General features: G+C 59.9%; 55 protein-coding genes and 1 tRNA gene (1 of these 56 running past the window's edge). 31 read left to right on the forward strand and 25 right to left on the reverse strand.

Going from position 1 to position 57,671, the window contains the following annotated elements:
• Nucleotides 1-231: ribosome biogenesis GTPase Der (locus VMH34_01235; protein HTT07405.1), on the forward strand; the 231-nt coding region annotated here is incomplete at its 5' end.
• A gap of 25 nt (nt 232-256) precedes the next feature.
• On the opposite strand, the gene VMH34_01240 is transcribed toward VMH34_01235, so the two are convergent.
• The 7 genes from VMH34_01240 to dapA all read right to left on the reverse strand — a co-directional run bounded on the left by VMH34_01240 (nt 257) and on the right by dapA (nt 7,504).
• Complete coding sequence (locus VMH34_01240) at nt 257-1,018, reverse strand: hypothetical protein (protein HTT07406.1); 762 nt, start codon at nt 1,016-1,018, stop codon at nt 257-259.
• 81 nt (nt 1,019-1,099) lie between these two features.
• Nucleotides 1,100-1,579 carry a glutathione peroxidase gene (locus tag VMH34_01245; GenBank protein ID HTT07407.1) on the reverse strand — a complete coding sequence of 160 codons (480 nt, stop codon included), beginning with the start codon at nt 1,577-1,579 and terminating at the stop codon, nt 1,100-1,102.
• Between the two features lie 109 nt (nt 1,580-1,688).
• Nucleotides 1,689-1,928, reverse strand: a complete 240-nt coding sequence (locus VMH34_01250; protein ID HTT07408.1) for a hypothetical protein — start codon at nt 1,926-1,928, stop codon at nt 1,689-1,691.
• A gap of 101 nt (nt 1,929-2,029) precedes the next feature.
• Nucleotides 2,030-4,546 (reverse strand): ATP-dependent helicase HrpB, encoded by a 2,517-nt coding sequence (hrpB, locus tag VMH34_01255; GenBank protein HTT07409.1) that lies wholly within the window; start codon nt 4,544-4,546, stop codon nt 2,030-2,032.
• A gap of 8 nt (nt 4,547-4,554) precedes the next feature.
• Entirely contained in the window at nt 4,555-5,322 is a 768-nt protein-coding gene (locus VMH34_01260; GenBank protein HTT07410.1) for an MBL fold metallo-hydrolase, read from the reverse strand.
• 3 nt (nt 5,323-5,325) lie between these two features.
• Nucleotides 5,326-6,531 (reverse strand): outer membrane protein assembly factor BamC, encoded by a 1,206-nt coding sequence (gene bamC, locus VMH34_01265; protein ID HTT07411.1) that lies wholly within the window; start codon nt 6,529-6,531, stop codon nt 5,326-5,328.
• A gap of 79 nt (nt 6,532-6,610) precedes the next feature.
• Nucleotides 6,611-7,504 carry a 4-hydroxy-tetrahydrodipicolinate synthase gene (gene dapA / locus VMH34_01270; protein HTT07412.1) on the reverse strand — a complete coding sequence of 298 codons (894 nt, stop codon included), beginning with the start codon at nt 7,502-7,504 and terminating at the stop codon, nt 6,611-6,613.
• A 137-nt stretch (nt 7,505-7,641) separates the two neighbouring features.
• Between dapA and VMH34_01275 the strand changes: the two genes are divergently transcribed.
• The 6 genes from VMH34_01275 to queG all read left to right on the forward strand — a co-directional run bounded on the left by VMH34_01275 (nt 7,642) and on the right by queG (nt 13,466).
• A complete protein-coding gene (locus VMH34_01275; GenBank protein HTT07413.1) occupies nt 7,642-8,202 on the forward strand; it encodes a glycine cleavage system protein R in 561 nt (186 codons plus the stop codon).
• Nucleotides 8,203-8,222: 20 nt separating this feature from the next.
• Nucleotides 8,223-8,702: a peroxiredoxin gene (locus VMH34_01280; GenBank protein HTT07414.1), complete on the forward strand. Its 480-nt coding sequence runs from the start codon at nt 8,223-8,225 to the stop codon at nt 8,700-8,702.
• Nucleotides 8,703-8,708: 6 nt separating this feature from the next.
• A complete protein-coding gene (locus VMH34_01285; GenBank protein ID HTT07415.1) occupies nt 8,709-10,115 on the forward strand; it encodes a PhoH family protein in 1,407 nt (468 codons plus the stop codon).
• 144 nt (nt 10,116-10,259) lie between these two features.
• Entirely contained in the window at nt 10,260-11,138 is an 879-nt protein-coding gene (locus tag VMH34_01290; protein ID HTT07416.1) for a CHAD domain-containing protein, read from the forward strand.
• Between the two features lie 38 nt (nt 11,139-11,176).
• On the forward strand, nt 11,177-12,382 hold the full coding sequence (locus VMH34_01295) for an MFS transporter (protein ID HTT07417.1): 1,206 nt from the start codon (nt 11,177-11,179) through the stop codon (nt 12,380-12,382).
• Nucleotides 12,369-13,466: a tRNA epoxyqueuosine(34) reductase QueG gene (gene queG / locus VMH34_01300; protein HTT07418.1), complete on the forward strand. Its 1,098-nt coding sequence runs from the start codon at nt 12,369-12,371 to the stop codon at nt 13,464-13,466. Before VMH34_01295 ends, queG begins: the two co-directional genes overlap by 14 nt.
• A gap of 108 nt (nt 13,467-13,574) precedes the next feature.
• Here the strand turns inward: queG and VMH34_01305 are convergent, their stop codons facing one another.
• A complete protein-coding gene (locus VMH34_01305; GenBank protein HTT07419.1) occupies nt 13,575-14,480 on the reverse strand; it encodes a cation diffusion facilitator family transporter in 906 nt (301 codons plus the stop codon).
• Between the two features lie 50 nt (nt 14,481-14,530).
• Here VMH34_01305 and VMH34_01310 point away from each other — a divergent pair, with 50 nt between their 5' ends.
• The 6 genes from VMH34_01310 to VMH34_01335 all read left to right on the forward strand — a co-directional run bounded on the left by VMH34_01310 (nt 14,531) and on the right by VMH34_01335 (nt 19,655).
• Nucleotides 14,531-14,968, forward strand: a complete 438-nt coding sequence (locus tag VMH34_01310) for a DUF2946 family protein (protein ID HTT07420.1) — start codon at nt 14,531-14,533, stop codon at nt 14,966-14,968.
• A 135-nt stretch (nt 14,969-15,103) separates the two neighbouring features.
• Nucleotides 15,104-17,467, forward strand: coding sequence for a TonB-dependent receptor (locus VMH34_01315; GenBank protein ID HTT07421.1), 2,364 nt, complete (start codon nt 15,104-15,106; stop codon nt 17,465-17,467).
• A 40-nt stretch (nt 17,468-17,507) separates the two neighbouring features.
• The gene (locus VMH34_01320; protein ID HTT07422.1) at nt 17,508-18,155 is read left to right on the forward strand and encodes a MotA/TolQ/ExbB proton channel family protein; all 648 of its coding nucleotides are present in this window, start codon (nt 17,508-17,510) and stop codon (nt 18,153-18,155) included.
• Entirely contained in the window at nt 18,142-18,546 is a 405-nt protein-coding gene (locus VMH34_01325; protein HTT07423.1) for a biopolymer transporter ExbD, read from the forward strand. The genes VMH34_01320 and VMH34_01325 overlap by 14 nt, the downstream gene beginning before the upstream one ends.
• Entirely contained in the window at nt 18,539-19,267 is a 729-nt protein-coding gene (locus tag VMH34_01330) for an energy transducer TonB (GenBank protein HTT07424.1), read from the forward strand. Before VMH34_01325 ends, VMH34_01330 begins: the two co-directional genes overlap by 8 nt.
• A 94-nt stretch (nt 19,268-19,361) precedes the next feature.
• A complete protein-coding gene (locus tag VMH34_01335) occupies nt 19,362-19,655 on the forward strand; it encodes a hypothetical protein (protein HTT07425.1) in 294 nt (97 codons plus the stop codon).
• 92 nt (nt 19,656-19,747) lie between these two features.
• On the opposite strand, the gene VMH34_01340 is transcribed toward VMH34_01335, so the two are convergent.
• From VMH34_01340 to VMH34_01350, 3 genes are all read right to left on the reverse strand, one after another.
• A complete protein-coding gene (locus tag VMH34_01340) occupies nt 19,748-20,131 on the reverse strand; it encodes a hypothetical protein (GenBank protein HTT07426.1) in 384 nt (127 codons plus the stop codon).
• A gap of 89 nt (nt 20,132-20,220) precedes the next feature.
• On the reverse strand, nt 20,221-20,976 hold the full coding sequence (locus VMH34_01345; GenBank protein ID HTT07427.1) for an anti-sigma factor: 756 nt from the start codon (nt 20,974-20,976) through the stop codon (nt 20,221-20,223).
• Nucleotides 20,973-21,503, reverse strand: coding sequence for a sigma-70 family RNA polymerase sigma factor (locus VMH34_01350; protein ID HTT07428.1), 531 nt, complete (start codon nt 21,501-21,503; stop codon nt 20,973-20,975). Before VMH34_01350 ends, VMH34_01345 begins: the two co-directional genes overlap by 4 nt.
• A gap of 98 nt (nt 21,504-21,601) precedes the next feature.
• On the opposite strand from VMH34_01350, the gene VMH34_01355 reads away from it, so the two are divergent.
• Both VMH34_01355 and VMH34_01360 read left to right on the forward strand, forming a co-directional pair.
• On the forward strand, nt 21,602-22,609 hold the full coding sequence (locus VMH34_01355; GenBank protein HTT07429.1) for a metallophosphoesterase: 1,008 nt from the start codon (nt 21,602-21,604) through the stop codon (nt 22,607-22,609).
• A gap of 177 nt (nt 22,610-22,786) precedes the next feature.
• Nucleotides 22,787-23,056: a cupredoxin family copper-binding protein gene (locus tag VMH34_01360; protein HTT07430.1), complete on the forward strand. Its 270-nt coding sequence runs from the start codon at nt 22,787-22,789 to the stop codon at nt 23,054-23,056.
• 7 nt (nt 23,057-23,063) lie between these two features.
• Here VMH34_01360 and VMH34_01365 read toward each other — a convergent pair.
• From VMH34_01365 to argH, 7 genes are all read right to left on the reverse strand, one after another.
• Nucleotides 23,064-23,139, reverse strand: a tRNA-Phe gene (locus VMH34_01365).
• Between the two features lie 118 nt (nt 23,140-23,257).
• Complete coding sequence (locus VMH34_01370; protein ID HTT07431.1) at nt 23,258-23,530, reverse strand: oxidative damage protection protein; 273 nt, start codon at nt 23,528-23,530, stop codon at nt 23,258-23,260.
• A 22-nt stretch (nt 23,531-23,552) separates the two neighbouring features.
• Nucleotides 23,553-24,596, reverse strand: coding sequence for an A/G-specific adenine glycosylase (mutY, locus tag VMH34_01375; GenBank protein ID HTT07432.1), 1,044 nt, complete (start codon nt 24,594-24,596; stop codon nt 23,553-23,555).
• Nucleotides 24,586-25,143 carry a hypothetical protein gene (locus tag VMH34_01380; GenBank protein ID HTT07433.1) on the reverse strand — a complete coding sequence of 186 codons (558 nt, stop codon included), beginning with the start codon at nt 25,141-25,143 and terminating at the stop codon, nt 24,586-24,588. Before VMH34_01380 ends, mutY begins: the two co-directional genes overlap by 11 nt.
• On the reverse strand, nt 25,144-27,861 hold the full coding sequence (locus VMH34_01385; protein ID HTT07434.1) for an AsmA family protein: 2,718 nt from the start codon (nt 27,859-27,861) through the stop codon (nt 25,144-25,146). It lies immediately after the preceding gene.
• A 25-nt stretch (nt 27,862-27,886) separates the two neighbouring features.
• Nucleotides 27,887-28,264: a nucleotide pyrophosphohydrolase gene (locus tag VMH34_01390; protein ID HTT07435.1), complete on the reverse strand. Its 378-nt coding sequence runs from the start codon at nt 28,262-28,264 to the stop codon at nt 27,887-27,889.
• A 23-nt stretch (nt 28,265-28,287) separates the two neighbouring features.
• Entirely contained in the window at nt 28,288-29,688 is a 1,401-nt protein-coding gene (argH, locus tag VMH34_01395; GenBank protein HTT07436.1) for an argininosuccinate lyase, read from the reverse strand.
• Nucleotides 29,689-29,965: 277 nt separating this feature from the next.
• Between argH and VMH34_01400 the strand changes: the two genes are divergently transcribed.
• Together VMH34_01400 and VMH34_01405 are read left to right on the forward strand one after the other, a co-directional pair.
• Nucleotides 29,966-31,015: a sensor histidine kinase gene (locus VMH34_01400; protein ID HTT07437.1), complete on the forward strand. Its 1,050-nt coding sequence runs from the start codon at nt 29,966-29,968 to the stop codon at nt 31,013-31,015.
• Nucleotides 31,012-31,749 (forward strand): LytTR family DNA-binding domain-containing protein, encoded by a 738-nt coding sequence (locus tag VMH34_01405; GenBank protein ID HTT07438.1) that lies wholly within the window; start codon nt 31,012-31,014, stop codon nt 31,747-31,749. Before VMH34_01400 ends, VMH34_01405 begins: the two co-directional genes overlap by 4 nt.
• A 19-nt stretch (nt 31,750-31,768) precedes the next feature.
• Here the strand turns inward: VMH34_01405 and clpB are convergent, their stop codons facing one another.
• Nucleotides 31,769-34,378, reverse strand: coding sequence for an ATP-dependent chaperone ClpB (clpB, locus tag VMH34_01410; protein HTT07439.1), 2,610 nt, complete (start codon nt 34,376-34,378; stop codon nt 31,769-31,771).
• A gap of 116 nt (nt 34,379-34,494) precedes the next feature.
• On the opposite strand from clpB, the gene VMH34_01415 reads away from it, so the two are divergent.
• A complete protein-coding gene (locus VMH34_01415; GenBank protein ID HTT07440.1) occupies nt 34,495-36,039 on the forward strand; it encodes a hypothetical protein in 1,545 nt (514 codons plus the stop codon).
• 39 nt (nt 36,040-36,078) lie between these two features.
• On the opposite strand, the gene VMH34_01420 is transcribed toward VMH34_01415, so the two are convergent.
• The 3 genes from VMH34_01420 to rluD are packed head-to-tail and all read right to left on the reverse strand — an operon-like array spanning nt 36,079 to nt 38,570.
• A complete protein-coding gene (locus tag VMH34_01420; protein HTT07441.1) occupies nt 36,079-36,858 on the reverse strand; it encodes a ZIP family metal transporter in 780 nt (259 codons plus the stop codon).
• 40 nt (nt 36,859-36,898) lie between these two features.
• Nucleotides 36,899-37,657 (reverse strand): peptidoglycan editing factor PgeF, encoded by a 759-nt coding sequence (pgeF, locus tag VMH34_01425; GenBank protein HTT07442.1) that lies wholly within the window; start codon nt 37,655-37,657, stop codon nt 36,899-36,901.
• Between the two features lie 10 nt (nt 37,658-37,667).
• Nucleotides 37,668-38,570 (reverse strand): 23S rRNA pseudouridine(1911/1915/1917) synthase RluD, encoded by a 903-nt coding sequence (gene rluD / locus VMH34_01430; protein ID HTT07443.1) that lies wholly within the window; start codon nt 38,568-38,570, stop codon nt 37,668-37,670.
• A gap of 105 nt (nt 38,571-38,675) precedes the next feature.
• Here rluD and VMH34_01435 point away from each other — a divergent pair, with 105 nt between their 5' ends.
• Nucleotides 38,676-39,470, forward strand: coding sequence for an outer membrane protein assembly factor BamD (locus VMH34_01435; GenBank protein HTT07444.1), 795 nt, complete (start codon nt 38,676-38,678; stop codon nt 39,468-39,470).
• 37 nt (nt 39,471-39,507) lie between these two features.
• On the opposite strand, the gene VMH34_01440 is transcribed toward VMH34_01435, so the two are convergent.
• Nucleotides 39,508-41,187, reverse strand: a complete 1,680-nt coding sequence (locus VMH34_01440; protein HTT07445.1) for an NAD+ synthase — start codon at nt 41,185-41,187, stop codon at nt 39,508-39,510.
• A 135-nt stretch (nt 41,188-41,322) separates the two neighbouring features.
• Here VMH34_01440 and VMH34_01445 point away from each other — a divergent pair, with 135 nt between their 5' ends.
• Complete coding sequence (locus VMH34_01445) at nt 41,323-42,213, forward strand: formylglycine-generating enzyme family protein (protein HTT07446.1); 891 nt, start codon at nt 41,323-41,325, stop codon at nt 42,211-42,213.
• A gap of 49 nt (nt 42,214-42,262) precedes the next feature.
• Here the strand turns inward: VMH34_01445 and sucD are convergent, their stop codons facing one another.
• Entirely contained in the window at nt 42,263-43,138 is an 876-nt protein-coding gene (gene sucD, locus VMH34_01450) for a succinate--CoA ligase subunit alpha (protein ID HTT07447.1), read from the reverse strand.
• Nucleotides 43,135-44,307, reverse strand: coding sequence for an ADP-forming succinate--CoA ligase subunit beta (gene sucC, locus VMH34_01455; protein HTT07448.1), 1,173 nt, complete (start codon nt 44,305-44,307; stop codon nt 43,135-43,137). Before sucC ends, sucD begins: the two co-directional genes overlap by 4 nt.
• 110 nt (nt 44,308-44,417) lie before the next feature.
• Between sucC and VMH34_01460 the strand changes: the two genes are divergently transcribed.
• From VMH34_01460 to VMH34_01510, 11 genes are all read left to right on the forward strand, one after another.
• Nucleotides 44,418-44,657 (forward strand): PP0621 family protein, encoded by a 240-nt coding sequence (locus VMH34_01460; protein HTT07449.1) that lies wholly within the window; start codon nt 44,418-44,420, stop codon nt 44,655-44,657.
• Nucleotides 44,654-46,252: an ATP-binding protein gene (locus tag VMH34_01465; GenBank protein HTT07450.1), complete on the forward strand. Its 1,599-nt coding sequence runs from the start codon at nt 44,654-44,656 to the stop codon at nt 46,250-46,252. Before VMH34_01460 ends, VMH34_01465 begins: the two co-directional genes overlap by 4 nt.
• 13 nt (nt 46,253-46,265) lie before the next feature.
• Nucleotides 46,266-47,582 carry a sigma-54 dependent transcriptional regulator gene (locus VMH34_01470; GenBank protein ID HTT07451.1) on the forward strand — a complete coding sequence of 439 codons (1,317 nt, stop codon included), beginning with the start codon at nt 46,266-46,268 and terminating at the stop codon, nt 47,580-47,582.
• 327 nt (nt 47,583-47,909) lie between these two features.
• Nucleotides 47,910-48,332 carry a pilin gene (locus VMH34_01475; GenBank protein HTT07452.1) on the forward strand — a complete coding sequence of 141 codons (423 nt, stop codon included), beginning with the start codon at nt 47,910-47,912 and terminating at the stop codon, nt 48,330-48,332.
• Nucleotides 48,333-48,386: 54 nt separating this feature from the next.
• Nucleotides 48,387-50,324 (forward strand): hypothetical protein, encoded by a 1,938-nt coding sequence (locus VMH34_01480; GenBank protein ID HTT07453.1) that lies wholly within the window; start codon nt 48,387-48,389, stop codon nt 50,322-50,324.
• 122 nt (nt 50,325-50,446) lie between these two features.
• A complete protein-coding gene (locus VMH34_01485) occupies nt 50,447-52,270 on the forward strand; it encodes a hypothetical protein (GenBank protein HTT07454.1) in 1,824 nt (607 codons plus the stop codon).
• Nucleotides 52,271-52,399: 129 nt separating this feature from the next.
• Entirely contained in the window at nt 52,400-53,293 is an 894-nt protein-coding gene (locus VMH34_01490; protein HTT07455.1) for a glycosyltransferase family 2 protein, read from the forward strand.
• On the forward strand, nt 53,290-54,354 hold the full coding sequence (locus VMH34_01495; GenBank protein ID HTT07456.1) for a DUF354 domain-containing protein: 1,065 nt from the start codon (nt 53,290-53,292) through the stop codon (nt 54,352-54,354). Before VMH34_01490 ends, VMH34_01495 begins: the two co-directional genes overlap by 4 nt.
• 1 nt (nt 54,355) lies before the next feature.
• Nucleotides 54,356-56,230, forward strand: a complete 1,875-nt coding sequence (gene asnB, locus VMH34_01500; GenBank protein ID HTT07457.1) for an asparagine synthase (glutamine-hydrolyzing) — start codon at nt 54,356-54,358, stop codon at nt 56,228-56,230.
• A 113-nt stretch (nt 56,231-56,343) separates the two neighbouring features.
• Nucleotides 56,344-57,549 carry a hypothetical protein gene (locus VMH34_01505; GenBank protein ID HTT07458.1) on the forward strand — a complete coding sequence of 402 codons (1,206 nt, stop codon included), beginning with the start codon at nt 56,344-56,346 and terminating at the stop codon, nt 57,547-57,549.
• A protein-coding gene (locus tag VMH34_01510) for a class I SAM-dependent methyltransferase (protein HTT07459.1) crosses the window boundary here: on the forward strand, nt 57,546-57,671 show its start. It continues 657 nt past the right edge of the window; 126 of the gene's 783 nt are visible here — the first part of the coding sequence; the start codon lies at nt 57,546-57,548; its stop codon lies beyond the right edge, outside the window. The genes VMH34_01505 and VMH34_01510 overlap by 4 nt, the downstream gene beginning before the upstream one ends.

Raw genomic sequence — 57,671 nt, forward strand, 5'->3', positions numbered from 1 at the left:
CACAACCCGCCGCGCATCGTGATCCACGGCAACCAGACCGAGTCCGTGCCCAACGCCTATCGCCGCTATCTGGAGAATGAATTCCGGAAACTGCTCAAGATCGAGGGTACGCCGTTGAAACTCGAATTCCGCACCGGCGAGAATCCCTACAAGCAAAAGAAAAATGTGCTGACACCGCGCCAAGTCGCCAAGCGCAAGCGTCTCAAAAAATTTATCAAAAAACGTCGCTAACCAGTAATGAAGGCATTGGCGTGACTTACAAAGGCCGACTTTTGGACAGAGTTGATGTAAAGAAATATGGAATTTCAATCTGCTCGGCTACTGGAACTGAACCTAAATCAACCGGTTCTAGTACTAAATTTTTGTCGGTTTCGAGCAGATATGTTTCTATAACGTGAACCATAATTCCACTGGCCAATTCGTTAAACCAGTTAACCACTTTTGCGCTTTCATCCATCAACCGTTCTAATGCTTTCTTGGGATCTCCTTCTACAACCGCCTCTAGGAGAGCAGCATTGATGACAATCTCTGAGAAGTAATAGAGCGTATTGCCGTTATTTTCTGCTAAGTATATTAGCAACTCTTCCTCAGTTATTGCCTGGCCTAAGCCTATAAGAGCGTCTGGAAGAGAATAATGAAATGAGAAATTGTTTCTGATTGTTTCTATTAAATTTTCTCGTCCAAAATACTTTTTGAGATCATCTGGGGCTTTTGAGGCTTCTGGATGCAGTTTTTCATCGTATATTTTTGATATTTGCGACTCAAAATATCCTTTACGCAACAAGTTCCACCCCTCATATAACTTCCCAATGAGCAGTCTTGCGAAGACAAGAGCTTGGCTTGTGTGAGCATGTGAACGCCACTTCGGTTCATCTTGAAATTGTGTGCATAAGTAGAAAGTCTTGTTAAGCACATTCACTTCATTAACTACGTGGCCAAGCAACACAAATAATGCGCGCTCCTTCTCAGGAATCTGTCGCAGTTTAGTCAAATTCAGCCGTGATTTTTGGATGATCATATGTATTGCATTGACCAACTCAATTAGATGAATCAGATATTATCTAAAGAATCATGAATGCTAGACAAACGTTACCAATTTCTAGCCCAGTAGCTGCACTATGTCTTTCTCGATGCTGTCAGGGGTATCACCTGGCGCGTAGCGCTTTACTGCTGCGCCGTCCTTGTTTATCAGAAATTTTGTGAAGTTCCACTTGATGGACTCGGTGCCAAGCAGCCCCTTCTTTTCTAATTTAAGGTATTTGTAGAGCGGATGCGTGTTGTCGCCGTTGACTTCGATCTTGGAGAACATCGGAAAGCTGACGTTGTAGTTTTGCGTGCAGAAGCGTTTGATCTCCGTCTCGTTGCCCGGCTCCTGATGGCCGAATTGATCGCAAGGGAAACCCAGGACGGCAAACCCCTTGTCCTTATTCTTCTGGTAGAGGGCTTCGAGACCGGAGTACTGGGGCGTGTAGCCGCATTTGCTGGCGACATTGACGATTAACAATACGCGGCCACGGTAGGCGTCGAGTTTCTGTGTTTGCCCGTCTATGGTTATGACGTCGAAATCGTAGATGTTCATGGAAGCTATTTCTCGTCATGCCGGTGAAAACCGGCATCCAGTGGAAGGTTGTTTTTACTGGATTCCGGCGTGTGCCGGAATGACGGACTGTTCGTAATCAACATTGTCCTTAGGCAACGTTCTGCATTTTATTGGCGAAGTCACGGCCTGACGTCGGTGGCGGCAGGGGCTTCCCATCCTTGTGATAAAGCGCGATGGCTTCCTCCACGACCTGACACAACTGCTCGAATACGGCTTTCTCATCCGTTCCGTGGCAGCCACCGTAAATGAGCCCCGGTGAGCTCCCGACAAAGCATTGGTCTTCTTCCGACCATTCGACGATCTTCGCGTACCTTGCACTTTCTTTCATGATTTCGACTCCTCCACGGCGAGTTTCACGGCGCGGACTTGATAATGCTTCGCATCGTCACCCAGCGCGCCAAAGATTGTCCGTTAAATGACGCTTGACGTCTATTTCCGCGAGGGGCGGACACGGCGCGTCGGGACGGCGGTGTAAGGATCGTCGGGCCAGTAATGCTTGGGATAGCGGCCCTTCAATTCCTTCCTGATTTCAGGATAGCCGTTCCTCCAGAAACTTGCCAAATCCTGCGTCGTCTGAACGGGCCGCCGGGCGGGCGAAAGCAGTGTCATGACCACGGGCACGTGACCGCCGGCGACACGCGGCGTTTCATGCAGGCCGAAGATCTCCTGCAGCTTGACGGCCAGCACAGGCTGCTCGCCGCTGCAATAATCGAGCGCGACGCGCGAGCCGCTCGGCACGGCGATATGCGTGGGTGCCAGCGTGTCCAGTTGTTTTTGCTGTGCCCATGTTAGCTGGCTGGCGAGTGCCTTGCCAAGATCGAGCTTGCCCAGTTGATCGCGACGGCTGATGCCGGACAGAAAGGGCGCCAGCCATTCCTCCAACCGGACAAGCAGCGTCGCATCCGAAACGTCCGGCCAATCCCGTGCCTCCGGCAGCTTCAGACGTTTAAATAACTGCACGCGCGCCTGCCAGTTGCGCGTCTCGCGGTCCCAAGGCAGACAGTCGAGTCCGAGGGCGCGGATGCCCTCGATCATTGCCGCGCCGCCTGCATCAGCTGGGATCGGGATGGTATTCTCTGTCAGCGTAAGTTCGAACAACTTCTTACGCCGACGCGCGAGTACGGCTTGAGTACGGGCGTCCCAATACACTTCATCACTGCTGCGGCAGTCCGCTTTAAACTCCTGCTCGATCTGCTGCTGCGAGATCGGCGCAGCGAGATAAATACGCGCCTCCTGCCCGCCGGAATCCAACTCGGCGGCGACCAGAAATTCTTCCTTACCCAACGCATCGTCCGCGGGCAGCACGGCGCCACGGCCGTTGCTTAGTACATATGTGCCGCCTTGCGGCGCCCGGCGCCGGGCGATGCGGTCGGGGTAGGCATGCGCCAGCAGCAGCCCCGCCATGTCCGTTTGTTTCGGATCGAAGCGCAAATCTTCGCGCCTGTTTGGCAGGCCTAGTTCCTGCCGCCAACGGCTTACCAGTTGCTCGACACGCTCGCAGGCGCCGCGATCCAGCGTGTAATACGCTGGTTGTGGCGAGCGACTGGCGGCCAGCGCCTCCAGCCGCACATGGATGTCCGCGGATCGCCGGGCGCTGATCGGTTTCAGGACATCTCGCTCACTCAATATCGCCGCCAGTGACAATGCCAGCGGCTGCAGTTTGAGCGCCTTGGCGCGTTCCAGCATGTGCGCCAGGCGCGGATGAAGGCCAAGCCGGCTCATCTCCCGGCCATGCGGCGTGATGCGTCCGGCGTCATCGATTGCGCCCAATCTGCGCAGCAGATCGCGGGCTTGCGCATAGGCGGCCTCCGGTGGCGCTGTGATCCAATCAAGCGATGCGGGATCAGTAACGCCCCAGTTCGCCAGCTCGAGTGCCAGTGGGCACAGGTCCGCTTCGAGTATCTCCGGCGGTGTGTGGGCCATGAAATTCTGCCCGGCATGTTCCGTCCACAAACGGTAGCAAATTCCCGGGCCGAGACGCCCGGCGCGCCCGCGACGCTGATTGGCCGCCGCGCGCGAGACGCGCGTAGTTACCAGACGGCTCATGCCTGTGTTGGGATCGAATTGCGCACGCCGCATCAGGCCGGCGTCGATAACCACATGAATGCCTTCGAGGGTAAGACTGGTCTCGGCGATGCTGGTTGCCAGCACCACCTTGCGCCGGTCTCCTGTCGAGGGCGTGAGCGCGCGATCCTGCTCTGCCTGCGTCAGATCGCCGTAGAGCGGAAGCACTTCGATGTTGTCGTCCAAACCACCGAGTCGCTCCCGCGTGCGGCGGATCTCGGCGGCACCCGGCAGAAAGACCAGCAGGTCGCCCGTGTCTTCACGGAGCGCCCGCCTCGCAATTACGGCGACATCGTCTTCCACGTTTTTGCCCGGCGTGCGTGGAATATAACGCGTTTCCACTGGATGAATCGCACCCTCGACCGCGATGACCGGCGCCTCGGGCAACGCACGCGTGAGTCCTTCGATATCCAGCGTGGCGGACATGATGAGCACGCGCAAATCTTCACGCAGTGTACGACGCATGTCGTCGCACAATGCCCAGCCCAGGTCCGCGTGCAGGCTGCGCTCATGAAATTCATCAAACAACACGCCCGCAACGCCTTCCAGCGCCGGATCGGATTGCAGCATCCGCGCGAGTATCCCTTCAGTGATGACCTCAATGCGCGTGTTGGGCCCGACGCGCTGCTCAAGCCGGGTGCGGTAGCCGACGGTCTCGCCGGTGCGTTCGCCGAGATTGGCGGCCATGCGTTGGGCCACGGCGCGCGCCGCCAGCCGGCGCGGTTCCAGCATGAGGAGTTTTCCAGTCTTGAGCCACTCCGCCTTCAGCAGTGCCAGCGGCAGGACGGTGCTTTTTCCGGCGCCGGGCGGCGCCTGAACGATGACCACGGAATGCTCCGCCAGCGCCCGCAAAATTTCCGGCAGCGCCGGTGTAATCGGCAAATCGGGTTCTACAGTAATTCCCGCCAAGGAAAACCTTTTTGTTGATCAGCAATGCCAATCCAATCCAGCTTGCAGTTGCACGCCGCCGCGGCGGCGGTACACGCCCATATCGGCGTGTTGTTTTGCTGGCTCAAATGCATGGCGATCAAATGTTGCAGGCGGCTGGTATTGATCGCGGTGAGCAGACCGGCGGCCTGGGCGTTGCTCAAGTGGCCCAAGTCACTCGCGATGCGTTGTTTGAGCGGTTCCGGATAGGGACCGGTCAGCAACGCGGCTTCGTCATGATTGAATTCAAGCAGGATCGCATCCAGACCATCGAACAGTTGCCGGATGTGCGCCGTGATGCTGCCGGTATCGGTCAGCAGTCCGAGCCGGTGGCCGCCGTCGCTGAAGATGAATTGCGCCGGTTCGCGGGCGTCGTGCGGGACGACCACCGGCGTGACCTGCACGTCGCCGACGTCGAAGGATTCGTGATGGGAGAAAACATGAATCGCCTGCACGCCTTCGAGTTTTTCCCCGGCGGCATGCAGGGTACCGGCGGTCAGCCAGACGGGCAGGGCGAATTTGCGCGCCAGCGCGCCGACGCCGTCGATATGATCATCGTGTTCGTGAGTGACCACGACGGCGGTCAGATCGGCCGGCGCAAGTCCGAGAGAATTTAAACGGACAGTGGTTTCCCTGACTGAAAAACCGCAATCAACGAGAAGCCGCGTACCGTCGACCTGCACTACCGTACCGTTGCCTTTGCTGCCGCTACCTATGGATGCGAATTTCAAGGATTAGGTGGATTTGTTAAGTTCGGTTTGCAGCAGATTCAGAATCTTATATGCGCCGTCGCTGACATCCCATTTGCCGGTGTTATCCAATACGACGATCTCGGTTTTTTTGCCCACGCCGGTCAGGCTGATCTGGAATTGCTGCTCCTTCGGCCCCTTGTCCCAGAATTTTAGTTTGGACAGCATGCCCTTTTTCTCATGGGGCTCCGGACTGGCGTAGCGGACATGATAGATGCCGCGCGGTTTGTCCATCTCGTCGACCGTCACGCCGGCCCTGGACAGGGCGGTGCCGGTGCTGGTCCAGGCATCTGCAAATTCCTCCTGCAGGGCCAGCAGCATGCGGCCGCCGCCGTTATTGACGATGGCGGCGCGCGGGTTCATGGCCGAGATAGCGCCGGTTTGGGGGGCGGCCTCGGGTGCGGCGGCGGTGCCGGCTTCGTGATCCGATGCCGCCGCGGCGGCGTCGGGGTTGCGCCAGGTTTTTCCGTCGTCACCGGCCGCCGCCGAGGATGCCGCAGGCGCGGCGGGGGTTGGCGCAGCGTCGGCGTCAGTCCGGGAGGCAACCAGTTCATTGGTCTCAATGCCGAGGGATCGCTTGATTTCCGCAACCATGCGGCCTTCGAGCGACTCATCGCGGCCTCTGGGTTGCCACGCCAGCTTTTCACCATCGGGTTTTTGCTCTTCGCCTTCGTGCGAGAAATAGAGCGTGGTGGTGCCGGCCTTCTCGCCGGCCTCGACGAAGACCTTGAAGCGATCACGCGTCAAATTGGTTTTATCCTCACGCCATTCAGTCTCCTGCACGCCATATTCCTGATCGTCGAGGTTGAGGGCGTAGCCCTTCTCCTTCCAGAAGGCGTGCAGTTTCTCCCACACCGTGGGTACATCGCCCTCGGCGACAATGACCTGCTCGCCGCTCAGGGCGGTCACGGCGTTTTCCACGCCGCCACCGGCCTCGCGCTGTTTCTTGCGGGCGGCAACGCGTTCCTGATAGGTCGAGAAGGTGGCGCTGCCCTCGTCGGGCACGGCCATCTTGTCGTGTATGGCTTCTGTGGACAGATCCGGCGGCACTTCCAAATCCGGCAGGGTCGAGCTTTTCTTGTACTCCGAACGTTTGTCGGGCAGCACCTGATCAAGTTTCGGCACATACTTGCAACCGACGACGCTCAGCGTCACAGCAATCAACAACAGATAACGGAACATGTGCAGCATCACCCCGCGAAATTGGTTTGAATGAACCAGTTCTGAATACACCACTCGTGCGGATATGGCAACCGGTGGAAGTTTATCATCAGACTTTGGCCACCCCGGCTTGTTCCATGGCCCGGCGCACGCGTTCGTGGCAGGCGGCGGACAGCCATGTGAGCGGCAGGCGTATGCCGGCCTCGATCCTGCCCATCTGCTCAAGGGCCCACTTGGTCGGGATGGGGTTGGCCTCGCAGAATAATTCCTTGTGCAGGCCCGCCAGCCGCGTGTCGGTGTGCGTCGCCTGCCCGCGATCCCCCCGCCTTGCCTGCACGCAGAGTTCATGCATGGCCTTGGGCGCCACGTTGGCGGTCACCGAGATGACGCCATGGCCGCCGCGCAGCATGAATTCCGTTGCCGTGGCGTCATCGCCGCTGAACAGCAGGAATTTATCGCCGCACGACGAGCGGATCCTGTCGAGGCGACCCATGTCACCGGTGGCCTCCTTGATGCCGATGATGTTCGGCACCCTGGCGAGCCGCGCCACCGTCTCCGGCTGCATGTCACACGCAGTGCGACCGGGCACATTGTAGAGAATCTGGGGGATGGCCACGCGCTCGGCAATGATCTTGTGATGCTGGTACAAACCCTCCTGCGTCGGCTTGTTGTAGTACGGAGTGACCAGCAGGCAGGCGTCCGCCCCCGCCGTTTTCGCCGCCTCCGTCAATTCGATGGCCTCGGTGGTCGAATTGGCGCCGGTGCCGGCGATGACCGGAACGCGGCCGCGCACGTGCTTGATGGTTTGGCGGATGACCTCGACGTGCTCCTCCATGTCGAGCGTGGCGGATTCGCCGGTGGTGCCGACGGCGACGATGGCATCGGTGCCCTCGGCGATGTGCCAGTCGATCAGGCGCCGCAGCGCGTCGAGGTCAAGCGGCGTTTCCGGGGCCACCCCCGCACGCATCGGCGTCACGATGGCCACCATGCTGCCTTCAAACATTTTCAAGCGTCTTCGCCCTCGATCTTGGCGCGGTATGGTACTGACCCAACTGACTTAAAACAACCACGTTCGGCGCCACAAGGTCAGGCTTGCCGCCGGAGGCCGAAAACATGCAGAATAACCATGTCTTGAATAACATGAATTCCCACCCCCCCACCGCCTCTGTGCCGGTGCAGAATTTTCTGGTGCTGGCCGCCGTTGGCACCAACCGGCCCGGTTTGCTGGATGCCATTTCCAAGGTGGTGCGCGATTGCGGCGGCAGCATCGCCGACAGCCGCATGACCGTCCTGGGCTGCGAGTTTTCGCTCATCATGCTGCTGTCCGGCACCTGGGACGTGATCGCCAAGATCGAGAATGCCCTGCCGCGGTTGCGCGACAGCCTGGGCCTGACTGTGTCGCTCAAGCGCACAGAGGCGCGCAAGGGCGGCACCAACATGATCCCCTACGCCGTGGAGGTCGTCTCCTACGATCATCCAGGCATCGTCTTCGAGATTGCGAGCTTTTTTTCCTCGCGCAACATCAACATCGAGGACATGTACACCAGCGGCTATGCCGCCGCGCATACCGGCGCGTCGATGTTCTCGCTGCACATGACCATCAGCATGCCATCCAACACCTCAATCGCGGCCCTGCGCGGCGAGTTCATGGAGTTCTGCGACCGGCTCAATCTGGATTCCATCCTGGAGCCGGTGAAATAAACAATAATTAAAGATTTCTGATGTCCAAGAACTCCTCAAAAATCACCATTGGCAAGCCGGTGCCTGATTTCGAAGCTGAAGCCACCGGCGGCCGGCCCGTGAAGCTGTCCGGTCTCAAGGGCAAAAAAGTGGTGTTGTACTTCTATCCCAAGGATGATACGCCAGGCTGCACGCTTGAGGGCCAGGATTTCCGCGATCGTCACGATCAATTCAAGAAACTGAAAACGGTCATCCTCGGCGTATCGCGCGACAGCCTGAAGTCGCATGACAAGTTCAAAGGCGGACAGTGCTTCCCGTTTGAACTGCTTTCCGATCCGGATGAGAAACTCTGCAGGCTGTTCGATGTCATCAAGGAAAAGAACATGTACGGCAGGAAGGTGATGGGCGTGGAACGCAGCACCTTCCTGATCGATGGTGCCGGCGTGCTTCGGCAGGAGTGGCGCAAGGTCAAGGTCAACGGACACGTCGACGAAGTGCTGGCGGCGGTCAAGGCGCTGTAGGACCGAGTGACCGTACCGGATTCCCCGCGGTTGTTTGTGCTCGACACCAACGTGCTGGTGCACGATCCGGCGTCGCTGTTCCGTTTTCAGGAACACGACATCTATGTGCCGATGGCGGTGCTGGAGGAGTTGGACCACGCCAAGAAGGGCAGCTCGGAGGTGGCGCGCAACGCCCGCCAGGTCAGCCGTTTTCTGGATGATCTGATCGGCACCGCCGACAAGGCGGCCATTGAGCGAGGACTGCCGCTGCCCAGCCCGCGCAACGGTTTCCACGGCAAGCTGCCCTCCGGACACCTGTTCCTGCAGACGCATTCCCTGCCCGGAGACCTGCCCGTGCCGCTGCCGGGCAGCCGCCCCGACAACACCATCCTGGGCACGGTCATCGCGCTGCAGAACATCCACAAGGACAAGCACGTCTGCCTCGTCTCCAAGGACATCAACCTGCGCATCAAGGCGCGGGTGCTCGGCATCACCGCAGAGGATTATTACAACGACAAGGTGCTGGATGACGTCAGCCTGCTCTACAGCGGCATCGAGGCGCTGCCGGCGGATTTCTGGGAGCAGCACGGCGAGAAACTGGAGTGCTGGCAGGAGGGCAACCGCACCTTTTACGCCATCCGCGGCCCGCTGGTGCAAAAGCTCTGCCCCAGCCAGTGCCTGTACGTGCCGGGCGAGGGGGGGATCGAGGCCATCGTCCGTCGCATCGAGGGCGAACGCGCGGTGATAGAACGCGTGATCGACTACCGCACCACGCACAACGCGGTCTGGGGCATCACGGCCCGCAATCGCGAGCAGAATTTCGTGCTCAATTTCCTCATGGATCCGGAGATCGATTTCGTCTCGGTGCTGGGCACGGCGGGCACCGGCAAGACGCTGCTCGCGCTCGCGGCCGGCCTGATGCAGACCATGGAGATCAAACGCTACCGCGAGATCATCATGACGCGCGTCACCATTCCGGTGGGCGAGGACATTGGTTTCCTGCCCGGCACCGAGGAGGAGAAGATGACGCCGTGGATGGGCGCGCTGTTGGACAACCTGGAGGTGTTGACGCAGACCGAGGTCGGTGGGGAATGGGGGCGGGCGGCGACGGCCGACCTGCTCTCCAAGCGCATCAAGATCCGATCGGTCAACTTCATGCGCGGGCGCACCTTCCTCAACCGCTACATCATCCTGGACGAGGCGCAGAACCTGACCAGCAAGCAGATGAAGACGCTCATCACCCGCGCCGGACCGGGCACCAAGATTCTCGCCATCGGCAACATCGGCCAGATCGACACGCCTTATCTCTCCGAGACCACCTCCGGCCTGACCTACGTGGTGGATCGTTTCAAGGGCTGGCCGCACAGCGGCCACATCATTCTCATGCGCGGCGAGCGCTCCCGTCTGGCTGATTACGCCACCGAATGCCTGTAAACGGCGCCGCCACCAGCATTCCGGTCGGATTTGATAAGATGAACCACAAAAACCGGCTTGCGCCGGTATTTCAAAGAAGATGTGCGCATGAGCGCTGTTCCGCACCCGTCCGAACTTTCATCCGCCCCAACGGCGAGGTCTGCCGTGGCGCGGATACTGGAGGACTACCGTCAAGCCATTGCCTCCAACGAGGTGGGGGTCCTGGAAGACACCGATATCGAAGCCCTCCACGATTTTCGCGTGGCCATACGCCGCACGCGCACCCTGCTGAAGTTCACGGGCCAGATCTTCGGTCGGGAATCACACCGGCGTTTCCGTGAAGATTTCTCCAGGCTCGCCAAATCCACCGGCGAACTGCGCGATCTGGATGTATTTCTTTCGCAGTGGAAGGCGCAGACGGGACGATTGCGGGCAGCCCCCGCCGTGCTGGAACCCATGCGCATCCTGCTGCTGCGCCGCCGCCATCTGGCTTACAGCCGCCTGGTGCGACTCATGCGCAGCCCCTGGTACCGGAGATTCAAAACGGCGTGGCGATCGTTACTGGCCCGGGCAACCCGCGACATGACCCATGGCGGGAGCGCCAAGGTGATCGCCGATTCGGCGTTGAAAACGGCCTTCTCCAACGTCATAAAAATAGGCGACGGCTTGCGACGGCGCGGCTCCATTGAACGGTTGCATGAATTGCGCAAGGCCTGCAAGGAACTGCGTTATCTACTGGAGGCGTTCAAGGGATTGTGTGGCAAGGATCGCTTTGCAGTCCTGATCAAAAACCTCAAGAACCTTCAGGACAATCTGGGCGATATCTGCGATTTCGCGATCCAGCAGGACATCGTGCGCGAACTGCGCGTAAGGTTGACGGCGGAGGGCAGGGTGGCACTCTACCCCATCATGGTACGATGGGCGAAATGGTTGCGAAAACGGCGGGATCGCGCGCGCGCCCACCTCGCGGAACATTACGATCAGTTTGCGCGCAAACGCAATCGCAAATTATTCGAGGCCATTACCCGAGCCGCGCGGCCCTGAATCGGCGCCACCGCCAGCGAACGGCGGGAATTTTTCAGATGAGTCCTGACGCGCATCGACACGCATCATCACGTTTGCCGCCCATCGTATGGCTCCTGGGCGCGGTTTCCCTGCTGAACGACGCCGCGAGCGAAATGATCACGCCGCTGCTGCCGCTCCTGCTCACGACGCAGATGGGCGGCGGCGCGACTGCCGTCGCGCTGGTCGAAGGCACGGCGGAGGCCGCCTCCAGCCTGATCAAACTGGTTTCTGGCTGGATTGCCGATCGCACCGGTGCGCACCGTCCTCTCGTCATCGGCGGCTATCTGCTTTCCAACCTCTCGCGGCCGCTCATCGGCCTGGCGCCGGCGTGGGGCACGGTGCTGGGCCTGCGCTTTCTGGATCGCGCCGGCAAGGGCCTGCGCACCGCGCCGCGTGACGTCATTCTGACCGCCGGCGTCGCGACGGGGGATCGCGGGCGCGCCTTCGGCCTGCACCGGGCGATGGATCATTGCGGCGCCATCTTGGGGCCGTTGCTGGCACTGCCGTTGCTCAACGCCGGGCTGCCCATGCAGCACGTATTCCTGTTTTCCGCGGCACCCGGCGTCCTGGTGTTGCTGATGTTATTGTGGGGGCTGCCGGCCGCGCCGCCGATCGCGCGGAATCACTCGCCGCCCGTCCTGTCCTGGCGCATGCTGGATGCGCGCCTCAAGGCCCTGATCTTTGCCGCCGTTGCGCTGACGCTCAGTACCCTGCCGGAGGCGTTTCTGATCTTGTGGGCGGCGCAGGGCGGCATGACGCCGATGACCGTGGCCTTGTTGTGGTCGCTGGCGCACGTGGTCAAGGTGACATCGGCCTATCTGGCCGGGGTGTGGTCGGACCGCCGCGGCCGGCTGCCGGTGATGATCGCGGGCTGGGGCGTGCGGGTCATCGTGTTGTTGCTGATTGCCACGGGACTGCAGGGTACCGGCGTAACGTGGGCCCTGTTTTTGTTCTATGCCGGCGCGCTGGCCAGCACCGAGGCGGCGGAGCGGGCCCTGATCGGCGACAACGCCCCGGAAAAACTGCGTGGCACCGTCTTCGGTTTATACCATCTGACTTGCGGTCTGCTGGTGCTGCCCGGAGTCGCCGCGCTGGGCTGGCTGTGGGAGCACGTCTCGCCGCGCGCGGCGCTGCTCACCGCTGCGGCCGGCACATTGATCTCCGTGCTGGTGCTGCTGATTCTAGTCCGGCCGGGTTCGCGAAGCGCGCATGCCCATGAGTGAACAGTCGATGTGTTTGGGAGACGACTCGCGCTGGCGGGAGCTGGCGCGGGACATCAAGGCGTGGGGACAGGCGTTGGGTTTCCAGCGGGTGGGCATCGCCGACATCCATCTCGAAGAGGACGAGGCCCATCTGCAAGATTGGCTCGATCGCGGTTTTCACGGCGAGATGCGCTACATGCAGCGGCATGGCGTGAAGCGCAGCCGCCCGGAGATGCTGCGGCCCGGCACGCTGCGCGTGATCACGGCGCGCATGGATTACTGGCCGCCGGCCCGTGACGCGTGGTCCACGCTGCGCACGCCGTCGGCCGCCTACGTGTCGCGTTACGCGCTGGGGCGCGATTATCACAAGCTGCTGCGCCGGCGGTTGCAGAAGCTCGCCGATCGCGTCACGGGACGGGTGGGTGACCATGGTTACCGCGTGTATGTCGACAGCGCACCGGTGCTGGAAAAGGCGCTGGCGCGCAACGCGGGCCTGGGCTGGATCGGCAAGCACACCAATCTCATCAATCGCGAGGCAGGTTCATGGTTTTTCCTCGGCGAGATATACACCGATCTGCCACTGCCCGCCGATCCCGCGCAGGCGACGGAGCACTGCGGCGACTGCAAGGCATGTCTTGACGTGTGCCCCACGCAGGCCATCGTTGCGCCCTATCAGGTCGACGCCCGCCGCTGCATTTCCTATCTCACCATCGAGCTGCGCGGATCGATTCCGGAATCCCTGCGACCGCTGATCGGCAACCGCATTTATGGTTGCGATGACTGCCAGTTGATTTGCCCGTGGAATCGTTTCGCCAAATTGTCCGCAGAAAAGGACTTCAACGTGCGCCACGGTCTCGATGCGCCGGACTTGTTGTCCCTGTTCCGCTGGAGCGAAGAGGAATTTGAACGCAATATGGAGGGATCGGCCATCCGCCGCATCGGTTATGAGTGCTGGCTGCGGAACATCGCCGTGGCGTTGGGCAACGCGCCGCGCACGGAGGGCATCATCGCGGCGCTGCGCGAAAAACTGTCGCATCCCTCGGCCTTGGTGCGCGAGCATGTGTCGTGGGCGCTTGCGCGCCATGAACCAACGTTGACAACGTAAGTCATGAGGGAACCGGGGGATGTAGCCGACACCGCGCTTACAAAGATGAAATAAGGAACCTCTGGAAACGCCGCGAATTCCGCGGTGCAGGTATGTACCGCCATTAAGTTACAACCCCATCATGCAATCTTCACCCTGCGCGCATCCGACGTCGGTTTCGATCTGGAGCGTGGTGTGCCTGATTTCGAACCGGTGTTCCAGAAGTTCCGCCAGTTGATGACGGATGTTCTGCTGCTCCGCGGGTTGATGGACCAGCACATGGGCCGAGAGTGACACCCGGCCGCTGGTGATGGTCCAGATGTGCAAATCGTGCACGGCCTGTATTCCCTGAATGCCAGCCATCGCCGTCCGCACCTGTTCCACGTCGATATGAGGCGGCGCGCTCTCCATCAGCACGAACACGGTTTCCTTGAGCAGCGACCAGGATGAGTGAATGATCAAGAGGCTGATGAACATGGATGCCGCCGGATCCACCCACGTCCAGCCGCGCGCCCATGCTGCAAGTCCCGCCAGCAATGCGGCCACGCTGCCCAGGGCGTCCGCCAATACATGCAGCCATACGCCGCGCACGTTGTGGTTGTCGTGAGCGTCCTCGCCCAGGAGATTCAACCCCACAAGATTGATGATGAGCCCGCCGGCCGCCACCGCCATGACGGTGACACCCAGGACCGCGTGCGGCGTCTGAAATCTTTCCCAAGCCTCCATGAGGATGAAGACGGCAATGACGAGCAAACTCGTGCTGTTGACGAGTGCCGCGAAGATCTCGGTGCGATGAAAACCATATGTGTGTCTGGAAGTGGCCGGCTTCTGCGCGAACCACATGGCGAACAGCGTCAACGCCAGCGAGGCGATGTCAGAGAACATATGTCCCGCGTCTGCCAGCAATGCCAGGGAGTGGGCATACCACCCACCGACTATCTCAGCCACCATGTAAAGTGTGGTGATGAACAGCATCAGCCGCACGCGTCGGCGGGTGTTGACGCGGCGATCGCCGTGCGAGTAATCTGCTGTCATTGATGGTCTTATAAAGTCATGTGCATTGACTGATGCTGTACAATAAACGTATGAGTTTACATTGCCAATCCGGCAGAGCGGCCCCGCGTTCCCTCGCAGCGCGGCGGGGTGACATCCGGAGGTCTTGGTTGGCCTTGCTGCTAATGTCCGCCTTGATGTTTCAGGGTGTTTTGTCCGCGGCGCATTCTTACGTCCATCTCAAAACCTTCGAATTCGGGTCGCCGCTCACTGAGTTTCATCCAGTGGCGCGCGGCACGAATGCGCCGGGCGCACCCGGGGCACCGGCGCAGGGCAATCCGGACGACGAAGTCAGTTGCTCAATCTGTCTGGCGCTGCTCATGGGCGGGACTTTCGTTCCATCGCAACTATCCGTGCTTGCGCCAGTTCACGCCGCCGAAGGCGTCACGATTTCTCTCGTTACACCTGTCGTCATTAGCAAGACCAGATACTCATCCGCCCGTCCCCGGGCTCCACCTCAGTTCGATTAATTGATTCGACCGGATCGCGCCGGCGCTGAATAGCGTCGGTGCGGCGCGCTTGGGCCTTTACAACGGCGGACCACAGTCCGCGGCCGGGCGCTTCCAATTCTGGCAGAAGGAACAATCGAATGATGGAGCCCGCACATGAACACAAACATATTCCTGGTCGTGGCCATGGCCGCGATCATCGCGCTTTTCAGTCCCGCTTCCAGCCATGCGGCGGGAGATAAAAACACCGTGATCGGCACGGTCACCGATGCACTCGGGAGGCCGCTTGTTGATACAACCGTCAAGCTTCAAAACGCGGAGGGCAGGGACATCGCCCACACCGCAAGTGACCCGCAGGGCCGGTTTTCATTTACAGGGATTGTCCCGGGCACCTATGCAGTCGTATCGGAGAAGAAGGATTTTCAGACCGGCACGGCAATCGTGACGGTTGGTGCCGCCGCAGCCGCCAGCACAACCATCGTCATGACGTCAACCAAGCCGCTCGACCTGGCGCTGGCGGCGAAGCAACTGGACGTCGCCCGCAACGCCATCGAACCGCGGATCGGCGCCTCCACCTATAATATTTCGCAGCAGGCGATCGCCAGCGAGCCGCAGGGGGCGAACCGGCCCTTGAATCAAGTGATCCTGCAGGCGCCCGGCGTGGCCCAGGATTCCTTCGGCCAGCTTCATGTCCGCGGCGATCATGCAAACCTTCAGTACCGCATCGACGGCGTGATCATCCCTGAGGGTATCAGCGGGTTCGGTCAGGCGCTGAGTCCGCGCTTTGCCGACAAAGTCGAGCTCATAACTGGTGCACTGCCTGCGCAATATGGTTTACGGACCGCCGGCATCATCGACATCCAGACCAAAAGCGGGGCTTACGACAAGGGTGGCTCGATCGGTCTCTACGGCGGCAGCCGCGACACCATTCAGCCCAGCATGGAATATGGTGGATCGAGCGGACGATTCAACTACTTCTTCACCGGCGACTATCTGCAAAACGGGCTCGGCATCGAATCCCCGACCGCCGCTGCCGATCCCATCCACGACGACAGCCAGCAAGGTCACGGCTTCGGCTATCTCGAGGCCCTGCTCGACCCGACCAGTCGTGTCAGTTTCATTGCGGGGTATGAGCGAGGTCAGTTCCAAATCCCCAACATTCCGGGCCAAACGCCGTCCCTTGGGCTCGACGTAAACGGCGCCACGGCATTCGACTCCGCCTTACTCAACGAAAACCAGCGCGAAGCGACTCAATATGCCATTGCGTCATATCTGAAATCTGCGGGCCGGACCGATTTTCAGGTCTCCGCCTACGAACGCTACAGCAGTCTCACCTTTCAACCCGATCCGCTGGGCGACCTGCTTTTCAACGGTGTCGCACAGAACGCCTTCAAACGCAGTGTCGCTGAGGGGCTACAGGCGGATGGCAGCTACAAACTCAATTCCAACCATACCCTGCGTGCCGGCCTCAACATACAACGCGAACGTGGAACCTCGGAGACTTCCTCGTCGGTCATCCCCACTGATAATACGGGCAACCCGACAAGCACGACACCGATCACCGTTATGGACAACAGCGGCAAGACCAGTTGGACGTACAGCCTGTATCTGCAGGATGAATGGCGCATGACGCCGAAGCTGACACTCAATTTTGGCGGCCGCTTCGACCGTGTCGATGCCTTCACGCATGAGGACCAAATCAGTCCCCGTATCAACGCGGTTTACCAGGCCACGGACACAACGACATTGCACGCCGGTTATGCCCGCTATTTCACGCCACCGCCCTTCGAGCTGGTCGGTTCTGAAACAGTGAGCAAGTTCATCAATACCACCAACCAGCCGCAAGTGTTAACAGACGATTCGGTACTTGCAGAACGTGCCGACTACTTCGATGTCGGCGTCGCTCAACGCCTGGGAGCGAACCTCAATGTGGGCGTGGACGGCTTTTACAAGGAGTCCAAAAATCTCATCGACGAGGGCCAATTCGGCGCGCCCATCGTCCTGACGCCCTTCAACTACAAGGAGGGTCGCCAATACGGTCTTGAACTCACCACCGCACTGAAAGTGGACAATTTCTCCGCTTACGGAAATATTGCGGCCTTGTCGGCGGAGGGTCGCGACATCGTCTCCAGTCAGTTCAGCTTTGATCCGGGTGACCTGGCCTATATCCAGAATCATTTTATCCATCTCGATCATGAACAGACCTACACGGCATCTGCCGGCGCCTCTTATCTATGGCACGACGATACACGCTTCAGCATCGATTCCATTTACGGCAGTGGTCTGCGTACCGACGGCGCCGTTCCGAACGGAGCCAGTCTGGCACCCTACACGCAGGTCAATCTGGGCGTGTCGCGAAGCTTCGCGACCGGCGGTAAAACGGCGGTGGAAGCGCGTTTCGACGTCGTCAACCTGCTGGACGAAGTCATTGAAATCCGCAGTGGCGAGGGCGTCGGCGTTGGGGCTCCGCAATTCGGGCCGCGACGCGGTTTCTTCGCCGGCCTGAAATTTAATTTTTAGTCATAGTTTTCCACGGCAGATAGACAGAAAGGCTCATTTAATGACCGAGATAAAAAGTTTCATGGAAACACTCCAGATTGGCGGAGTGATGATTTATCCACTGCTGGCGCTGGCCGTGCTGGCAGTCGTTATCATCCTGGAGAAAGGTTTTGTGTATGCCTTCCGCACCCGCCTGCCCCTCGCTCTGGTCAGTCTTATCGAGACCTACGGGTGCTCCTGGTCTGATGTGGAGAGCAGGGTGAGGGGACTTGGTGCCCGCAATTATTTTGGTGGCTTCTTCCGAGTGATACTGGATAACCGGACACATCCGGCGTGGTGGGTGGAATCCCGGGCCGCCGATGAGGCCAGCCAGATCCAAAAATCACTCGGCCAGTGGCTGTGGGTACTGGAGACGATTGTCACGGCCGCACCGTTGCTGGGACTGCTCGGCACCATCACCGGCATGATCCGTGCCTTCAAATTATTCGGCGCCAGCGGTCTTGTCGATCCTTCCGGCGTCACCGGCGGTGTCGCAGAAGCACTAATCGCAACCGCACTGGGCCTGTTTATCGCCCTGCTGGCGCTGTTTGCTTTCAATTTCTTCTCGCACCGCCAGGCCCAGGTCATGGATGAGATGGAGCGGCTCGGTACCCGTTTGATCGATCATATCCGGCTGGACGCGGAAGGGGGACAACGTGAAACTTCGTAAAGCTCGCACAAGGCGGCGTGGCCGCATCGAGATCATCCCGATGATCGACGTCATGTTTTTCCTGCTCGCGACCTTCATGCTTGCCTCGCTCACGATGCAGAATTTGCATTCCCTGGCCGTGGATCTGCCCCACGGTCACGCGGCGCTGCTGCAGGCCGACAAGTCGGTGACACTGACAGTAACGCACGAGGGTAATCTTCTCCTTAACGAGACCGCCGTCACCCTGGATACACTGGCACCGACGCTACGTACCATGCTCGCCAGCCTGCCTGACGGAAAAGTGATCGTCGCGGCTGACAGCGCCGCACCCAACGGAGTCGTTGTACAGGCGATGCTTCGTGCCCGTGAAGCGGGAGCGGGCCATTTTTTGATTGCTATCAAGCATGAGTGACGGTATCGCGGCGGAAATATGGGCGCGTGATGAGCCTTGGCGGCGTTTGCCATGGCTGCTGCCGGCCGCATTCGCCGTTACGTTCGTGTCGCTGATGACCTTTTTGCATTTGCTGGTGCGTCTGCCGGCATTGCCTAGGTTACCCCAGCCCGTAGAACTCAGCATTGTCGAACTGCCGCCGGATAATCCCCCGGCGGTCTTGTCGCCACCACCGCCTGCTCCTGTCGAGCCGCCTCCGCAGGAGCAAGTCACCCCGCCACCGGAAGAACTAGTGAACCAACCAGCCGTGGTGAAGCCTCCTCCGCCACCTGCGCAGCATAGGCAGAAAAAGCGTCCGCCTGTGCCGCCCCCCGAGGTTCCACCGCCCGTCGCGCCGGCACCGCCTGCGGCAATTACCCCACCGCCCACTCAGGTTGCCCCGCAGAATACTGCTCCGCAACTGCCCGGCGGTGGAGCCATGGGCGCACGCGCGATCTCTCAACCCATGCCGCAGATCCCCGATGAGTTGCGGCAACACGCAATTGATACCGTCGCGGTGGTGCGGTTCCATATCGCGGCGGATGGCAGCGCGACCGTTGAACTCCTCAAGGCAACCGACGATCCCAGGCTTAATCAGGTTCTGCTGGAAGGGTTCAAGCTATGGCGTTTCTTCCCGGCCATGGATCACAACAAGCCGGTCGCTTCTATTTTGGAACTTCGTGTCCCGATACAGGTTAAATGAAAATTTGGACAACACGGGCGAAAATCTCGGGTTGATTCCCGACGTAATTGCCCGCATTAATGAGTCATAACCATAGGTCAACAGGAGAACTGATATGAAAAAAAGAAATTTCGTGCTGATGGCGATACTATGCGGCGCAGTTCCTTTTACGGCTGCACAAGATGTTCTTGTTCATCAAGACATCAATCGCAGCGTGATCAATGTAGAACCTTACTTAAGTCCGGGTGGGGGAAATTGGGGTGATTCAGGTTACAGACCCGATGAATCCTCCAAGTTGCAGCAAAGTGGCAACAATAACCCGCTGCTTGACTATTCTCCTACCGAGTCATACACCGGCAGTAGCGACGACTCGCCAATGGCGAAAATGTACGAACGCGATGGTAGGTAGTGGTAGGTTTGGGGTCCTTGGGGACATTTATTAAGATTTAAGTTTCTCATTCCCCTGCATCAACCCCGTGCGGCGGACTGCCACTAACCACCCTATTGAGGAGGCTGAGGCGCCACGGGTTGCCAGGGTGCGTCGCAACTGGAGACGTATGGAAAATAAGCCTTGGATGTCGGACAGTAGTACCAATAGCCTTGTTGCTGAACGTAGACAGGCGGCGCTTCCTGCATGTAGGACGCCGGCGGGTAGTCATAATATGGGTAAGGTCCCCAGAAGAAGGGGCTGCCGATGACTGCGCCGAAGAAGAAGCGATCGTGGAAATGGTGAAAGTGATGGAAATTGTGGAACCCTCCATGTCCGTGGAAATTGCCGCCATGCCAGGAAGAACCGCCATGCCAGGAACCCCGGGCCTCCGCTTCGGTACTCATGCCGCCAACCAGCATGGCCAGGACAATACATGCGAGATTTGATTTCATCATGGCCGTGTCCTCCATTCAGGTTCAAAATACCATGATGATGGAATATTCATCCCGGGAGACTTAACACCGCCTTAATGCACTTGGGCCATTCATAATTCCTGCCGCAGGAGTCCGGCAAGGATCAGAAGCTCCTCCTCGTTCAGGTTGGAGACCATCCAGTAATTCATTCCCTGTTGCGACCAATGGATCACGTTGTAACCGTCCCTGTTCATACTCTTCTGCGGTTCAGCGGCGGCATTGCCGGCGGGCCATAGGAAGACATTGATATAATGTTGCCGGCGATGGTAAACCAGCGCGGCGACCGGTCGATCCGCCAGATAATCCAGCCGTCCGCCCACGAGCGGGAAACCCTGTTCCGCGAAATCGCGAACCATGGGCGAGAAATCGATCTTGCCGTCGAACCATGGTTTCACCGTATGCTGATCCGAGGACTGCACATCGGTGAGATGATCGACCATCAAGGACCGCACATGGTCAGCGACTACTTCGCGTGCAAGAGCGTCACCATCGCCCGCGTAGCGGAAGTACGGAATACCCGCCCACATGACGCCGATGATGAGCAGGAGCATGGCCGCTGTCGCGATTGCCGAACGCCACGGCCTCCGGCTGTTCATCGCCCGCGAAATTTGCTTGAGTCTTGAGCGGATCCGCTGACGCAGCGTATCGCTGGCGCGAAAGTAAAGTTTTGAGGCGGCGAGCTGCGCGCGCAGCTTCTGCCAGTCCTGCACGCTGCGCCGGCACGCATCGCAGCCTTCGAGATGCCGCTCCAAGTCGAGACACCGCGCCGGATCGAGTTCGTTGTCCATGTAGGCATGAACGAGCGGTTGCAGTTCGTCGCAGGTCACAGGTGTGCCCCCATCTCTGTAGTAGCAAGCCGTAGTCTCAAGTGCTCCCGCGCCCGCGCCAGTCGGGACATCACCGTGCCGATGGGGACGTTAACGGTATCGGCGATCTCCCGGTACGAGCAGCCCTCGAATTCGCGCAGCACCAGCACCTCGCGAAATTCGAGTGGCAGCTCCTCGATGGCGTTGCGCAGCACCAACGCAGTCTCATGTCGCTGCGCCATTTCCTCCGGCCCCGCCTCATAGGACGCAATTTCGAGGGCCTCCCCGTTCATGGGTTCGTGCAGTTCGTTCCCACGATTTTTTTCCAGCCGCGTGTAGAACGTGCTGCGCACGATCGTAAGCAGCCATTGCCGTCCACGTTCGCCGCGGAAGCTCTCGAAGTAGCGGAAGGCCCGCAGCATCGCCTCCTGGACGAGGTCCTCGGCATCATGGTCGTTGCGCGTCAGCCACCGCGCCAGATTATGGGCGGCGTCGAGGCAGGGCATGATCGTTCGCTCGAAGCGCGCAAGTTTGTCAGGAATATCCAATCACCGGTTTCCTCGGTTTAGCCTCCATCGTAATACAGACCATCGGCGGTGGATATTTATTCCCGGGAATAAATTGGTGGATATTGCGGTCAGGCACCATGAAGCCCGGGGATCGCCCGGTCATCCTGGAGAAAGAAATGACCATGTCCAATCAAGATCGTAACAGGAACGGCGGCAACGGCCGCCGGCAGTTTCTCAAATGCATGGCCTGGGCAGGCACCGGTGTGGTGTGGGCGATGCGCGGTGGCGTGCTGCGCGCCGAAACGCTGGACGCAGCTGCCGGCTCGAATTTCGACAAATCCGCAGCCGATAACGCGACCTTCAGTTTCGTGCAGATCAGCGATTCGCACATCGGTTTCAACAAGGCGCCGAATCCTGATGTCATCGGCACACTGAAGGGCGCGATCGCCCAGATCAACGCACTGGCCGAGCGTCCCGCCTTCGTGCTGCACACCGGCGATCTCACCCACCTCGCGCACCCGGAGTCGTTCGATATCGTGAGTCAGATCACCCAGGATATAAAAACCGGTCGAATTTTCTTCATCCCCGGCGAACATGACGTGCTGGGCGATGACGGCAAGGAGTATTTCAGCCGATTCGGCAAAGGCAATTCCGGCAATGGCTGGTACAGTTTCGATTACCGCGGCGTGCATTTCATCGGCCTCATCAATGTCCTCAATCTGAAGCCGGGCGGCATGGGTTCGCTCGGCCAGGAGCAGATCGAATGGCTGGAGAAAGACCTTGCGGGCCGTTCAAACAGCACGCCCATCGTGGTGTTTGCCCACATGCCCTTGTGGAATGTCTATGAACCGTGGGGCTGGGGCACCGGGGACAGCGCACAGGCGCTTTCCCATCTGCGCCGTTTCGGTTCGGTGACGGTATTGAACGGACATATCCATCAGATCCAGCAGAAAGTGGAAGGCAACATCACCTTCTACACGGCACGCTCCACCGGTTTTCCGCAGCCGGCGCCGGGTGCGGCCCCGGCACCAGGTCCGCTTCAAAACGTCCAGCCCAGTCGATTGCACAGCCTGCTTGGAATTCGTGACGTCCGGGCAGTACGCGTCGGCGGGCCGCTTGCGGTCACAGACAATGTACTGACTTGAGGTATCGGTAATCGTAATTCCTAAACTTATGACGAGGGATCTTCAACGATGAAATCAGTTCGCAGTGTTATTAATAGCCGTCTCCCGTGGGTGCAACTGGTCTTCGCAGCGAGTATCGCGGGCGCAGTGGCGGCCCCAGCCCATGACAGCGTGTCCCCGCCAACCGTCGCGCAAGAAATGAAATCCGATCAAAAGACCGGCAAGGAAATCGGCATCGACAATTTCAGCTTCAAGCCCAACGAATTGATCGTGCGGGCCGGCACCAGGGTCACGTGGATCAACCACGATGATACGCCGCACATCGTAGTGAGCGTCGACAAGCGCTTCAAGTCATCGCCGGCGCTCGACACGGGCGATCAATATTCCTACGTCTTCGACAAAGCGGGCAGCTACGAATACTTCTGTTCCCTGCATCCCAAGATGGTCGGGCGAATCATCGTCAACTGAAGGGAAATGGTGGCCAGGGGCAGAATCGAACTGCCGACACGCGGATTTTCAGTCCGCTGCTCTACCAACTGAGCTACCTGGCCATGGGGAGGTAAAAAGAGCGGCTATTAAAGCGATGAGCGCGCGAACCGTCAAGCTGTAAGTGAGGGAATCCGTTCATGCTTCGATAGCTGAGCACAAGCGGTGCTTTTGAGATGAGCCCTACTGTGATGGAGGAACGTAGCCTTCCGGTTTGGTGGAACCAGTGCCGAAGAAGAATTTCTCCATTTCTTCCTCCAGAAATTTACGCGCCTTGGGTTCGTAGGGCGTCAGCCGGTATTCGTTTATAAGCGTGGTCTGGTGGCCGAGCCACTGCTTCCAAGCCTCCTGCGACACGTTCTCAAAGATGCGTTGGCCAAGCGGGCCAGGATAGGGCGGCATCTTCAGCCCCTCCGCCTTTCGTCCAAGCTTGACGCAATTCACCATCCGGGTCACAGGCATATCCTCTCAAGTAATGTCACAATGCCGCGAGCAACCGCTTGATCGGCGCCGCAACACCCACCGGCAATTCATCGTTGTTGTTATACCAAATACCCCCACGCGTTGTCATCGCTCGGGAGCGTCGCGTCACCCGCCGGCATTCGGCATGAATGTCGAGATGGAAATGCGTGAAGCGGTGGCGGAAGGGCGGCAACGTGCCCTCCGGCGCGGTCTCCACGCCCAGGTGTTTCCGGCACCAGCGGATCTCGTTTTCCGGTCCGGCGATCTCCGGGAAACTCCACAGCCCGCCCCAGATGCCGACTGCCGGGCGGCGTTGCAGCCACACCCGGTTTTGCGCATCGCGCAGGATCAGGAAGCGCGCGCTTTTGACGGGCGGACTGCGTTTCGGCCGCGGCGCGGGGTATGCCTCCGGGTTGCCGGCGAGATAAGCGCGGCAGTCCGCGCGCAGCGGACAACGGGGACAATCGGGTCGTCGGCGGGTGCAGACGGTGGCGCCCAAGTCCATGATGGCCTGGGTGTAGTCGGCGATATTGCGTCTGGGCAGATGCCTTTCCGCCAGACGCCACAGTTTTTGTTCGATTTTGCTGTCTCCCGGAAAACCTCGAACCGCGTGATGGCGGGTCAGCACGCGCTTGACGTTGCCGTCGAGTATGGGATGACGCAGGCCGTGGGCCAGCGCCAGGATCGCGCCCGCCGTGGAGCGGCCGATGCCGGGCAAACCGCGCAACGTTTCCAGATCGCGCGGCCAGCGGCCGCCTTGTTCCTGGGCGATGAACTGTGCGCAGCGATGCAGGTGACGCGCACGGGCGTAATAGCCGAGCCCCGCCCACAGCTTCAATACCTCGTCGAGCGGCGCCATCGCCAGCATGTGAATGTCGGGAAGCCGCTTCACGAAGCGCTGGTAGTAGGGAATGACGGTGGCCACCTGCGTCTGCTGGAGCATGATCTCCGAGAGCCAGACGCGGTAGGGATCCCCGGTGTGCTGCCAGGGCAGATCGTGACGGCCGTGGTGGTGATGCCAGCGCAGCAGGCGCGCGGCGAACGAACGATCATGGGCCATGACCGGACAGGGCCTCCAGATGATCCATGGCTGCCAGCGATTCATCCATCATGAGTTTCTTCATGATGCTGGTGCCGATGATCGGGGGGATGAAGAAGGCCGGGGTCTTGATGGATTCAAAGTAAACGCGGGTCTGGTTCCCGGGCAGGGGCTCGAAATGCCAGCGGGTGACGCCGGCGCGGAAGTCGCTCTCCGCCGGCACGATGACGTTTTCCAGATCGCCGTTGACGAGTTCCGTCGCTTCCTCCACCAGCACCGCCTTGAAGCAGATCATGGCGATGCAGCGCTGCGCAGTCATGCGGGTTTTGTGGTGATGCGCGTCGTGGGTGACGAGCAGCGTGCTTTCAGTCAGCACGTCGTTCAGCCGGGTCAGATGGTTGTAGTCGGTCAACAGCCGCCGCAGCTCTGCCGGCGACGCGTTGAGCGCCGCGTCGATCTCCACCGTGTATTCACCGTCATGCTCGTAAATCGTGGAAAAGCGCACTTCTTTGGCGGTGGCCGCGACAAGCGGCAGCCATAGCAGTAGAACGGCCGGCAGCACCCGCATTTAGAATTTCAAAAGTTTTTTAAGACTTTTCTGAATGTCACCGCCGCCAGATGTGCCACTGCCCGTCGTGTCCTTGCTGCCGGAGGTGGAGCTGTCTGGTGTCAGGCCGGGGATCGGAACGGGCAACACCTTGCCCAGTTGTTTCTTGACCTCCTTCTCGGCGCGCGCCTTGACGATGCCGGCGAAGTCGGGCGCGAAACTGGGATCGCTGAACGTGCCACTGACCTTCATCGGCACGGTGAGACCCGACAGATCGGTCAGTTCCTTGCCGCCCTGGCCTTCGGCGGTTGCCACCACATTCACGTTCAGAAGGTAATCGATCGTCTCGTTCACCAGATTGGCGCTGCCCTTGCCATCCACTCGCAGGAGCGGAGATTTTGCGGCGAGGTCGTTATTCTGCACCACGCCGTTGACGATCTTGTAGGTGCCGGTGAGTTCGCTGAAATCGGTCTCCTCGTTCGGATCGGTGTGGCCGATGAAACCGGTCTGCGCCTTGCGCAGGAATTTACCAATGTTGAAGCCCTTGACGGCGCCATTCTGGAACGAGAAGTCGCCCTGGCCGTTCAGGTTCTGTTTGATGGCGTTGGCGTCGGCGCCGTGGGAGGAGGCCTGCAGCGAGAAATTACCCTTGCCGCGCAGCTTGGATTTGCCATTGAGATCCTTGAGCAGCGGTTCGGCGGAGATCCCCTTCAGCGCATGTTCCAGATTCAGCGTCGGCTCCTTGCCCCTGGCGTCGATCAACACCTTGCCCTGGTAGGTGCCTTCATAAAGACCGGCGGTGACTGGGTTCATGGCGATATCGCCATCGCGCGCATTGATGCTGATTTTGACGTTGCTGAGTTTGAGATTGCGGATCACGAGCTGACCGATGCTGGCATCGCCCTTGAGTTTAAGTTTCCGCAGCATATCGATCGGCAGCGGCGTGGGCGCGGCCGCCGCCGCTGCGCTGCTTGTCCCGCCGGCCGCCGGCTTGGCTGGCTGGTTTTCCGGCGGGCGCGGCGGCAGATAGCGATCGGCGTTGATATTGTCGACGACGAGATTGAAACCCAGGCCGGGACTATTGAAGTCATTCACCGAGACATTGCCGTCGATGTGACTGCCGTCCAGCAGCAGCTTCATGCCGCTCAAGCTCAGGTCCTGCTTGGAACCGGTGAAGGCGGTGTCGACCGCCACCTGCGTGAGGGCCTTCGGATCCGCCATCGCCGGCAGGGTGACGTTGAGATTCTGCAACAGCTGCCGCAGGTCGAACGCGGCCACGCTGAGTGCGCCATTGTATTTCGGCGCCTTCTTGATATCGCTGGCATCCACTTTGCCCTTGGCGCTCAGGCCCAGGCCCTGCACGCTGAGATCGCTCATGTTGAGCGTTTCCTTCTCCATGTCCACGTCCGCGCGCGTGTCGATCTTGATGTCGTTGGCGCCTTTCGGCAGCTGGCCGCCGGAGGCCGTCGCTGACAACGTAACCGGTTCCAGTTTGAAATGCTGGGCGGTGCCGCTGATGGCGGCCGCGGCGTTGAGATTTTTGATATCAACCGCGGGTGCAGGCTGGCCGTAGGTCTTGAGCAGCGCCGTCACGTCGGCGCTCTGTACCGTGAACTGACCGTTGACCGATGACTTGTCCTTGTCCTGGATGTTTTTCGCCTGCAGTCCGCCCTTCATCTCCGTCCCGATTGTAGAGACCGTCAAATCGGACAGCTGGATGCTGCCGGCCTTCATGTCGGCGTCAAGCACGGTGCTGATCTTGAGCGGCGCCGTGCCCGCGGGCGCGGGCTTGCCCGTCAGCACGCTGACCAGTCCCGGGCCGTTCTTGCTGTCGACGGACAATTTGCCGTTCACGGCCGGCGTGTCGGACCGTATGTTTTTGGCGCTGACGTTGCCGTGGATCTGGGTGTTGAGCGCGGTGAGCGCCAGATCAGGCAGTTCCGCCGTGCCATTCTTCATGTCCAGATCGAGCGAGGTCGTGAGATTGAGATCGGAGGCGCCGCCGGGAACGGCCCTGCCCTTGAGCTTGCCGGTCACCACCAGCGGCTTGATTTGATACTGCTGCGCGTCCGGCTTGACCGCAATCTTGCCTTCAATTTTGAGATCGCCCGCCAGGTTCTTCTGCGGCGCGTCGAAACTGCCGGAGATCGAAAATGGAATCGGCTCGGTGAGTGACAGCTCGCCGGTTTTCAGGTTCACATCCTTGATCGCGTATTTCTGGCCCTTCTGCTGGTCATCCCAGGAAAGGGCGGCGTTTTCCACATCCACGCCACTCAGGACCAGCGCCGAGATTTTCGGACCGCCGGCCTGTGGCTGGGCGGGGGCGCTCTTGGCGGCCATCAGATCGTCGAAATTGGTCTGGCCTTCCTTGTTCCTGGCGAGATTGACCTGCGCCCTGTCGATGACCACCGTGTCCAGCAACACGGCCTGTTTAAGGATCAACGGCAGCAATTGCAGACGCACGGCCACCTTCTCCGCGCTGAACATGGGTTGATCCCCGAATCCTTGGGCGTTACCCAGCGCGATCCTTCCCGAACTGGCGCCAAGCCAGGGATAGAAAGTCAACTGAAGATCGCCTTCCAGCGTGAGCTTGCGCCCAGTGACTTTCTCCACCTGGGTGGCAATCTCGCCCTTGTAGTCGTTGGGGTTGAAATAGCGCGGCAGCAGCACCACCGTCGCCACCGCCGCCACCACGAGAATCAGGATCAGGAAAAAAATGAATTTGAATAATGTCTTCATGTGCGTTGTCTCCAACTCCTGAAGATCAAGTCTTGTATTCGCCAGCGCGGCGGGCATCTCCGCGCACCCGCCCGGACGGATAACGCTGCTCGTTCAGCGCCATTTTACTCTCGACCGCCTGCATCAGTTCCACGCCCAGCTTGTCCGCGAGGCGCACGAGGTATATCAGCACATCCGCCAGCTCCTGGCTGACGGCGTCCAACTTTTCCACCGGCAGGTGACGGCTTTGCTCGGGTGTCAGCCATTGGAAGTGTTCGACCAGTTCCGCCGCCTCGGCAATCAAGGCCATCGCCAGGTTCTTGGGCGTGTGGAATTGGTCCCAGTCGCGCGCGGCGGCGAAGTCGGCGACTTTTTGCCGCAGCGTTTCCAACTGACCCGGGCCATCCCCTTGCATTTGTCCCATGCTCGCCATCTGGGTTCAGGATTTCAAGCCGGCGGTTTGAGCAGGCGCTCACGCATGCGGGCAACCGCCGCGCGCACCTGCGCGGGCGCCGTGCCGCCGATGTGGTCGCGCGCGGCCACCGAATTCTCCAGCTTGAGGACCGCAAGCGCATCCTCCCCAATCCGCGGACTCATCCGCTGTAATTCCTCGAGGCTGAGTTCACTCAAGTCCCTGCCCAGATCAATGGCCTGCCGCACCGCCTGGCCGACGATGGCGTGGGCATCGCGGAAGGCCACGCCCTTGCGCACCAGATAGTCGGCCAGGTCGGTCGCCGTGGTGTAGCCGGCGAGGGCCGCCTTTTTCATGGCCTCGCGTTTCGCCTTGACGTGCGGAACCATCGCAGCATACACGTCCAGGCACTGATGCAGCGTGTCCAGCGTGTCGAACAGCGGCTCCTTGTCCTCCTGATTGTCGCGGTTGTAGGCCAGCGGCTGCGCCTTCATCAACGTCAGCAGGGCCATGAGGTGACCGTAGACGCGGCCGGTCTTGCCGCGCACCAGCTCGGGGACGTCGGGATTTTTTTTCTGCGGCATGATCGAAGAGCCGGTGCAGTAGGCATCGCCGATGTCGATGAAACCGAATTGCGCCGAGGACCACAGGATCAATTCCTCGGAGAACCGCGACAGGTGCATCATGATGAGTGCGGCGGCGGCGGCGAATTCGATGGCGAAGTCGCGGTCGCTGACCGCATCGATGGAATTCTCCGCCACGGCGTCGAAGCCGAGCAGCTGGGCGGTGTAGTGCCGGTCGATGGGAAAGGTGGTGCCGGCCAGCGCCGCGCTGCCCAACGGCAGCACGTTGACCCGCCGCCGTGCGTCGTGCAGACGCGAGCGATCGCGCATGAGCATCTCGCACCACGCCAGCAGGTGGTGGCCCAGCGTGACGGGCTGCGCCGGTTGCAGATGCGTGAAACCGGGCATGATGGAGTCCGCCTCCTGCTCCGCGAGCGGCAGCAGGGCGGCCGTGAGCTGATGGAGTTTGCCGATTAGCGCGTCGATCTCATCGCGCAGATACAGCCGCAGATCGGTCGCCACCTGATCGTTGCGTGAACGGCCGGTGTGCAGTTTCTTGCCGACCTCGCCGATGCGATCAATCAGCCGCGCCTCGATGTTCATGTGCACGTCCTCGAGTTCATCGACCCAGGCGAACTCGCCCCGCTCGATGTCAATCTGGATGTTCTCCAGCCCCTCGACGATCTTCTGGCTTTCCTCCGGCGTCAGCACGCCGGTGTGCGCCAGCATGCGCGCGTGGGCGATGGAGCCGCGGATGTCACAGGCGTACAGGCGGGAGTCGAAACGCACGGAGGCGCTGAACCGTTCGACCAGATGGTCGGTCGCCTCGACAAAGCGGCCGCCCCAGAGTTTGTCTTCGGGCATCTGCGACATGGCGCATCAATCTGCTGACCTTAGGGCGGCCCAGTATAACAGGCCGATTAAGTAGCCCTGAATAAGTCCATCCTGGACTTTTCAGGGCACGGAAAGCAAAAAACGCGGTTTTTGCGTTCCTTCATTTTCAATAACCTGCGGCTGTTGAAAATGGCGGCACATGCTTGTACCGCAGGAATCTTTAATTATTGCAGAGATTCCTTAAGTCCGCCGCGCGGAAGCATACGGATTATGACAGTATTATAGTGATCAAGGCGATGGGGGACCGGGAAAATTCATGAACGATAACGGCTCGAGGCGGGCATTGTTTCTCCCGGATTTCTGCGCCGTCCGCAGCGTTTTTTTGGTGGTGGTGGCGGGGGAATTACTGGCGTTCATCCTGACGCTTGCCGATGCCACGAGTATCCACGAACGCTGGGACGATCTGGGACGGGTGTCCCTGTTCGTGCAGTGGGTGGCGTTGTCGTGCGCCGGCGTGCTGTGTTTGGCGCGCCGCTGGCTATCACGGTTTTCCGACGTTGCCGCAGCCCTGCTCGCCTATGGGGCCATGGTGGCGGTCACCTACGTCCTGGCCGAGCTGGCCTGGCGGATCAACAGTTACGCCGCTCAAGCCATCATCTATTCCACGCACGTGGAATTCCTGCAGCGATCGCTCGGGATCAGTGCCATCATCTGCGCCGTCACGCTGCGCTATCTCTACATCCAGCACCATTGGCAGCGGCAGGTGCAGGCGGAGTCGCAGGCGCGCTTCCAGGCCTTGCAGGCGCGCATCCGCCCGCATTTCCTGTTCAACTGCATGAATGCCATCGCCAGCCTGACGCGCAGCCGGCCGGAGGCGGCGGAGAAGGTGGTGGAGGACCTGGCCGACCTGCTGCGCGCGAGCCTCGGCGAGGCGAGCCAGCAGGTGCCGCTGACGGAGGAACTGCAACTCTGCCGGCAGTATCTGGACATCGAAAAGCTGCGATTGGGAGATCGCCTCCAGGTCGAGTGGCGCATCGATTCGCTGCCCGTGGACGCCGGCCTGCCGGCGCTGACGTTGCAACCGCTGATCGAGAATGCCATCTATCACGGTGTTGAGCCACTGGCCGGCGGTGGCGCCATACGCATCGAAGGCAGGTGTAAAGGCGAGGCCCTGACCATCGCCATAGAAAACCCGCTGGCCGGCGATGGACAACCGTCACGTTACGAAGGCAACCGGCTGGCGCAGGACAACGTGCGCCAGCGTCTGGCGGCGGTGTTTGGGCCGGCGGGCCGGCTGGTGGTGGAGAACACCCCCCAGGCTTATCGTGTCACCGTTTTCTTTCCTTACCGGCGGCAGGGCGCATGAAGGTCCTGATCGCCGATGATGAACCGCTGGCCCGTGAACGCCTGCGCGCGCTGCTCGCGGAAGTAGGGGGCGTGGAGGTCGCAGGCGAAGCCGCCAACGGTCTGGAGGTCATCGAGCGGGTCAACGATGCGTGTCCTGACATCGTACTGATGGACATACGCATGCCGGCCCTGGACGGACTTGAGGCGGCGCGGCATCTCGCCGGCCTGCCGGTGCGTCCCCCGGCGGTGATCTTCACGACTGCCTGCGGCGATCATGCGCTTGCGGCTTTCGAGGCCAACGCCGTCGACTATCTGCTCAAGCCCATCCGCCGTGAACGGCTCGCCTTGGCATTGGAGCGTGCGCAAACGCTCAATCGCGGACGGATGTCGGCGCTCGCCGCCGGCCGCCGGCGCACGCATCTCGGCACCGTGGTGAAAGGCAGGCTGCAGTTGATTCCCATGGAGGATGTCGTCTATTTGCAGGCCGATCAGAAATACGTGACCGTGGCCTGCAAGGATGGAAGAGACGTGCTGATCGATGAGTCGCTCAAGTCGCTGGAATCGGAATTCTCCGATCTCTTTCTGCGCATACACCGCAACACGCTTGTGGCGATCGCGTATGTGGCGGGCCTGGAAAAGGAGGGGGAGAATGAGACGGTCATGAGGATGCGGCACCGTACTGAACGCCTGCCCGTCAGCCGCCGTCATCTGGGCGAGGCGCGGGCGCGGCTGCGTCATCCCGGCAAACTCTGAATAAAGACGGTCCCGCCGCTCAGGGTTTCCGTCGTTCGGCTGCTTTCGCGGGCCCTGCCTTTGTGAGGGACAGGCTTTCACCCCGAACATCCACCATGATCGTATCGCCCGGCGTGAACTCGCCGGCGAGCAGCTTGGCAGCGACCGGCGTCTCCAGATTCTTTTGTATGGCTCGCTTGAGCGGACGGGCGCCATAGACGGGATCAAAACCCGCTTCGCCCAGCTTGTCGAGCGCAGCCTCACTTACGCGCAGTTCGATGTTCTGGTCCTTGAGTCGCGCGCGCAGGCGGTCGATCTGCAGATCGGCGATGGCCCGGATCTGGGATTTCTCCAGAGAGTGGAACACCACCACCTCGTCGACACGGTTGATGAACTCCGGGCGGAAATTGCGGCTGACGATCTCCATCACCGCCTCCTTCATTTCGGCATAGCTTTCGCGTCCGGTCATCTCCTGGATGAGCTGTGAGCCCAAATTGGAGGTCATGACGATCACAGTGTTGCGGAAGTCGACAGTGCGACCCTGGCCATCGGTCAGGCGACCGTCGTCCAGCACCTGCAGCAGCACGTTGAACACGTCCGGGTGCGCCTTTTCGATCTCGTCGAGCAGGATCACGGAGTAGGGGCGGCGGCGCACCGCCTCGGTAAGATAGCCGCCTTCTTCATAACCGACGTATCCCGGCGGCGCCCCGATCATGCGGGCGACGGCGTGCTTCTCCATGAACTCGGACATGTCGATCCGCACCATCGCCTCCTCGGTATCGAATAGGAAGGCGGCCAGCGCTTTGCACAGCTCCGTTTTGCCGACACCTGTTGGCCCCAGGAACAGGAACGAGCCGTTGGGGCGGTTGGGATCGGAGAGACCGGCGCGGGCGCGGCGCACGGCGTCGGCGACGGCGCCGACGGCCTCGTCCTGCCCGATGACGCGCGCATGCAGCGCCGCCTCCATGCGCAGCAGCTTGTCGCGTTCGCCCTCGAGCATCTTGGAAACGGGAATGCCGGTCCACTTGGAGACCACCTCGGCAATCTCCTCTTCCGTCACCTTGTTGCGCAGCAGGCGGGTTTCCTTGCCCTCCGTCTGCGTGGCGGCGGCCAGCTGCTTCTCCAATTCGGGGATCACGCCGTAGCGCAACTCGGACATGCGCGCGAGATCACTGTTGCGCCGCGCAGTCTCGAAATCGATCCGGGCGCGTTCCAGTTTTTCCTTGATCGTGTGCGCACCGGCAAGCGAGGCCTTTTCCGCCTTCCAGACCTCCTCGAGATCGGAGTATTCACGCTCGGCGCGCGCGATCTCCTCCTCCAGCGCCGCGAGCCGCTTTCTGGAGGCCGCATCGTGTTCCTTTTTCAATGCCTCGCGCTCAATCTTCAATTGAATGAGCCGCCGATCAAGGCGATCCATCTCCTCCGGCTTGGAATCGATCTCCATGCGAATGCGCGAGGCGGCCTCATCCACCAAATCGATGGCCTTGTCGGGCAGCTGCCGATCAGTGATGTAGCGGTGCGACAGCGTGGCGGCGGCCACGATGGCCGGATCGGTGATGTCCACACCGTGATGCACCTCGTACTTTTCCTTCAGGCCGCGCAGTATGGCGATGGTGTCCTCTACGGTGGGCTCGTCGACCAGAATTTTCTGGAAGCGGCGTTCCAGCGCCGCATCCTTCTCCACGTATTTGCGGTATTCATCAAGCGTGGTGGCGCCAATGCAATGCAACTCGCCGCGCGCCAGCGCGGGCTTCAGCATGTTGCCGGCGTCCATGGCACCCTCGGCCTTGCCGGCGCCGACCATGGTGTGCAGCTCGTCGATGAACAGGATGATCTGGCCTTCCTGTTTCGCCAGGTCCTTCAACACGGCCTTGAGACGCTCCTCGAATTCGCCCCGGTACTTGGCACCGGCGATGAGCGCGCCCATGTCCAGCGCCAGCACGCGCCGGTCTTTCAGACCCTCCGGCACCTCGCCGTTGACGATGCGCTGGGCCAGCCCTTCCACGATGGCGGTCTTGCCCACGCCGGGCTCACCGATGAGCACGGGGTTGTTCTTGGTGCGTCGTTGCAGTACCTGGATGGTGCGGCGGATCTCATCATCGCGGCCGATGACCGGATCGAGTTTCCCTGATCTGGCGCGCTCCGTGAGATCAATGGTGTATTTCGCCAGCGCCTGACGTTGTTCCTCGGCGCCAGGATCCGTCACCTGTTCGCCGCCGCGCATCCGGTCAATGGCGGCTGTCAGCCGGTCCGCGCGCACGCCGGACTTGCGCAGCAGGTCGCCCGTCTGGCCCTTGTTCTCGGCGGCGGCCAGCAGGAACATTTCGCTGGAGAGATAATGATCCTTGCGTTTCTGTGCATGCTTGTCGGTCAGATTGAGCAGCCGGACAAGTTCGTTGGAAGGATGCACCTCGCCGCCCGCGCCCTCGACGCGGGGCAGGCGATCCAGCGCCTCCTGCACCTGCGTGCGCAAGGCTTTGACGTCGGCGCCGGTCTGCATCAACAGCGGCCGCGTGGAGCCGCCTTCCTGATCCAGCAGCGCCATCAGGACGTGCAGCGGCTCCAGGAACTGGTGATCGCGGCCCACCGCCAGACTCTGGGCGTCCGCCAGCGCCGTCTGAAATTGCGTGGTCATCTTGTCTGCGCGCATGTCCCCGCTCCGTTTGAATACCTTTTACATGGGGTCGGTTTTCATGGAATCAAGTCATGTTGTCTGGCATATTTGCATGGATGGCTGGCCGCAAAAAGGCATCATAAAGGCCTCGCATGAGTGACGTCAGGCCATTAACCCCGTTTCCTGTCATTCTGTCGGTTTCGGTCGCGGTGCTGTGTATAGCATATACGTGGCAGGGGGAGGCCGTGGGTCTGGTTGGAGATGACGCGATCTATCTCCTCATGGCGGATTACTTTTCCCCTTATGACAGCGCCGCCCGTGCCGGGGCGGCTTTTATCATGAAATTCAGCGGGTTTCCCCCCCTCTATCCTGCGCTGCTGGCGGTCGCCGGCGCGGGAAGTAGACATATACTTCTGGCGCATTGGATCACGGCCCTCTGCATCATTTTCTCGGCGGCCCTGTACTGGTACTGGCTGGTCAAGGAGGGGGTGGGCCGCCATTTCGCACTGCTCATGAGCGGTTTGTTTTTGTCCCTCCCAGGCACAATGATCCTCGCGCTGGATTTATGGAGCGAGCACCTCTATCTGGCCCTTACCCTGCTCAATCTGTTGCTCGCGCGTCATGCCGGAAAAACAGGAAGGGGATGGTTGGGCGTGGCGGTGACCGCCGGTTTGGTGCCGCTTACCCGATCGGCAGGCCTGACTTTTCTCGTTGCCACGTGGGCCTTTTTCATCATTCACAAGGCGCCCGACCGCTGGCGGTTAATCGCCGCCAGTGTAGTGCCGATGTTCGCATGGACGCTGATCTCGCTGCCGTTCAAATCCTATGTGTCTTACAAGGGGATATTCGGGAATTTTTTTTCGGTCCTGACTTTCAGCGATCTATTGCCGGTGATGGAGTTTCAAATGCGCAATCTCTGGCAGGGATGGCATAAGAGCTTTGATTTTCAGGCTCACAACTACAGCGTCATTGCCCCGGCATTGCTGCTTTTCGCGGTTCCGGTGGGGTGGTGGGGCCGGCTAAAAGAGGCCCGTTTGGATGCGTTGTATCTGCCGCCCTATTTGGTTTTGATCGCCCTGTGGCCGTCGCTGAATCAAATGACGCGGTTTCTGTATGTGATCATGCCCTTCCTGCTTTATTACGGGTTTGCGGGTTTTGGCATGATGATGAAGAAGTACACCACACCCGGTGTCGTCCGAATGTTACGGATGTTGTTTCTGGCGCTGATCGTTTTCTCCTGCGCGCCTTCCACCGTGCAAATCCTGTCTCGAAGGATGAATCCTCCGGCAGCGGGTCTTGCGGCCTATGCAGGGACCGCGACATGGGTCGAATCCATGGGCCCGCTGGAGGGTGATATGGACTTGAGCATCCTGAAACATTTCGCAACTGTTTTCCGTGAGGAGGCAAAATATGTGGAACCGGACCAATGTGTACTGACGGCATACCCGGAACGATTCATGTTTTATGCCCGCCGCCTGGCGTTTCCGCTGCCAACACTGGGTGTCAATCAGGAGGAATTTGATCGGGGCATGTCGCGGTGCAGGTACGTCCAGATTTTCTGGCTGAATACCCATCCTTATTATCCGCCCGCCTATCCTTTGAACAGACTTAAACAACAAGGGAAGCTTGTATTTGTTTCCAAAATGTCTAATGACTCGAATGCTCCCCCCGTGACCGGGCTGTTGCGACTGCGCTGAGAATGGGTGTGGCAACCGTCGCGACGCTGGCAGCGGTCATCAATGCAGGACGGCCTCGGCGACGGCAATCGTGGTGATGCCGAGGCCGATGAGCAGCACCTGCAACACGGATTCGCGCGGTGCGGTGCTCTCGTGCAGGCCGGGGATCAGATCCGCCACGGCGATGTAGATGAAGCTCGCCACGGCGATGGCGATCAGGTAGGGTAGCGCCGCGCTGGATTGGGACAGGCTGGCCCAGGCCAGCACGCCGCCGAGAATAGTGGTCAGGCTGGCAATCATGTTCCATGCGAAGGCTTGGGTGCGTGAGAACCCGCTGTTCAACAGTACGGCGAAACTCCCCAGTTCCTGCGGAATCTCATGCGCTGCCACCGCCAGGCTGGTGACGACGCCGAGTTTGATGTCAGTCAGGAAAATGGCGCCGATGATTACTCCATCGACGAAGTTGTGGATACCATCGCCCAGTACGATGAGCATGCCGGCGGCGCGCTCACGGGCTGCGGACAGATTCGCAGCATGGGTCTCGCAGTGCATGTGGTGGCAGTGGCGCCAGATCACAAGTTTTTCCAGGATGAAAAAAAGCAGCAGGCCGGCAAGTATCGCCGCCGCGAGCGCATGCCGGCTGATATCGCTCCGTTCCATGGCGTGGGGCAGCAGGCCCGTGAAGGCGGCGCTGAGCAGGGCGCCGGTCGCGAAACTGACGAGATGCGGCAGCACCGCCTCGCGGCGTGCTTGCGGCAGCAGCAGGAATACGGCCGCCGCCAGCACGCTCAATACTCCGCCCAGGAGGCAAAACAAAACGATCCAGATGAGCAGTGACATGGGTGTACGTTATTTTTCAGCCGCTATCGTAGCAGGCACGTCAAGTAGACGCAGGATTGATCCAGATCAGACTGGCCATGCGCCCGGTTTCGCCATCGCGGCGGAAAGAGAAAAACCGGTCATGTTCCGCATAAGTGCAGCATGTTCCACCATAGATCCGTTTGACACCGCCTTGATTCAGGAGGACGCGGGCGATGGCGTATAAATCCGCGCGGTAATGGCCGACCCGCGACGCCGAAAACGCCGCCGCCACCTCGGCACCGTAACCCGCAAACGCTTGCCTCACCTCTCCCCCCACTTCGTAATGGCGGGCGCTGATGGCGGGCCCGAGCCAGGCCAGGAGTTGATGTCGTGGCGAATGGAACCGCTTCAACCCCTGTTCGATGATGCCGGCGGCCAGCCCCCGCCAGCCGCAATGCAGCGCCGCAATCTCATTACCTTCTTCACTGCACAATAAAAGCGGGAGGCAGTCCGCGGTCAGTACCGCGCAGACGACGCTTGGCTTATCAGCATAGGCGCCATCGGCGTCGCGATCTTGATCCTTCCACGCGTCGATCACCGTTGTGCCATGATGCTGGTTGAGCCAGATCGGTTCATGCGCAAGTCGCAGCGACGCATGCAGCTTGAGGCGATTGCGAAGCACATTATCGATGCAGTCGCCCACATGCGCCGCCAGATTGAAGCCGGCATAGGGCACCACGCTGTAGCCGCCCGCGCGCAGCGTGGTCAGCGCGCGCACTGATGACACCGCCGGCCAGTTGGCCGTAATGCAGATGGACGGTGACAAAGCCGTGTTCATGCGGTTCATTTTATTTCGATGGGTGAGCGCGGAGTGACCGCAGCAACTCTCGCATGTCAGGGGGTGGCGGGGACTCCCACACCATGTGCCGGTCGTTCGCCGGGTGTCGCAGGGCCAGACGTACGGCGTGCAACGCCTGGCGTTTGAAACCACACAATGCGTCGATGAGATCGGCGTTCGCGCCCTTGGGGAAGCGCGGGCGGCCACCGTAGGTGGGATCGCCGACCAGAGGATGGCCGATGTGCGCCAGGTGCACGCGAATTTGATGGGTGCGTCCGGTCTCGAGTTTCAGGCGCAGGTGAGTGTGGGCGGCAAAGCGACGCAGCACGCGGTAATGCGTCACCGCCTCCCGGCCGCCGCTGACGACGGCCATGTGCGTGCGGCGCCGGCGATGCCGGCCGAGCGGTTGATCAATGGTGCCGCCCGCAGTGAGCACGCCCTGCACGACGGCCTCGTACTCGCGGGTGACCCGTCGCTTTTGCAATTGCCCGACCAGACTGGTGTGCGCGCGCGGCGAGCGCGCCACCACCAGCAGGCCGGAGGTATCCTTGTCCAGCCGGTGGACAATGCCGGCGCGGGGCAATTGCTTGAGTTCGGGGGCATGGTGGAGCAGGGCATTGGCCAGCGTGCCCGAGGGATTGCCGGCGCCCGGATGGACCACCAGTCCCGCGGGTTTGTCGATGACGATGATATCCTCGTCCTCGTAGACGATGGGCAGTGTGAATGCCTGCGCGTCCCAATCAGACTTCACCCGTGGTTCGACGCGCAAATGGACGCGGTCGCCGGCGCGTACGCGATCGCGCGGACGTGCCGGCGCGCCGTTCAACGATACGGCGCCGGCCTCGACGTGTTCCTTGAGCATCGTGCGTGAGAATTCGGGAAACATCAGCGCCAGAGCCTTGTCCAACCGCATACCCCCCAGCGCCGGGGGAATTCGCGTGGGCGGGGTGTTTGAATGCGTTGCCGTGGACTTGGGGCTCGCCATACAATGCGAGATGTTTATTGACGGAGTCTTAAAGTGCAAGTGCCACTGAAAATTCTCTCGCCGTTCGCCTTGCTGTTCGCCGTCCTGTTGCTGACGGCCTGCTCCATGTTTGGCGGCGAGAAAAAGGACGAGACGGAGGGCTGGAGCGAAGACCGGCTGTACAACGAGGCCAAGGGTCTGCTCGATTCCGGACAATACAAATCGGCGGCTGAGGATTACGAGAAATTGCAGACGCGTTATCCCTTCGGCCCGCACTCGCAGCAGGCCCAACTGGACATGGCCTATGCCTACTTCAAGGAGGATGAGTACGCTTCCGCCGTGGCGGCCTGCGATCGGTTCCTCAAACTATATCCCGGCAGCCCGGCGGTCGATTATGCCCATTATCTCAAAGGCCTGGCCAACTACAACCAGAACAAGGGGCTGCTCGAGCGTTTCCTGCCAACCGACACCGCCCAGCGGGATCAAGGCGCGGCGGTGGATTCCTTCAACGATTTCTCCGAATTACTGAAGAAATACCCGGACAGCAAATATTCCGAGGACGCACGCCAGCGCATGGTACACCTGCGCGACCTGCTGGCAAGACAGGAGGTCAACATCGCCAACTACTACATGCGCCGCGGAGCATACGTCGCCGCTGCCAACCGGGCCCGCTACGTGGTGGAGAATTACCAGCAGACCACCTCCATGCCGGAAGCATTGACCATCATGGCCAAGGCCTACAAGGTGTTGCAGATGGATGATCTCTCCAACGATGCCCTGCGGGTGCTGGAATTGAACTTCCCCAATCATCCGGGCATCGAGGAAGTGCGCAACACTGTCGTCAGATAGCCGGCTGCCTAAAATCATTACGGAACCCGCCGCTTCCTTATAACGTTTTTTTGCAGCCTGGCGCTTCGCCTTCTTTGGGAAATTGCCGGGTGATCTCGCTGTAGGCGGAGGTGATGGGATAGCGGCGGTCGCGCCCGAAGGCGCGGCGCGAAATGCGCACGCCGGGCGCCGCCTGGCGGCGCTTGTATTCGTTGCGATCCACCATGCGGGTCACTTTTCTCACCATCTCGGCGTCGAAGCCGGCGGCGATGATTTGTTCCGGTGTTTCATCGTTTTCGATATAGCGCTCGAGGATGGGATCGAGCACGGCATACGGTGGCAGGCTGTCTTCGTCCTTTTGATTGGCGCGCAATTCCGCCGTCGGCGGCCGCTCGAAGACGCGCCGGGGAATGACCGCACCCAGGCCGTTGCGATAGGCGGCCAGCTTGTACACCAGTGTTTTCGGCACGTCCTTGAGCGGCGCAAAACCGCCGGCCATGTCGCCGTAGAGGGTGGCGTAACCCACCGCCATCTCGCTCTTGTTTCCGGTGGTGAGTACGAGCCTGCCGGTCTTGTTGGACAGCGCCATCAGCAGCACGCCCCGGCAGCGGGCCTGGATGTTTTCCTCCGTCGCATCCGCCGGCATGGCGGCGAAGACCGGCGCCAGTGTCTCGGTGAAGGCGGTGAATGCCTGCTCGATGGACAGGAGATGGTATTTGATCTTCAGCGCCTCGGCTTCGGCGCGTGCGTCTTCGTTGCTCATGGCGGCCGTGTAACGCGATGGCATCATCACGGCCTCGACCTGATCCGCGCCCAGGGCGTCCACGGCGATGGCCAGTGTCAGCGCCGAATCGATGCCGCCCGACAATCCCAGCACCGCGCCCTTGAAGCCGTTTTTGCGCGCATAATCGCGCACACCCAATATCAGCGCCTGATAAATGCTCTCCTCCGGTTCAAGGTGCGGGTGCCGCTCGCCACGCAGATCGATTTTGCCGCCGTTGGCTGAAAGTTCCACAACGTGCAGGCACTCGCGAAAGTCCGGCGCCCGGCTCACGACCGTGCCCACCGCATCAACCACTGTGGAGGCGCCATCGAAGACCAGTTCATCCTGGCCGCCGATCAAATTGAGATATACCACCGGCATGCCGCCCTCGCGTGCCGCGTCGCGGAGGATGGCCTCGCGGGTGTGCGCCTTGCCGATATGGTAGGGCGAGGCATTGATGTTCAGCATCAGGCGGGCGCCAGCGGCGCGCGCCTGCGCCACGGTGCCCGGCCGCCAGATGTCCTCGCAGATGCTGAGCGCGCAGGGCAGCCCCTTGAAATCGAACACCGCTGCATTGCGACCGGGACTGAAATAACGCTTTTCATCGAACACGCTGTAATTGGGCAGATGCTGCTTGCGGTAGCGCGCGAGCACCCGTCCGTCGCGCAACGCGGTGCAGCCGTTGTAGATGTCCGCGCCATCTTTTTCCGGATAGCCGACGACCAGTGTGATGCCCTTGACCTCGCGCTGAATGAGCGCCATGGCTGCCGCCACCTGCTGATGCAGGCCCGGGCGCAGCAACAGGTCCTCCGGAGGATAGCTGGTCAGCGCGAGTTCGGGGAACAGGACGAGATCCGCCTTCAGTTCATCGCGCGCGATTCTGGCGCTGTCCATGACGCGGCGTGTATTGCCGCTGATGTCACCGACAACCAGGTTCAACTGGGCGAGTACGATGCGTAGCAATCCGGCGGTCATGATGTTATTTTACAAGATAGCCGCCGCCGCGCGGGGGAGAAATACAGTCAAGCCAATGCGCGGTCATGATGGCCGGAGGGAATGGCTGTTTCCCGGCGTATTCGTCAATTTACCCCCATGCCCCCCAATCGCTTGATGACAGATATTTTCCGGGCGTTGATTGCTGGCGCATGCCTGGCGTCATTCATGGCGTCGGTAACGGCCCTGCAGGCGCGAGAGTTGTCGATGGAGGTGAAAAAAAAGATGGAGCCCGGCGTGGAGGCCGGACCGCAAACCCGCGGAAAGCGAAGACTGAAATCCGTGGTCGTCTCCAGCAGCGGTGCCGACGTCGAAATGGTGGATATCCCGGGTGGCAGTTTCCAGATGGGATGTTCGCCCGGCGACAACGATTGCAGAAGCAATGAACGACCGCGGCACATGGTCGCGATCAAACCGTTCAGGATGAGCAAATATCCGGTCACTTTCTCGCAATGGGATGCGTGCGTGATATCCCGCGGCTGCGGCCTCTATACACCGTCCGACGCCGGATGGGGCCGTGATAATCGTCCGGTGATCAACGTGTCGTGGGATGACGCGCAACTGTTCATTGATTGGATGAATCGCGAGACCGGCAGACATTACCGGCTGCCGTCGGAGGCCGAGTGGGAGTACGCCGCGCGCGGCGGCGCGACCACCCGTTATTACTGGGGCAACGGCATCGGTTCGAACCGCGCCAACTGCGATCACTGCGGCAGCCGATGGGATAACAAGCGGACAGCGCCCGTTGATAGTTTCAGGCCCAATGCCTTTGGCCTGTTCGGCATGCTGGGCAATATCAAGCAGTGGACCGAGGACTGCTGGAACGACAATTACAAGGATGCGTCAGGCGATGGCTCGGCGCGCGCATCGGGAGATTGTGGAAGGCGCGTGGCGCGCAGCGGCCCCTGGAGTCTGCCGCCGGACTATCTGCGGGTTTCTTTCCGCAGTGGAGTGCTTACCGTCTTCCGCACGTTTACTTTGGGATTCCGCCTCGCCGAGGATCGATGATACTCCATACACGGGAATGGCGTGTCCGCATTACAGTTAATGAAGGCGTTCAGCGTTTCAGGCGCTTCGTGATGGTGGCGCCGAGTTCGGCGGGGGAGCGGACGGTGGCGACGCCGGACTTTTCCAATGCTGCGTACTTGCCGGCGGCGGTGCCCTTCCCGCCGGAGATGATGGCGCCGGCATGACCCATGCGCTTGCCGGGCGGCGCAGTGACGCCGGCGATGTAGGCCACCACCGGCTTGCGCACATGGGCGGCGATGAACGCCGCCGCCTCTTCCTCGGCGCTGCCGCCGATCTCGCCCACCATGATGATGCCCTCCGTCTGCGGGTCATTTTCAAACAGGGCCAGGCAGTCGACGAAGTTTGTACCGTTGATGGGATCGCCACCGATGCCCACACAGGTGCTTTGACCGAGCCCGGCCTTGCTGGTCTGGGCAACCGCTTCGTAGGTCAACGTGCCGGAGCGGGAGACGATGCCGATGCAACCCGGTTTGTGGATGTGCCCCGGCATGATGCCCATCTTGCAGGCGCCGGGCGTGATCACGCCGGGACAGTTGGGGCCGACCAGCCGCGATTCCGGATAACGCGCGAGCGCGGTCCAGACCCTGACCATGTCGAGCACGGGGATGCCCTCGGTGATGCAGGCGATGACGCCGATGCCGGCGTCGGCGGCCTCGATGATCGCCTCTGCGGCATAGGCCGGGGGCACGAAGATCATGCTGCCGTTGGCGCCGGTCGCCGCAACCGCGTCGTGCACGGTGTTGAACACCGGACGATCCAGATGTCGACTGCCGCCGCGGCCGGGCGTGACGCCCCCGACCAGATTGGTGCCGTACTCGATGGCCTGCTGGGAATGAAACGTGCCCTGCTGGCCGGTGAAGCCCTGGCACAGCACGCGCGTGTTCTTGTCAATCAGGATGCTCATGGGCGGGTTTCCTTGGCCGCAGCGACCACCTTGCGCGCCGCGTCATCCAGATCGGTGGCGGTGATGATGGCATAACCGCTTTTGGCCAGCAGGTCATAACCCGCCTCGACATTGGTACCCTCCAGCCGCGCCACCACCGGTACCTTCACGCCGACCTCCTTGATGGCGCACAGGATACCCTCGGCGATTAGATCACAGCGCACGATGCCGCCGAATATATTGACCAGGATGGCGCGCACCTTGTCGTCACCGACGATGAGCTTGAAGGCCTCGGCCACCTTCTCCGGAGTCGTGCCGCCGCCGACGTCGAGAAAGTTGGCCGGCGCGCCGCCGTACAACTGAATGATGTCCATGGTCGCCATTGCCAGACCCGCGCCGTTGACCATGCAGGCGATATTACCGCTCAAGGTGATGTAGTTGAGATCGAAACGGCGGGCATGATTTTCCTTGGGGTCTTCCTGGCTTTGATCGCGCCATTGCTCCAGCACTGGCTGGCGGTAGAGGGCGTTGTCATCGATGTTGATCTTGCCGTCCAACGCCTGCAGGTCGCCCTCCTTGGTCACCACCAACGGATTAATCTCGACCAGGCTGGCATCTTTTTGCAGGAATAGTTTGTAGAGCGCGTGCAACAAGGCCGTCAATTGTTTGCCCTGCTTGTCATCAAGGCCGAGCGCCGCCGCCACGCGCCGGCATTGGTATCCCGCCAGTCCGATGGTGGGGTCGATGGAAAGCGAGAATATTTTTCCGGGGCTTTTGGCGGCGACCTCCTCGATGTCCATGCCACCGGCGGGCGAAGCCACGACGGCGACGCGCTTGGCGGCGCGATCGACCAGCATGGCGAGATACAATTCGCGGGCAATCTCGGTGGTGGCCTCGATGAGCACACAGTGCACCGGCTGCCCCTTGGGCCCGGATTGCTTGGTGACGAGGCGCGTACCGATGAGATTATGGACGATGGATTCCAGTTGCTCGCGGCTGCCGGCGATGCGAACGCCGCCCGCCTTGCCGCGGCCGCCGGCGTGCACCTGGGCCTTGACGACCCAGCCGTGGCCCTTGACCGCGGAGGCCACGGTGAGCGCCTCGTGGATGCTGTACGCCGGCCGTCCGGCGGGGACGGGTATGCCGTAATCCGCGAACAACTGCTTGGCTTGGTATTCGTGCAGGTGCATTCTGGCTCCCCGACCGCCGCGATTTTTATTTCCCAGCGTAAACCAGCACTGGCGTTAACGCCAGACTGCGGCCCATAATCATCATAGCTGGTTTGGAGCAATTTGCCCTCATGGTGCGTTTATATCTGCTTTTTTTGATGGTCGCCCTGCTTTATGCCGTGTTGCGGCTGGTCCTCCCCGCGCGGCGTCCACCTGCGGCGGCGCCTCCGTCCACGGCGGCCACGTCAAAATTGGTCAGTTGCGCCCATTGCGGGTTGCGCGTTCCGGAAGGGGAGGCGGTGCAACGCGGGGGGCAATATTATTGCGATCCATCGCATGCGCCGGACGGCCGCGGAGAATCATCGGCATGACCGTGGCCACTGTTTTTGGGAACAGGGCGGCGATCAACTGGCGGGCGCTGCGGTTTTTTAATTTCTACCGCCTGATCATCTCGGGTCTGTTCGTGGTTCTGGTGCTGACCAAAAATCTGCCCCCGCCCCTGGGCGCGGACAACCTTCATGTATTTCGACTGCTGGCCTATGCGTATTTGCTGACGGCCATCGCCCTGCAGGTGCTTTTGGAGCGGCGGCTGGTGACCGAGGCGTTGCAGGTTCTGGCCGAAGTGCTGGCTGATGTGCTCTTTATCACCGGCATGATGTACGCCAGCGGTGGCGTCGCCAGCGGCTTTGGCATGCTGCTGGTTACCACCATAGCCGGCGGCAGCCTGCTATCACCCGGACGCATGGCTTTTTTTTATGCCGCCTGCGCCGCGCTGGCCGTTCTGGGCGAGGAAATCTATGCCTATACGGTGGATCTTCGGGATATCAATTACACGCAGGCCGGCTTTCTGGGCGGCAGTTATTTTGTCACCGCGCTCATGGCCTACCTGCTGGCGCGCCGCATACGAGAGAGCGAGGCGCTGGCCGAGCAGCGCGGGCAGGACCTCGCCAACCTGGCGCGTTTGAACGAACACATCGTTCAACGCATGCAATCCGGGGTGCTGGTGCTGGACGTCAATGGTGGGGTACGGTTGAGCAACGACGCCGCCCGCCGGCTTCTCGGCCTGGAAAAGCATCCCGGCGATTGGACATTGAACGAATTGCCGTTCGAGTTGGTCTCGCGTTACCGACACTGGTGCGCCAATGGTGCAGTTGATGTCACGCCCTTGCGGGTGGAGACGAGCGGCATGGAGGTGATGTCCTCTTTTCTGGCCCTGGAGCAGGGCGGCGCGCTGGTATTTCTCGAGGATGCCGCGATGACGCGGCAGCGGGCGCAACAATTGAAGCTGGCCTCGCTGGGCCGGCTTACCGCAAGCATCGCGCATGAGATCCGCAATCCGCTGGGCGCGATCAGCCATGCCGCCCAGCTGTTGTCCGAACCGGAGGCCGCCGATGCGGAAAACCGTCAGCTGACCCGGATTATTCATGAACATTCACAGCGTGTGAACACCATCATTGAAAATGTGATGAGTCTGAGTCGTCGCGATACCACCGCGCCGGAACGGCTGCTGCTGCGCGACTGGCTGGATAAGTTTGTCACCGAACTCAACCTGCGTTACCAGCTGCCCAATGGCGCCGTTGCCGTCTCGCTCATTCCAGGCGACATGGTCGTGCGCGTGGACCCGAGCCAGTTGCATCAGATATTGTGGAATCTTTGCGAGAACGCGCTGCGCTACAGTCACGAACGGCTGCCACGTTTGGAACTGCGCGGCCATCTGCACCCGCAGACCCGCCGTCCCTGCCTGGATGTCATCGATTACGGGCCGGGCGTACCTACTGCGGCGCGGGATCACATCTTCGAGCCATTTTTCACCACCGAACATACCGGCACGGGCCTTGGATTGTACCTGGCCGCCGAATTGTGCGAGGCCAATCAGGCGGGGCTCACCTTGCACGCGAACGGCCCACAGGGCTGCTGTTTCCGCATACAATTTGCCCCGGTAGATCGACTTCGGCAGCTGGCATGATTGACCGTAGCCCATGACACAAGCCCTGACCCTGGTGGTGGATGATGAACCGGCGATATGTGATTTGCTGGCGATTACGCTGCGCCGCATGGGGGTGGAAAGCGAAACGGTGGCGACGCTGGCAGATGCGCGCGAGCGATTGAATCACCGCGCCTATGATTTATGCCTTACCGACATGCGGCTTCCGGATGGCGACGGCCTGCAATTGGTGGCCCACATCCAGAACCGTTTTCCCAACACGCCGGTCGCCGTCATCACTGCCCACGGCAACATGGAATCCGCCATCCAGGCGCTGAAATCGGGTGCCTTTGATTTCGTCACAAAACCGGTTGATCTTGCCGTGCTCAAGCGCTTGGTCAGCACGGCGATCAAACTGTCCGAGCAAAGACAGGAAGGGCAGCGCGGTTCACAACTCATCGGCGAATCGACCGGCATGCGTGAACTGCGCGAACGGATTACCAAGCTGGCGCGTAGCCAGGCACCGATTTACATTAGTGGCGAATCAGGCACCGGCAAGGAACTGGTGGCGCGCATGATCCACGAACAGGGCGCGCGGAGCGCCCAATCTTTTGTCCCGGTCAACTGCGGCGCCATTCCGCCGGATCTGATGGAGAGCGAATTCTTCGGCCACAAAAAGGGCAGTTTTACCGGCGCAGTGGCGGACAAGCCGGGCTTATTTCAAGCGGCGCACGGCGGCACATTGTTTTTAGACGAGGTGGCTGATTTGCCGCTACCCATGCAAGTCAAGTTGCTGCGCGCCATACAGGAAAAGTCCGTGCGGCCGGTGGGCGCGCAGAGCGAAGTTGCAGTTGATACCCGCATCCTGAGCGCGACGCACAAGGACCTGGGGGCGTTGGTGCGCAGTGGCGGTTTCCGGCAGGATTTGTATTACCGGATCAATGTCATTGAACTGCACGTGCCGCCATTGCGCGAACGTTGCGAGGACATCCCATTGCTGGTGGACTTCATTCTGGGCCGTCTGGCGCAGTCCGCTGGCATAGCCAAACCGGAGATGGCCGCCGGGGCGCTGGCGACTCTGCAGGCCTATCCCTTTCCGGGCAATGTCCGCGAATTGGAAAACATCCTGGAGCGCGCGCTGACCTTGTGCGAGGGAAATGTCATCCGTGCGCAGGATATACATCTGCCGAAGACGACTGCCGAGGGCGTCAAGGAGCAACCCTTCGATTCCTATCTCGATGATGTGCAGAAAAAACACCTGCTGGAGGCATTGGAAGCGACTCACTGGAACAAAACGGCCGCCGCCCGGCGGCTGGGCATCAGTTATGGCGCTCTGCGATATCGCTTGCAGCGACTGGGTCTCGAGCAATAAAGATCTGCTGATTTTCAGCAAATACTGCTGCCAATCAACCGGTCGCACAGCATTATGAGTGGTGGGGTCTGGAGGTGCCGATGTGAAAAAAGACACTGGATTGTGACGTGGTGGGCATTTGATCTGTTTTGACCCGTGAAAAACATCACATTATAGTATGGAAGACAGGGATGGTACGTATAATGCCTAATTAAAGCCATCCAAGTTCATCTTGAATGCCGATTTTTGTATATTCCACCTGCGAGGATGAGTTCTTTTAGGGTGGGTGCAAAAGGCACATGAGGGACTAAGGATAAATTAACCGGTTAAGTCAACAGGAGAAACATCATGAAGAAATTGCAACAGGGCTTTACGCTGATCGAGTTGATGATCGTGGTCGCGATCATCGGCATTCTGGCGGCGGTGGCGATTCCCGCGTATCAGGATTACACCATCCGCGCGCGCGTCACGGAGGGCATCGGCATGGCGGCCGCTGCGAAGACGGCGGTGTCTGAATACCGCTTGAGCAGGACCGCGTTCCCCGCTGATAACAGCGCGGCAGGCGTCGCCAATACCATCTCGTCTAAGTTTGTGACCGGTCTGACCGTGACCAGCGGTGTCATTACGGTTACCTATGCCACTTTGGGTAACACCAACGCCGATGGCAAGACGATTACTTTCGCTCCCACCTTGTCAAATTCAACCGTACAGTGGATTTGCACAGGCGGCAATATGCCTGGAAAGTACCGGCCGGCGAATTGCCGTCCGTAATCGGGTAGTTTAATTTGTGAAAAACCCCGGCTTGATGCCGGGGTTTTTTTTGGTATGACCGACATGTCCCGACGTCGATCCCTGCTGATAGCGGCAGCATTTTATGTGCTGTTGGTTGTCGTATGGTTGGCTTACAGATCGGGGTTGGAAGGCGGACTCATCTTTGATGATTTGGTCAATCTGGCGCCGCTGACTGATCTCGACAGCGGCAAATTAACCTGGCTTGAAGTGGCCACACAGAATTTTTCAGGCCCGCTCGGCAGGCCACTGGCCATGTTGACGCTCGCATTTAACGTGCTGACCTCCGGGCCCGATATATGGACCTATAAACTCACGAATCTGGCCATACACCTTCTTTGCGGGTGCCTCATTTTCTGGCTTAGCGGGCGCTTGTTCCGTAATGTCCAGGAACTGGCCGCCTACCGCTGGTCTTGGGCGCTCTGGGTTGCCGGCTTGTGGCTGTGCTCACCTTTGTTCGTGAGTACCGTGCTTTATATCGTGCAACGGATGGCGCAACTGGCCGCTTTGTTCACCTTTGCTGGATTGCTGCTCTATGTCATGGGTCGCCAGAATATCGACGGTAGATTTTACCGTGGCGCGGCTTTGATTTTCTCCGCCTTTATCATTTGTTGGCCGGCCGCGACATTCAGCAAGGAGACTGGCGCACTGTTCCCGGCACTTGCGTGGATCGTGGAGCTTTTCGTATTCCGCTTCCAGGGATCGCAGCGCGTGCGCCGATTGTTGTGGATATTGTACCTTGTCACACTGGGCCTGCCGGCGGCAGGAGTGCTTGTCGCTGTTCTATCGCGGCCCGACTTGGTGCTGGCGGGATATCAATTCCGGGATTTTACTGTTGCTGAACGCATCTACACCGAGGCGCGCATACTGTTCGATTATCTGCACCAACTGCTTCTGCCGCAGGGGAGCGCGATGGGGCTGTACCATGATGATTTCCCCCGTTCAACGGGTTTGTTGTCGCCTCCAATCACGCTAGTGGCATTGATGTCATGGGTTGGATTTCTACTGGCGGGATGGCTCGGTCGCAATACACGCGCGCGATTATTTGGTTTTGCCGTGTTTTTTTTCCTGGGGGCGCAATTGCTGGAATCCACGGTATATCCGCTGGAACTTTATTTTGAACATCGCAATTACGTGGCGGGATACGGCATATACGTGGGGTTGGCCGCCCTCGCCGCAACGGTTTTTCAATTCAAGCATGACGCCCCGGCTGTCTTGAAAGTATTTTTGGCCACGGTACCGCTCATGTTTGCGCTGGCTACGAGTCAGCGCGTACTGGCGTGGCAATCCCCCGCCCAGACCCTGCTGATTACAGAAGCGCATCATTCCCATTCGCCACGGGTCAACATGGATCTTGCATTATGGTTTGCGGGTGTTGGTGATATTGCCAACGCAGAGGAACGCCTTCGGCGTGTCGAAGAGCTTAAGCCGAACAATTCTGGAGTGGCGCTCGTGCGACTGCTGGCGCATTGTTCCACTCACTGGCCGGTGCCCGCCGAGGACTATGCAAAACTCCAGACCATCGTAGACATGGCGCCTGACGGCGTTACCGCCACATCCCTGCAGTGGCTGGCGAAGAAACTGCGCTCAAATCAATGCGACGAAGTGGATCGGAAACATCTCACCGACGCAGCTACCCGTTGGTGGTTGCACACCCGGAAGCTCCCCAATGAAAATATCCTGTGGAATCTGCATCTCGCCATGGCTGACCTGTATCGGCAGGAACATCGTTATTATGCGGCCTTGGCCCATCTCTATGCCGCCCTCGAGATCTACCCGGATGTGCTCGATCCGGAGCTAATCGCGGCCGATATTTCGATTGAGCTGGGTGACTTGAGGCGGACCCAGGGGATAGTCAACGACCTCAAAAGGCGGGACAAACATCGAAAGCGATACCAGACTTTCCTCATCACCGCTTTCCAGTACTATTTGGATTCTAAACTGCGGCCTCCTTCCCCACGCGCACCAAAATGACAGCCAAGCCGGCCCGCAATATCCGGGAGAAGATTCACTCGTGGCGAAAGGGTGAAACATGGTTGTTCGGTACAGGCTGTTTCGCGCTCCTGGCCCTGTGTGTGCGGCTGTACTGGCCTGGAATGAGCGGCCCATTAATCTTCGATGACTATCCACAGATTTCCCCGTTGCTTGGTCTGGATTCGAGCCCACAATTCGACTGGCGCGGCTATGTACTAAGCAACAGCGGCCTGCTGGGTCGCCCGGTCGCCATGGCCAGTTTTCTGATGAATGCGCTGAGCAGCGGGCCGGATATCTTTGCGTGGAAATACTCCAATGTCATGCTTCATGTACTGATCGGCATGATATTGATTTGGCTGTCCGCATGCCTGCTATCGACGCGACGGGAGGCCGCCGGCACCTCGCGGGACTGGCTGCCGGCGCTGGCTGTCGGTGGGTTCTGGTTGTTGCATCCTCTGCACGTCAGTACGGTTCTATACGTCGTTCAACGCATGGCACAGCTTTCGGCCCTGTTCTGCTTCGCCGGCATGTTGTGTTACTGGCAGGGACGGCAGCTGCAGATAGAGAATCGTAAGGGCGGCCATCTGATGGTGATGCTCACCTATCTTGTATTCATGCCGCTTGCCGCATTCAGCAAAGAGAATGGCGCGTTGTTGCCCGTTTACACCCTGCTCATGGAAGTCTATTTTCTGAAGTTCAAGGGTGATCGCCCGACACGACGCACGGTCACCGGCTCGTTCATCCTGTTTCTTCTGGTTCCAGGTTTCGTGGGCATGTTTGTATTGTTGTCCGAATACCACTATTCGCTGAAAGCGGCGTATGCGCTCCGGGACTTCAACCTCCCGCAACGGTTGCTGACCGAACAGCGGATATTGTTGCTGTATATGTCGCAAATACTGGCTCCAGCGCTGGCAAAATACGGGTTGTTTCACGACGATATTCCAATTTCGACGGATTGGCTGACACCGCCGTCGACACTGGTCGCGGGGATGGTTCTGCTGTTGCTGGCATGGATTGCATGGAAAATCCGGGACCGAAGGCCTGTCGTTGGGTTCGGCATTGCGTTTTTTTTCGCCGGGCACTTGATGGAATCGACGGTTTTGCCCCTGGAACTGGTCTTCGAGCATCGCAATTATCTGCCCTCCTATGGCCTTTTGCTGGCAGCTTGTGATCTGATACGGGCACTGAACTGGCCGGTGGCCGTCAATACAACCTTGGCACTCGTCGTCGGTGCGTTGTTAAGTCTTGTTCTGGGACTGCATGTCGATAAATGGTCCAGTTACCCGGCGATGCTGGCGTATTTCACCCAGACCCATCCCCAGTCACCGCGCGTACGCGCCAGCGTGGCGGAATATCTCACGGGGCAGCGTCGTTATCAGGATGCGCTGCGACTGCTTGAGGGCGAACAGATACAGGGTGCGTTGTTTCAAAGGCTTTACATACGTTGCCGCAGCGATCACCGTCTGCCGGAAGGGGCGCTGGAACAGGCGACGAACTCACTCAGCCATGCTTTGGACAACTATGCCATGAGCGGTCTGATCGAAGTGGGCCGTCAAGGTCTGGATGATGGTTGTCAGTTCGATCATGACGGTTTCCTCGAACTCATGAAGCGGGCCGACAAACTGGGCGTGCCCGCCGGCGCCACTCGTTATAAGCTTCTTATCTATCAGGCACACTATCAGTGGAGTCTTCGCAGGTTTGAAGATGCCATGGCAACTCTGCTTGGAGCATATAATATTCTTCCGGATGATCCCGTGCCTCTATTCCTGATGACTGAATGGCTGATCAGCTTGAAACGAGTCAAAGAAGCGCACATGTATTACGATAAGGCCGTGCGCGTGTCGAAGGCTTCGCACAAGGACTACAGCGCATTCGTTAAAAATGTCGGTCTCATGTTCGACGCGCCGGAGAAGGCGGCACACTGGCAACAGGGCGATTTGTCTTGATAAACGATGGCTCACAAATCAAAACCAGTCGCTGGATTGTGGCAGTGATCGCGATGGGAGTGACACTCTTCCGATCGTCCGCATCGCACGTGGCGGTGCTTCTGGCCGCTTGCTAGGTTGAGCGCATTTATGAGACCACCATCATCATCCACGGACGTGTCCATGGCGGGAATCAGCATCGTACTGCCCGCCCACAATGAGGCGTCGGCCATGGCGACCCTGATCCCATCGTTACGGACGCTGTATCCGGAGGCGGAACTCATTGTCATCGACGACGGGTCCGATGACGGTACCGGTGGAACTGCGCAGAAATCAGGCGCCAGGGTGATTTTGCATCCCTACGGGATGGGCAACGGAGCGGCGATCAAGTCTGGCGCCCGCGCCGCGAGCCGGCAAGTCATGGTATTCATGGACGCAGATGGCCAACACGCCCCGGCCGATATCGAACGCCTGATCGGCAAATTGAACGAAGGCTATGACATGGTGGTTGGCGCGCGGGGTGGGGCCTCGCAGGCCAGTATGGGACGCTGGCTGGCGAATGCCTTCTACAATCGCTTCGCAAGCTGGATGGTGGGGCACCATGTCGCGGATCTGACTTCCGGTTTTCGTGCCGCCCGTGCAGATAAGTTTCGCGAGTTCCTGCATCTGCTCCCCAACGGCTTTTCTTATCCGGCCACGTCGACCATGGCATTTTTCCGTTCCGGATACACGGTGGGCTATGTTCCCATTGTTGCGGGGAAACGCGTGGGCAAGAGCCACATCAGGCCATTGCGGGATGGCATCCGCTTTCTGCTGATCATGTTCCGTATCTGCACCCTGTACGCGCCGTTGAAACTGTTCCTGCCCATCAGCGCTTCAGTGTTTGTCACCGGCCTCGGATATTACCTCTACACCTATTTCACCAGCGGGCGGTTTACCAACATGAGCGCATTGTTGTTCATCTCCTCACTGCTGATCTTTCTCATCGGCCTCGTGTCCGAACAAATCACCATGCTGTTGTATCAGAAAAGTAATCAGCGATGAGAGTGCTGATCGACGTCAACCATCCCGCCCACGTCCACTTTTTCCGTCATCCCCTGCGGACGCTGCGAGAGCGCGGACATGACGTGCTGGTGACCAGCCGCGACAAGGAAATGGCGCTGGATCTGCTGCGTGATCTCGGTATACGAAATATCACCCTGTCTTCCCAAGGCGGTGGAGGTCTGCTGATGCTCGCGCGCGAACTGGTGATCCGGGACGTACGGCTGTACCGCGTCGTCAAAGAATTCCACCCCGAAGTCATGGCGGCGATCGGAGGCACCTTTATCGCCCACGTGGGCGCATTGACGCACGTGCCATCGCTGGTGTTCTACGACACTGAAAACGCCACACTGCAGAATGCGATTACCTATCCGCTGGCCTCCTGCGTGTTTGCGCCGCGGTGCTATGAGGCTTGGTTGCCGGAACGGAGGCATGTACGTTACGACGGCTATCATGAGCTGTCTTATCTGCACCCCCGTTATTTTTCACCGGACCGGCGCATCGCCGAAGAAAACGGTCTGGCCGGGAACGGCAACACGTTTTTTCTGCGTCTGGTGTCATGGCGGGCAAATCACGATATCGCCGAACAAGGCTGGACGACGGAATTGCTGCGTCGTGTGATCCGAAAATTATCAGCGCTGGGCCGTGTGTTGATCTCATCAGAGGCGGCATTGCCCCCCGATTTGCAGGAATTCCGTTATGCCGGCAGCCCGGCGCAGGTGCATCACGTTCTGGCATTCTGCCGCGCTTTTGTGGGAGAGAGCGCGACCATGGCATCGGAGTGCGCCGTGCTCGGGGTGCCGGCGATCTATGCCGCGCATACGGGCCGCGGCTACACCAACGAACAGGAGCGGCGTTATGGTCTGGTGATCAACGTGCGGTCGTTGGGCTGGTCCGTTCTGGAATCGGCGATGGATCGAATATTGTCACTGCCGCCCGAACAAGGTCAGCATGCCAGAGCCCGGCTGCTGGCCGAGACCATTGACGTGGCGGCCTTCGTTGTCGAATGCCTGGAAACATTTCCGGAACCCCTGCGTCGTTATCAACGTTCGCAGACTGCTTGAAATGTGCGGCATCGCCGGTTGGTTCAGTCCCGCCCCGATCACTTCCGGGGAGGCGCTGCCGCAATTGCAAAACATGATCACCGCCATCGCCCACCGCGGACCGGATGGGCAGGGTTATGTTTGCACAGGTCACGCCGCGTTGGGCCACGCGCGGCTGGCGATCATTGATTTGGAGGGCGGGCAGCAACCCCTCAAGGATCAAACACGCGATGTAACCATTGTGTTCAACGGTGAAATATACAACTACCCGCTGCTGCGGCGGAATTTGCAGGCACGGGGTCATGTCTTTGCCACGCATTCGGATACTGAAGTGATCCTGAAACTTTATTTGCAGGAGGGCGTGCGTGGATTTGACAACCTGCGAGGCATGTATGCCTTCGCATTGTGGGATGGGGAACGGCAACGCGCATTTTTGGCGCGCGACCCGCAGGGAATCAAGCCGCTGTTTTACCGTTTCGACCATGGTCGCTTGAGTTTCGCCTCTGAAGCCAAGGCCATACTGGCCGGCGGACATGCCGGCGCGGAACTGGAGGAAGGAGCCCTGCACTTGCTGATGAATTTTCGCTACCTGCCGGGTACACGGACACTCTTTCGGAGCATCGAACAGCTTCCCCCCGGGGAAATATTGCAATGGGATGCCGCCGGACGGGTACAGCGTTCCGTGATCATACCTCCCGCTGCCGCTCCGTCAGCGGACATCCTCGCAGCGCTGGAAGAATCCGTTACAGTGCATCTGACGGCGGACGTGGAGGTGGCGGCATATCTTTCCGGCGGGATGGATTCCGCAGCCGTGGCAGCGCTGGCTGCGAAAAAAAAACCGGCGTTGCGCACATTCACCTTGCGGGTGGGTGATGACCCGCGCGAAGCGGATCATGCCGCCGAGACGGCGGCATTGCTGGGCATAAAAAACCAGGTGATGGACTGCCACGCGGATATGCATTCTCTGTTGCCGAAACTGATCTGGCATCTGGAGGCGCCCAAGGTGAACGCCGTGCAGGTGGCCCTTCTGGCAGGGCACACCGTTCGGCACGTGAAGGTGGCGCTTTCCGGCCTGGGCGGCGATGAGTTGTTCCTGGGCTACAATCTGCATAGATGGCTGGCACAGGCTCACACCTTGAGCCGGATCTGCCCCGCATTTCTCAGCAGGTCGCTGGGCAATATGGGCGGCGATGTAATCCGTCGCCTCCAAGGAGCGCCCTGGAGCGAAGCGGAGCGCGGGATGGGGATACTGGGCGTGATTCCAGATTGGCCCCGAGCGTATGGTTTGATGCGCAACGTTTGGGATAGCCCGCTCCTGCGACGCCGGATATACGGGCCGCGCCTGCTCGATTCAACCCTGCCCGATGCGTTTGACGTCATCCGTGAACGCTGGCCAGGGCAGCGCGATCCGGTCATGGCAGCTGCGGACTACGAATGGCGTGAAAAAATGGTCAACGACCTCCTGTGGAACGAGGATCGCTGCAGTATGGCGGTGGGGCTGGAGGTGCGGGTACCCTTTGTCGACACTGTGCTGGCCTCCGCAGTCTCGCGTCTTGATCGCCGTGCCTTGATGAAGGGAGGCCGTCCTAAGGCCTGGTTGCGACGCCGCCTGCGTACACTGCTGCCGGCGCAGGTCATGCAGCGGCCCAAGAGCGGTTTTCAGGTCGACGCGCCGCGTTTTTTCCATAAATTTCTTAGAACCATGGCTCACGACATTCTTTCAGAAGAAGCGCTACGCCGTCATGGCCTTTTCAATCCGCGCTTCGTGCGCCAGGTGATGGCGCTGCCGCCGGTGTCGCGTTTCCGCTGGCACTATTTCATGCTTTTTCTCATGCTGGGCATGCATCTGTGGATGGAACGATTCGTGACTGCGAACGAACCGTCCTTGACCGTTTGATGTCAATTTACTCACAGTGCAAATCACGATGGCGAGAGATATGCAGCTGTGTGAAATTCGCCGGCCTGTTATTGCAACACCGGTTCTGAGCTGAAAATTCCGGAACCACACTCATGCCTGTTGTTTCGGTGGATTCGCAACACGAGGCGGTGGAGACAGATGCCGCGTCCGCATTGACCTCCACGCTGGCGTGGAGCCGGGCGCGCGATTACCACGGCCATACCAAGCACGATGCACTGGCCAGCCCGCTGCTTTGGGCATTGTGCAGGTGGGGCAAATGGCCGCGGCTGATCGCCATCCAGGCGGTGATGCGCAGCCCGGTCAACCTCCGATCGCTGCTGCAAGTGCCCAGGACCTGCAATCCCAAGGGACTGGCCCTGTTCGTTCACGCATACCTGGATCGACACGCCGTGAGCGGGACACATTCCGATCTGGATGAAGCGCAGCGGCTGTTGCAACGATTGATGACGATGAGTTCACCGGGTGCCTGGCATGGACTGGCCTGGGGCTATCCCTACCCATGGCAGGATTTGGGGTTCTTCGCACCCACGAACACCCCCAATGCCGTCGTCACGGCATTCGTCTGCGAGGCCTTCCTGCACGCCCATGCGACCACGGGCCGACGGGAATTTCTGGATACCGTGGCGCGGTCGATACCATTTTTTCTTGGGGATCTGCGCGTACTCAAGGACACGCCTGATGAACTCTGCCTATCCTACATGCCGGTGGACATGCGCATGCGGGTGATGGACGTGAGCATATTGATTGGTTCGGTGCTGTCCGGCTACGAGAAGCAGAGCGGTGATGACCGTCACCACGATACGGCCTGTCGGCTGGTGAATTACGTCGTACGCCGGCAGACAAAATATGCCGCCTGGTTTTACACCGATCCGCCGGCGGACTCCCCCATCCGCCATGACAATTACCATACGGGTTTCATCCTCGACGCCGTGTGGCGCCACATGCAGGCTACTGGCGATCGTAGTCACGAGGAGGCGTATCAAAGGGGCCTGCGTTACTATCATGATCATCTGTTCAACGCGGACGGTTCGCCCCGATGGATGAGTGATCGTGATTATCCCCATGATATCCACGGCGCGGCACAAGGTATCATCACCTTTGCCCGCCACATGGAGGCATATCCCGGTACGGCGGAGAGAATCATGGCATGGACGTTAAAGCGCATGTACCATCCGATTGGGCGGTTCTATTATCAGGAAATGCCCCGCTACCGGAAAAAATTCACATTGATGCGCTGGTGCAACGCGTGGATGGCACGGGCATTGGCGCACTATCTGCGCTGCAGGGTTGGGGTATGAAGGCCATAGAGCCATTGCAACCAAAAGCGCGGGCGACATTGACGAGCGAAATCCGCTCGTTCTGGTCCCGCAACGTCAATGCCGAAAGAATCATGGGCAGGGATGTTTCGCCCCATGCGCGC

The sequence above is a fragment of the Gammaproteobacteria bacterium genome (assembly GCA_035501935.1).
Taxonomy (GTDB): Bacteria; Pseudomonadota; Gammaproteobacteria; order JAJPIJ01; family JAJPIJ01; genus JAJPIJ01.

Bases quoted from the DNA above. Each gene is read 5' to 3' on its own strand.
- VMH34_01405 (HTT07438.1), top strand. From the start codon at position 31,012: ATGAAGGTCCTGATCGCCGATGATGAACCGCTGGCCCGTGAACGCCTG.
- VMH34_01315 (HTT07421.1), top strand. From the start codon at position 15,104: ATGAACACAAACATATTCCTGGTCGTGGCCATGGCCGCGATCATCGCG.
- VMH34_01275 (HTT07413.1), top strand. From the start codon at position 7,642: ATGAATTCCCACCCCCCCACCGCCTCTGTGCCGGTGCAGAATTTTCTG.
- asnB (HTT07457.1), top strand. From the start codon at position 54,356: ATGTGCGGCATCGCCGGTTGGTTCAGTCCCGCCCCGATCACTTCCGGG.
- pgeF (HTT07442.1), bottom strand. From the start codon at position 37,657: ATGAACACGGCTTTGTCACCGTCCATCTGCATTACGGCCAACTGGCCG.
- VMH34_01250 (HTT07408.1), bottom strand. From the start codon at position 1,928: ATGAAAGAAAGTGCAAGGTACGCGAAGATCGTCGAATGGTCGGAAGAA.
- VMH34_01335 (HTT07425.1), top strand. From the start codon at position 19,362: ATGAAAAAAAGAAATTTCGTGCTGATGGCGATACTATGCGGCGCAGTT.
- VMH34_01470 (HTT07451.1), top strand. From the start codon at position 46,266: ATGACACAAGCCCTGACCCTGGTGGTGGATGATGAACCGGCGATATGT.
- VMH34_01485 (HTT07454.1), top strand. From the start codon at position 50,447: ATGAGCGGCCCATTAATCTTCGATGACTATCCACAGATTTCCCCGTTG.
- VMH34_01355 (HTT07429.1), top strand. From the start codon at position 21,602: ATGAAGCCCGGGGATCGCCCGGTCATCCTGGAGAAAGAAATGACCATG.
- clpB (HTT07439.1), bottom strand. From the start codon at position 34,378: ATGCGCGCAGACAAGATGACCACGCAATTTCAGACGGCGCTGGCGGAC.
- VMH34_01310 (HTT07420.1), top strand. From the start codon at position 14,531: ATGAGTTTACATTGCCAATCCGGCAGAGCGGCCCCGCGTTCCCTCGCA.
- VMH34_01480 (HTT07453.1), top strand. From the start codon at position 48,387: ATGACCGACATGTCCCGACGTCGATCCCTGCTGATAGCGGCAGCATTT.
- VMH34_01240 (HTT07406.1), bottom strand. From the start codon at position 1,018: ATGATCATCCAAAAATCACGGCTGAATTTGACTAAACTGCGACAGATT.
- mutY (HTT07432.1), bottom strand. From the start codon at position 24,596: ATGGCCCATGATCGTTCGTTCGCCGCGCGCCTGCTGCGCTGGCATCAC.
- VMH34_01465 (HTT07450.1), top strand. From the start codon at position 44,654: ATGACCGTGGCCACTGTTTTTGGGAACAGGGCGGCGATCAACTGGCGG.
- VMH34_01420 (HTT07441.1), bottom strand. From the start codon at position 36,858: ATGTCACTGCTCATCTGGATCGTTTTGTTTTGCCTCCTGGGCGGAGTA.
- dapA (HTT07412.1), bottom strand. From the start codon at position 7,504: ATGTTTGAAGGCAGCATGGTGGCCATCGTGACGCCGATGCGTGCGGGG.
- queG (HTT07418.1), top strand. From the start codon at position 12,369: ATGCCCATGAGTGAACAGTCGATGTGTTTGGGAGACGACTCGCGCTGG.
- argH (HTT07436.1), bottom strand. From the start codon at position 29,688: ATGTCGCAGATGCCCGAAGACAAACTCTGGGGCGGCCGCTTTGTCGAG.
- VMH34_01320 (HTT07422.1), top strand. From the start codon at position 17,508: ATGACCGAGATAAAAAGTTTCATGGAAACACTCCAGATTGGCGGAGTG.
- VMH34_01245 (HTT07407.1), bottom strand. From the start codon at position 1,579: ATGAACATCTACGATTTCGACGTCATAACCATAGACGGGCAAACACAG.
- VMH34_01295 (HTT07417.1), top strand. From the start codon at position 11,177: ATGAGTCCTGACGCGCATCGACACGCATCATCACGTTTGCCGCCCATC.
- VMH34_01340 (HTT07426.1), bottom strand. From the start codon at position 20,131: ATGATGAAATCAAATCTCGCATGTATTGTCCTGGCCATGCTGGTTGGC.
- VMH34_01490 (HTT07455.1), top strand. From the start codon at position 52,400: ATGAGACCACCATCATCATCCACGGACGTGTCCATGGCGGGAATCAGC.
- bamC (HTT07411.1), bottom strand. From the start codon at position 6,531: ATGCTGCACATGTTCCGTTATCTGTTGTTGATTGCTGTGACGCTGAGC.
- VMH34_01460 (HTT07449.1), top strand. From the start codon at position 44,418: ATGGTGCGTTTATATCTGCTTTTTTTGATGGTCGCCCTGCTTTATGCC.
- rluD (HTT07443.1), bottom strand. From the start codon at position 38,570: ATGCGGTTGGACAAGGCTCTGGCGCTGATGTTTCCCGAATTCTCACGC.
- VMH34_01390 (HTT07435.1), bottom strand. From the start codon at position 28,264: ATGGGACAAATGCAAGGGGATGGCCCGGGTCAGTTGGAAACGCTGCGG.
- VMH34_01360 (HTT07430.1), top strand. From the start codon at position 22,787: ATGAAATCCGATCAAAAGACCGGCAAGGAAATCGGCATCGACAATTTC.
- VMH34_01505 (HTT07458.1), top strand. From the start codon at position 56,344: ATGCCTGTTGTTTCGGTGGATTCGCAACACGAGGCGGTGGAGACAGAT.
- VMH34_01305 (HTT07419.1), bottom strand. From the start codon at position 14,480: ATGACAGCAGATTACTCGCACGGCGATCGCCGCGTCAACACCCGCCGA.
- sucD (HTT07447.1), bottom strand. From the start codon at position 43,138: ATGAGCATCCTGATTGACAAGAACACGCGCGTGCTGTGCCAGGGCTTC.
- VMH34_01330 (HTT07424.1), top strand. From the start codon at position 18,539: ATGAGTGACGGTATCGCGGCGGAAATATGGGCGCGTGATGAGCCTTGG.
- VMH34_01400 (HTT07437.1), top strand. From the start codon at position 29,966: ATGAACGATAACGGCTCGAGGCGGGCATTGTTTCTCCCGGATTTCTGC.
- VMH34_01475 (HTT07452.1), top strand. From the start codon at position 47,910: ATGAAGAAATTGCAACAGGGCTTTACGCTGATCGAGTTGATGATCGTG.
- VMH34_01440 (HTT07445.1), bottom strand. From the start codon at position 41,187: ATGACCGCCGGATTGCTACGCATCGTACTCGCCCAGTTGAACCTGGTT.
- VMH34_01495 (HTT07456.1), top strand. From the start codon at position 53,290: ATGAGAGTGCTGATCGACGTCAACCATCCCGCCCACGTCCACTTTTTC.
- VMH34_01385 (HTT07434.1), bottom strand. From the start codon at position 27,861: ATGAAGACATTATTCAAATTCATTTTTTTCCTGATCCTGATTCTCGTG.
- sucC (HTT07448.1), bottom strand. From the start codon at position 44,307: ATGCACCTGCACGAATACCAAGCCAAGCAGTTGTTCGCGGATTACGGC.
- VMH34_01380 (HTT07433.1), bottom strand. From the start codon at position 25,143: ATGCGGGTGCTGCCGGCCGTTCTACTGCTATGGCTGCCGCTTGTCGCG.
- VMH34_01280 (HTT07414.1), top strand. From the start codon at position 8,223: ATGTCCAAGAACTCCTCAAAAATCACCATTGGCAAGCCGGTGCCTGAT.
- VMH34_01445 (HTT07446.1), top strand. From the start codon at position 41,323: ATGACAGATATTTTCCGGGCGTTGATTGCTGGCGCATGCCTGGCGTCA.
- VMH34_01415 (HTT07440.1), top strand. From the start codon at position 34,495: ATGAGTGACGTCAGGCCATTAACCCCGTTTCCTGTCATTCTGTCGGTT.